The 56,521-nt window shown below is 69.1% G+C and carries 50 protein-coding genes, 3 rRNA genes and 1 pseudogene (2 of these 54 only partly in view); 34 read left to right on the top strand and 20 right to left on the bottom strand.

The genetic code is table 11. From position 1 onward, the window contains the following. The 3 genes from AC5DRG_RS12405 to AC5DRG_RS12395 form a co-directional block, all read right to left on the bottom strand. Window positions 1–899 carry the 5' portion of a CopD family protein gene (locus AC5DRG_RS12405; protein ID WP_491810158.1) on the bottom strand. 112 nt of this gene lie to the left of the window's left edge, so only the first 899 of its 1,011 coding nucleotides appear in the window; its start codon is at window positions 897–899; the stop codon falls past the left edge of the window. Window positions 900–1,001: 102 nt separating this feature from the next. Then, on the bottom strand, window positions 1,002–2,378 hold the full coding sequence (locus AC5DRG_RS12400) for a CoA transferase (RefSeq protein WP_491810156.1): 1,377 nt from the start codon (window positions 2,376–2,378) through the stop codon (window positions 1,002–1,004). A 93-nt stretch (window positions 2,379–2,471) separates the two neighbouring features. Beyond that, window positions 2,472–4,007 (bottom strand): S8 family serine peptidase, encoded by a 1,536-nt coding sequence (locus AC5DRG_RS12395; RefSeq protein WP_491810154.1) that lies wholly within the window; start codon window positions 4,005–4,007, stop codon window positions 2,472–2,474. Between the two features lie 324 nt (window positions 4,008–4,331). Between AC5DRG_RS12395 and AC5DRG_RS12390 the strand changes: the two genes are divergently transcribed. The 3 genes from AC5DRG_RS12390 to moaA all read left to right on the top strand — a co-directional run bounded on the left by AC5DRG_RS12390 (window position 4,332) and on the right by moaA (window position 7,458). After that, window positions 4,332–4,691 (top strand): DUF485 domain-containing protein, encoded by a 360-nt coding sequence (locus AC5DRG_RS12390; protein ID WP_491810152.1) that lies wholly within the window; start codon window positions 4,332–4,334, stop codon window positions 4,689–4,691. Continuing rightward, a complete protein-coding gene (locus AC5DRG_RS12385) occupies window positions 4,688–6,307 on the top strand; it encodes a monocarboxylic acid transporter (protein ID WP_491810150.1) in 1,620 nt (539 codons plus the stop codon). Before AC5DRG_RS12390 ends, AC5DRG_RS12385 begins: the two co-directional genes overlap by 4 nt. A gap of 161 nt (window positions 6,308–6,468) precedes the next feature. Then, window positions 6,469–7,458 carry a GTP 3',8-cyclase MoaA gene (gene moaA, locus AC5DRG_RS12380; RefSeq protein ID WP_491810148.1) on the top strand — a complete coding sequence of 330 codons (990 nt, stop codon included), beginning with the start codon at window positions 6,469–6,471 and terminating at the stop codon, window positions 7,456–7,458. 8 nt (window positions 7,459–7,466) lie between these two features. On the opposite strand, the gene AC5DRG_RS12375 is transcribed toward moaA, so the two are convergent. After that, window positions 7,467–7,685: a hypothetical protein gene (locus AC5DRG_RS12375; protein WP_491813024.1), complete on the bottom strand. Its 219-nt coding sequence runs from the start codon at window positions 7,683–7,685 to the stop codon at window positions 7,467–7,469. 225 nt (window positions 7,686–7,910) lie between these two features. Beyond that, on the bottom strand, window positions 7,911–8,348 hold the full coding sequence (locus AC5DRG_RS12370) for a DUF3099 domain-containing protein (RefSeq protein WP_491810146.1): 438 nt from the start codon (window positions 8,346–8,348) through the stop codon (window positions 7,911–7,913). Window positions 8,349–8,605: 257 nt separating this feature from the next. On the opposite strand from AC5DRG_RS12370, the gene AC5DRG_RS12365 reads away from it, so the two are divergent. Further along, window positions 8,606–8,884, top strand: a complete 279-nt coding sequence (locus AC5DRG_RS12365) for a GlsB/YeaQ/YmgE family stress response membrane protein (protein ID WP_491813023.1) — start codon at window positions 8,606–8,608, stop codon at window positions 8,882–8,884. A gap of 89 nt (window positions 8,885–8,973) precedes the next feature. Here AC5DRG_RS12365 and tyrS read toward each other — a convergent pair whose 3' ends face one another. The 3 genes from tyrS to AC5DRG_RS12350 form a co-directional block, all read right to left on the bottom strand. Continuing rightward, window positions 8,974–10,242, bottom strand: a complete 1,269-nt coding sequence (gene tyrS / locus AC5DRG_RS12360; RefSeq protein WP_491810145.1) for a tyrosine--tRNA ligase — start codon at window positions 10,240–10,242, stop codon at window positions 8,974–8,976. 65 nt (window positions 10,243–10,307) lie between these two features. Continuing rightward, on the bottom strand, window positions 10,308–11,702 hold the full coding sequence (locus AC5DRG_RS12355) for a metallopeptidase TldD-related protein (RefSeq protein WP_491810144.1): 1,395 nt from the start codon (window positions 11,700–11,702) through the stop codon (window positions 10,308–10,310). Further along, a complete protein-coding gene (locus AC5DRG_RS12350) occupies window positions 11,699–13,255 on the bottom strand; it encodes a TldD/PmbA family protein (RefSeq protein WP_491810143.1) in 1,557 nt (518 codons plus the stop codon). The genes AC5DRG_RS12355 and AC5DRG_RS12350 overlap by 4 nt, the downstream gene beginning before the upstream one ends. A 243-nt stretch (window positions 13,256–13,498) precedes the next feature. On the opposite strand from AC5DRG_RS12350, the gene fabG reads away from it, so the two are divergent. From fabG to AC5DRG_RS12335, 3 genes are all read left to right on the top strand, one after another. Further along, a complete protein-coding gene (gene fabG, locus AC5DRG_RS12345; RefSeq protein WP_491810141.1) occupies window positions 13,499–14,203 on the top strand; it encodes a 3-oxoacyl-[acyl-carrier-protein] reductase in 705 nt (234 codons plus the stop codon). A 5-nt stretch (window positions 14,204–14,208) separates the two neighbouring features. Continuing rightward, window positions 14,209–14,976: an enoyl-ACP reductase FabI gene (fabI, locus tag AC5DRG_RS12340; RefSeq protein ID WP_491810139.1), complete on the top strand. Its 768-nt coding sequence runs from the start codon at window positions 14,209–14,211 to the stop codon at window positions 14,974–14,976. A gap of 174 nt (window positions 14,977–15,150) precedes the next feature. Further along, on the top strand, window positions 15,151–15,504 hold the full coding sequence (locus AC5DRG_RS12335) for a hypothetical protein (protein ID WP_491810137.1): 354 nt from the start codon (window positions 15,151–15,153) through the stop codon (window positions 15,502–15,504). Here the strand turns inward: AC5DRG_RS12335 and AC5DRG_RS12330 are convergent. Further along, entirely contained in the window at window positions 15,479–16,174 is a 696-nt protein-coding gene (locus tag AC5DRG_RS12330; protein ID WP_491810135.1) for a FadR/GntR family transcriptional regulator, read from the bottom strand. The two genes, AC5DRG_RS12335 and AC5DRG_RS12330, sit on opposite strands and share 26 nt — an antisense overlap. 82 nt (window positions 16,175–16,256) lie before the next feature. Between AC5DRG_RS12330 and AC5DRG_RS12325 the strand changes: the two genes are divergently transcribed. From AC5DRG_RS12325 to AC5DRG_RS12310, 4 genes are all read left to right on the top strand, one after another. Further along, a complete protein-coding gene (locus AC5DRG_RS12325; RefSeq protein WP_491810134.1) occupies window positions 16,257–17,633 on the top strand; it encodes a CynX/NimT family MFS transporter in 1,377 nt (458 codons plus the stop codon). Between the two features lie 61 nt (window positions 17,634–17,694). Then, window positions 17,695–17,811, top strand: a complete 117-nt coding sequence (locus tag AC5DRG_RS12320; RefSeq protein WP_491810132.1) for an SGM_5486 family transporter-associated protein — start codon at window positions 17,695–17,697, stop codon at window positions 17,809–17,811. Between the two features lie 193 nt (window positions 17,812–18,004). After that, on the top strand, window positions 18,005–18,211 hold the full coding sequence (locus AC5DRG_RS12315) for a hypothetical protein (protein WP_491810130.1): 207 nt from the start codon (window positions 18,005–18,007) through the stop codon (window positions 18,209–18,211). Window positions 18,212–18,278: 67 nt separating this feature from the next. Then, a complete protein-coding gene (locus tag AC5DRG_RS12310; RefSeq protein WP_491810129.1) occupies window positions 18,279–18,797 on the top strand; it encodes a SixA phosphatase family protein in 519 nt (172 codons plus the stop codon). A 139-nt stretch (window positions 18,798–18,936) separates the two neighbouring features. Here AC5DRG_RS12310 and serB read toward each other — a convergent pair whose 3' ends face one another. Beyond that, a complete protein-coding gene (gene serB / locus AC5DRG_RS12305) occupies window positions 18,937–20,145 on the bottom strand; it encodes a phosphoserine phosphatase SerB (RefSeq protein WP_491810127.1) in 1,209 nt (402 codons plus the stop codon). A 155-nt stretch (window positions 20,146–20,300) separates the two neighbouring features. Further along, window positions 20,301–22,256 carry a streptophobe family protein gene (locus AC5DRG_RS12300; RefSeq protein WP_491810125.1) on the bottom strand — a complete coding sequence of 652 codons (1,956 nt, stop codon included), beginning with the start codon at window positions 22,254–22,256 and terminating at the stop codon, window positions 20,301–20,303. Window positions 22,257–22,498: 242 nt separating this feature from the next. Between AC5DRG_RS12300 and AC5DRG_RS12295 the strand changes: the two genes are divergently transcribed. Further along, on the top strand, window positions 22,499–25,036 hold the full coding sequence (locus AC5DRG_RS12295) for an ABC transporter ATP-binding protein/permease (RefSeq protein ID WP_491810123.1): 2,538 nt from the start codon (window positions 22,499–22,501) through the stop codon (window positions 25,034–25,036). Window positions 25,037–25,063: 27 nt separating this feature from the next. Here the strand turns inward: AC5DRG_RS12295 and AC5DRG_RS12290 are convergent, their stop codons facing one another. The 3 genes from AC5DRG_RS12290 to AC5DRG_RS12280 all read right to left on the bottom strand — a co-directional run bounded on the left by AC5DRG_RS12290 (window position 25,064) and on the right by AC5DRG_RS12280 (window position 28,036). Then, window positions 25,064–25,855 carry a transglycosylase SLT domain-containing protein gene (locus AC5DRG_RS12290; RefSeq protein ID WP_491810121.1) on the bottom strand — a complete coding sequence of 264 codons (792 nt, stop codon included), beginning with the start codon at window positions 25,853–25,855 and terminating at the stop codon, window positions 25,064–25,066. A gap of 299 nt (window positions 25,856–26,154) precedes the next feature. After that, window positions 26,155–27,240, bottom strand: a complete 1,086-nt coding sequence (locus tag AC5DRG_RS12285; RefSeq protein WP_491810119.1) for an S-adenosylmethionine:tRNA ribosyltransferase-isomerase — start codon at window positions 27,238–27,240, stop codon at window positions 26,155–26,157. 97 nt (window positions 27,241–27,337) lie between these two features. Further along, window positions 27,338–28,036 carry an SDR family NAD(P)-dependent oxidoreductase gene (locus AC5DRG_RS12280; RefSeq protein WP_491810118.1) on the bottom strand — a complete coding sequence of 233 codons (699 nt, stop codon included), beginning with the start codon at window positions 28,034–28,036 and terminating at the stop codon, window positions 27,338–27,340. Between the two features lie 227 nt (window positions 28,037–28,263). On the opposite strand from AC5DRG_RS12280, the gene AC5DRG_RS12275 reads away from it, so the two are divergent. From AC5DRG_RS12275 to chpE, 3 genes are all read left to right on the top strand, one after another. Further along, on the top strand, window positions 28,264–29,409 hold the full coding sequence (locus AC5DRG_RS12275; RefSeq protein ID WP_491810117.1) for a GAF domain-containing sensor histidine kinase: 1,146 nt from the start codon (window positions 28,264–28,266) through the stop codon (window positions 29,407–29,409). Then, window positions 29,402–30,040: a response regulator gene (locus AC5DRG_RS12270; protein WP_491810116.1), complete on the top strand. Its 639-nt coding sequence runs from the start codon at window positions 29,402–29,404 to the stop codon at window positions 30,038–30,040. Before AC5DRG_RS12275 ends, AC5DRG_RS12270 begins: the two co-directional genes overlap by 8 nt. A gap of 192 nt (window positions 30,041–30,232) precedes the next feature. Beyond that, window positions 30,233–30,478 (top strand): chaplin ChpE, encoded by a 246-nt coding sequence (gene chpE, locus AC5DRG_RS12265; RefSeq protein WP_491810114.1) that lies wholly within the window; start codon window positions 30,233–30,235, stop codon window positions 30,476–30,478. A gap of 290 nt (window positions 30,479–30,768) precedes the next feature. On the opposite strand, the gene AC5DRG_RS12260 is transcribed toward chpE, so the two are convergent. After that, on the bottom strand, window positions 30,769–31,557 hold the full coding sequence (locus tag AC5DRG_RS12260; RefSeq protein ID WP_491810112.1) for an Rv1486c family protein: 789 nt from the start codon (window positions 31,555–31,557) through the stop codon (window positions 30,769–30,771). A 130-nt stretch (window positions 31,558–31,687) separates the two neighbouring features. On the opposite strand from AC5DRG_RS12260, the gene AC5DRG_RS12255 reads away from it, so the two are divergent. The 3 genes from AC5DRG_RS12255 (at window position 31,688) to AC5DRG_RS12245 (ending at window position 34,106) form a co-directional block, all read left to right on the top strand. Next, window positions 31,688–32,479 (top strand): ABC transporter ATP-binding protein, encoded by a 792-nt coding sequence (locus AC5DRG_RS12255; protein WP_491810110.1) that lies wholly within the window; start codon window positions 31,688–31,690, stop codon window positions 32,477–32,479. Between the two features lie 94 nt (window positions 32,480–32,573). Beyond that, entirely contained in the window at window positions 32,574–33,008 is a 435-nt protein-coding gene (locus AC5DRG_RS12250) for an NfeD family protein (RefSeq protein ID WP_491810108.1), read from the top strand. 141 nt (window positions 33,009–33,149) lie between these two features. Further along, entirely contained in the window at window positions 33,150–34,106 is a 957-nt protein-coding gene (locus AC5DRG_RS12245; protein WP_491810106.1) for an SPFH domain-containing protein, read from the top strand. 71 nt (window positions 34,107–34,177) lie between these two features. On the opposite strand, the gene AC5DRG_RS12240 is transcribed toward AC5DRG_RS12245, so the two are convergent. The 3 genes from AC5DRG_RS12240 to AC5DRG_RS12230 all read right to left on the bottom strand — a co-directional run bounded on the left by AC5DRG_RS12240 (window position 34,178) and on the right by AC5DRG_RS12230 (window position 36,190). Continuing rightward, complete coding sequence (locus tag AC5DRG_RS12240; RefSeq protein WP_491810104.1) at window positions 34,178–34,684, bottom strand: HNH endonuclease; 507 nt, start codon at window positions 34,682–34,684, stop codon at window positions 34,178–34,180. 143 nt (window positions 34,685–34,827) lie between these two features. Further along, on the bottom strand, window positions 34,828–35,367 hold the full coding sequence (locus AC5DRG_RS12235) for a YbhB/YbcL family Raf kinase inhibitor-like protein (protein WP_491810102.1): 540 nt from the start codon (window positions 35,365–35,367) through the stop codon (window positions 34,828–34,830). Between the two features lie 40 nt (window positions 35,368–35,407). Then, window positions 35,408–36,190 (bottom strand): sporulation protein, encoded by a 783-nt coding sequence (locus AC5DRG_RS12230; protein WP_491810101.1) that lies wholly within the window; start codon window positions 36,188–36,190, stop codon window positions 35,408–35,410. A gap of 144 nt (window positions 36,191–36,334) precedes the next feature. Between AC5DRG_RS12230 and AC5DRG_RS12225 the strand changes: the two genes are divergently transcribed. From AC5DRG_RS12225 to AC5DRG_RS12200, 6 genes and pseudogenes are all read left to right on the top strand, one after another. Continuing rightward, the gene (locus AC5DRG_RS12225; RefSeq protein ID WP_491810099.1) at window positions 36,335–36,976 is read left to right on the top strand and encodes a DNA-3-methyladenine glycosylase; all 642 of its coding nucleotides are present in this window, start codon (window positions 36,335–36,337) and stop codon (window positions 36,974–36,976) included. Window positions 36,977–37,505: 529 nt separating this feature from the next. Then, a 16S ribosomal RNA gene (locus tag AC5DRG_RS12220) occupies window positions 37,506–39,033 on the top strand. Between the two features lie 319 nt (window positions 39,034–39,352). Next, a 23S ribosomal RNA gene (locus AC5DRG_RS12215) occupies window positions 39,353–42,477 on the top strand. Window positions 42,478–42,583: 106 nt separating this feature from the next. Then, window positions 42,584–42,700: ribosomal RNA gene (gene rrf / locus AC5DRG_RS12210) — 5S ribosomal RNA — on the top strand. Together the 16S, 23S and 5S rRNA genes form the textbook arrangement of a ribosomal RNA operon. Window positions 42,701–43,175: 475 nt before the next feature. Beyond that, window positions 43,176–43,715: pseudogene (locus AC5DRG_RS12205) on the top strand (hypothetical protein); the annotation flags it as partial. Between the two features lie 498 nt (window positions 43,716–44,213). Then, window positions 44,214–45,041, top strand: a complete 828-nt coding sequence (locus tag AC5DRG_RS12200; RefSeq protein WP_491813022.1) for a tetratricopeptide repeat protein — start codon at window positions 44,214–44,216, stop codon at window positions 45,039–45,041. Between the two features lie 79 nt (window positions 45,042–45,120). Here the strand turns inward: AC5DRG_RS12200 and AC5DRG_RS12195 are convergent, their stop codons facing one another. Further along, entirely contained in the window at window positions 45,121–46,407 is a 1,287-nt protein-coding gene (locus tag AC5DRG_RS12195) for a DUF1015 domain-containing protein (RefSeq protein ID WP_491810097.1), read from the bottom strand. Between the two features lie 71 nt (window positions 46,408–46,478). Between AC5DRG_RS12195 and AC5DRG_RS12190 the strand changes: the two genes are divergently transcribed. The 4 genes from AC5DRG_RS12190 (at window position 46,479) to AC5DRG_RS12175 (ending at window position 50,604) form a co-directional block, all read left to right on the top strand. After that, complete coding sequence (locus AC5DRG_RS12190; RefSeq protein WP_491810095.1) at window positions 46,479–47,507, top strand: HAD hydrolase-like protein; 1,029 nt, start codon at window positions 46,479–46,481, stop codon at window positions 47,505–47,507. Between the two features lie 114 nt (window positions 47,508–47,621). After that, the gene (locus AC5DRG_RS12185) at window positions 47,622–48,665 is read left to right on the top strand and encodes a FecCD family ABC transporter permease (protein WP_491810093.1); all 1,044 of its coding nucleotides are present in this window, start codon (window positions 47,622–47,624) and stop codon (window positions 48,663–48,665) included. Then, window positions 48,662–49,717, top strand: coding sequence for a FecCD family ABC transporter permease (locus AC5DRG_RS12180; protein ID WP_491810091.1), 1,056 nt, complete (start codon window positions 48,662–48,664; stop codon window positions 49,715–49,717). Before AC5DRG_RS12185 ends, AC5DRG_RS12180 begins: the two co-directional genes overlap by 4 nt. Further along, entirely contained in the window at window positions 49,714–50,604 is an 891-nt protein-coding gene (locus AC5DRG_RS12175; protein WP_491810090.1) for an ABC transporter ATP-binding protein, read from the top strand. Before AC5DRG_RS12180 ends, AC5DRG_RS12175 begins: the two co-directional genes overlap by 4 nt. On the opposite strand, the gene AC5DRG_RS12170 is transcribed toward AC5DRG_RS12175, so the two are convergent. Continuing rightward, the gene (locus AC5DRG_RS12170) at window positions 50,588–50,935 is read right to left on the bottom strand and encodes an SCP2 sterol-binding domain-containing protein (RefSeq protein WP_491810089.1); all 348 of its coding nucleotides are present in this window, start codon (window positions 50,933–50,935) and stop codon (window positions 50,588–50,590) included. The two genes, AC5DRG_RS12175 and AC5DRG_RS12170, sit on opposite strands and share 17 nt — an antisense overlap. A gap of 42 nt (window positions 50,936–50,977) precedes the next feature. Here AC5DRG_RS12170 and AC5DRG_RS12165 point away from each other — a divergent pair, with 42 nt between their 5' ends. From AC5DRG_RS12165 to AC5DRG_RS12140, 6 genes are all read left to right on the top strand, one after another. After that, window positions 50,978–51,307 (top strand): hypothetical protein, encoded by a 330-nt coding sequence (locus tag AC5DRG_RS12165; RefSeq protein WP_491810088.1) that lies wholly within the window; start codon window positions 50,978–50,980, stop codon window positions 51,305–51,307. A gap of 7 nt (window positions 51,308–51,314) precedes the next feature. Continuing rightward, window positions 51,315–52,130: a TlyA family RNA methyltransferase gene (locus AC5DRG_RS12160; RefSeq protein WP_491810086.1), complete on the top strand. Its 816-nt coding sequence runs from the start codon at window positions 51,315–51,317 to the stop codon at window positions 52,128–52,130. Continuing rightward, window positions 52,127–53,032, top strand: coding sequence for an NAD kinase (locus tag AC5DRG_RS12155; protein ID WP_491810084.1), 906 nt, complete (start codon window positions 52,127–52,129; stop codon window positions 53,030–53,032). The genes AC5DRG_RS12160 and AC5DRG_RS12155 overlap by 4 nt, the downstream gene beginning before the upstream one ends. 158 nt (window positions 53,033–53,190) lie before the next feature. Further along, window positions 53,191–54,909: a DNA repair protein RecN gene (recN, locus tag AC5DRG_RS12150; protein ID WP_491813021.1), complete on the top strand. Its 1,719-nt coding sequence runs from the start codon at window positions 53,191–53,193 to the stop codon at window positions 54,907–54,909. A 43-nt stretch (window positions 54,910–54,952) separates the two neighbouring features. Beyond that, window positions 54,953–55,657: a hypothetical protein gene (locus tag AC5DRG_RS12145; RefSeq protein WP_491810083.1), complete on the top strand. Its 705-nt coding sequence runs from the start codon at window positions 54,953–54,955 to the stop codon at window positions 55,655–55,657. Between the two features lie 269 nt (window positions 55,658–55,926). After that, a protein-coding gene (locus AC5DRG_RS12140; RefSeq protein ID WP_491810081.1) for a glycosyltransferase family 4 protein crosses the window boundary here: on the top strand, window positions 55,927–56,521 show its 5' portion. 533 nt of this gene lie beyond the right edge of the window; only the first 595 of its 1,128 coding nucleotides appear in the window; the start codon lies at window positions 55,927–55,929; its stop codon lies off the right edge, out of view.

Below are 56,521 nucleotides of genomic sequence, written 5' to 3'. Positions count from 1 at the left end.
GGCGCGCGGCGCAGCCGGATCCGCGCCCACAGGGCGAGTACGGCGACGGCGGCCACGAGGATCACCTTGGCGAGCAGCACGCGCCCGTACGCCGTCGTCGTCAGCTGGTCCAGGACCGTGTCCGGCGGCATCCGGCGCAGCGTGCTCCAGATGCCGGTCGCGGTGATCACCGCGAACAGTACGGCGGCCACGCGCGCGTAGAGGCCCAGCAGAGCCGCGCCCGCCTCGCCCCCGCCCCAGTGCCGCAGCGTCCGCAGCGCGTGCAGCAGACCGCCCGCCCACAGCGCCGCGCAGGCCAGATGGACGAACGTCAGCGCCGAGCCGACCAGCGGGCCCTGCTCCGTGGTGAGGTGCGCCCGAAACGCCTCCGCGACGACCACCGCGGCCAACGGCCACACCTGGGCGGCCGGCCGGCGCGAGAGGGCGACCAGTCCGGCGACGGCGAACGCGTTCACCTCAAGCAGCGCGAGCTTGCCGTCCCGGGACTGGTAGAGGCCCCCGACATCGATCGCGGCGAGACTGTCCGGCACCAGGTTGCCCGTGGCCACGACGGAGGCAAGCCCGAGGGCGGCGAGAAAACCGACGCCGGCGGCGAAGGGGGCCCAGCTGCGTGGAGCGTCTGCGGAAGCGCCGGGAAGCCTGCGGGCCAGCCGGTTCACCAACAGCTCGCCCGCCGGCACACACAGCGCTGCGAACAACACCGCCCGCAGCAGCGCGATGCCGCCGACGCCGGGCGCCGCCGCCTCACCGGTGCCGCGCAGCGCCGCGGACGGCCCGAACAGCGGGATCAGCGCGGCCAGGGCCACCAGGGCGAGGACGGCGACGGCCCGGCCCGTGCCCGGTCTCGGCGCCGGGTCGCTCGGGTCGGCTGCCTCGGCCGTGGGTCGTATCAAGGTCACCTCAGGGATCTTCGCCAGTCGGGACAGAACCGGGCAAGTCCAGGAAAACAACTGGCGGAACGGCATTCCGCCCATCGGTACGTTTCAGGCCGCCTGCGCGTCTCACGCCCAGCGGGCGGGATCCGCTCCCCAAGGTCCCGGCGGACGCGTCCAGTCGGCAGGCCCGCCCGCGAAGGACACCGGCGAGCGGGCGTACCGCAGTCGCCCGATCCCGCTGTCCGTCTCCGCGAGCCAGGCATCCGGCCCCTCGTAAGCCTCGTCCCCCGCCCCGGTCCCGGCCGGCTCGATCCCGTCCGTCAGCCAGGCCGCGGTGCGAGCCAGAGCCAGCCGTACGACACGGCCGTACCCCTCCCGCGACCGCTCGGTCAGCGCCCGCAGCACGGCCGCCGCCAGCAGATATCCCGTCCCGTGGTCGAGGGCCTGCGCGGGCAGCGCGCCCGGCCGCTCCGGCGACCCCTCGATCGTGGCGATCCCGGTGGCCACCTGCACCAGGCTGTCGAACCCACGCCGCCCGCCCCACGGCCCGTACGCCCCCCAGGCCGACAACTGCGCGACAATCACGCCGGGCCGACGCTCGGCCAGCGCCTCGGGGGAGAGGCCGAACCGGTCCAGGGTGCCGGGCCGGTATCCGGTGACGACGACGTCCGCCGTGGCCAGCAGCTCCTCGAAGGCGCGCCGGTCGGAGGCCAGGTCCAGGGTCGTGGACCGCTTGCCGAAGCCCGTGTCCGCGTGCTGGTCGGGGAGTTCGGGCAACTGAGGCGCGTCCACGCGCAGTACGTCCGCGCCCAGCAGGGCGAGCGTGCGGGTGGCGACCGGGCCCGCGATGACCCGGGTGAGGTCGAGGACGCGGACCCCGGCCGCGGGCAGCAGCGGGCCGGTCCCGAGCGGCGCGAGCGCACGCGCGCGTGCGGTGTCGAGCCGCGCGCCCTCGATCAGCGGCCGTCCGGCCACCGCCGCCCCCTGCTCGTGCGCCGCCCACTCCTTCGGCGTGCGCAACGCCACGGCGAGCCCCCCGGCCGCGTACACGGCCTCCTCGACCTCCAGGGCGGGCCGTTCGGCGAGCGCCGCCTCGACGGAGGCCCGGTTCTCCGCGACCCCCAGGGCGGCCAGCAGTCGCGCCCGGTGATGCGGATAGTTCGCGTGGGTCCGCACCCACCCGTCCGCAGTACGCCAGAATCCCGACAGCGGCGCGAAGTTGACCGGCGCGCGCCCGTCGACCAGCAGATGCCGCTCACTGACGAACGCGGTGGCGACGGCCCCGTCGTCCACCCGCACCCGGGGCACCTCGGCGAGCCCTGCCCGCCGCGCCCCCAGCTCGGCGGCGGCCAGCGCGCACGCGCCCACGCACGCGTGCGCCAACTCCCGTACGGGCAGCCGGGCCTCCAACGTGCCGGCCCGCATTACGCGCGAAACCCGGGGGAGCGGCGCGGGATCCCCGCCCAGCTCCTTCCACACAACGGCCAGTGGTGATTGCGTCATACAGGCACTATGCACCGGGCCGGGCGGTGATTCCGCCCGGCCCGGTACGTCAAGGCCCCTGAGAGGACCCCTACTTGGTCACTCCTGCTTCTTCTACTTCTTCACCGCGTCCAGCGCGTCGACGATCCCGAATCCGTAGAAGCCGTTCACGCGCGTGCCGCCCTCGCAGGTCGCGTCCTGCGTGCCGTCGCCGTTCTGGTCGTAGGACTCGGGGCAGCCCGGGTTGTCCGCCTGCGCCTTGAGCAGCGCCTGCAGCTGCGCCGGAGTCGCCCACGGGTGCGTGGACTTCAGCAGCGCGGCGACGCCCGCGGCGTGCGGTGACGCCATGGACGTGCCCTGGAGGTAGCCGTACTGGTTGTTCGGCAGCGTGGAGAGGATGCGGCCGTTCTTCGACGGAGTGTCGGGGATCTGGTAGAGCCGGTCGCCGCCGGGGGCCGCGACGTCGATGACGCCCTTGCCGTACGTCGAGTAGTACGACTTGAGGTTCTTCACGCCCACCGCGCTGACCGTGACGACACCGGGCAGCTGGTTCGGCACGTCGAAGCACTCGTGCGGGTCGATCGTCCGGGTCACGGGGGTCGGCACGTCGTCGGGGCTGGAGTCGTCGACGATCGCGTCGGAGGCGAGGTCGTCGTTGGAGTTGCCGGCCGCGGCGAGGTTCAGCGTGCCCTTGTGCTGGGCGTACAGCTGGGCCCGGTTGACCGCGTCGACGATGCCGCGCTGGTCGGGGTCGTCCACGCAGTTGTACAGCCACGGGTCCACGTAGTAGCTGTTGTTCGTGATCTCCACGCCGTGGTCGGCGGCGAACACGAAGGCGCAGACGACGCTCTCCGGGAAGTAGAGGCCGTTGTCGGGGTTGCTCACCTTGATGCCGGCGACCTTGACGCCGGGGGCGACACCGGCGACCCCGATGCCGTTGCGGGCCGCGGCGATCTCACCCGCCACGTGCGTGCCGTGGGCGTCCGCGGTCGTGTACGGGCGCCAGGCACCCTCGCTGGTGTCCGCGACGCCGCCGACGCAGTTGGCGGACTGGGAGGCGGAGAAGTTCGGGGCGAGGTCCGGGTGGGTGTCGTCGACGCCGTTGTCGATGACGGCGACGGTCACCTTCCTGCTGCCCGGGTTGATCTCGGCCGCCTTGTCCGCGCCGATCGCGCGCAGATCCCACTGCTCGGCCTCTAGGGGTTCCTCGGCGGCGGCGGTGCTCTGCGCGGTGACCTTCGCGGCCTCGGCCTTGGAGAGGACCTGCACGGCCCCCTCGTCCGTCGTCCCCGCCGCGGTCAGCGGCGCTGTGCGCGTGGCACCCGCCGACACGACCCCGCGCACCGCGCGTATCTGCGCGCCGAAGTCCGGGTTGGAGGCGTGGACGACGATCACGCCGATCTTCTCGTACGCGATGACGATGGTGCCGCCGGCCGCGGTGATCGCCTTCTTCACCGACTCGATGGAGCGGTGGTCCAGCTTGGTGTTGACGACGTACGGCAGGTATGTACCCTCCGCGGTCTGTGACGCCGAGTCGGCGAGCGGGGCGGCCGTCGCCGCCGTCGGCAGGAAGCCGCCGAGGGAGGCGGTCAGCGACAGCGCGAGCGGCACCGCGAGAGCGAGCCGGCGTCTTGAACGCAGATGAGCCATGGGATCTCCACATCATCCGGAAGCGAAACCGCCCGGAACAGAGGGTGCTGTTCGGGCAGGTACATGACTGGTGGTGCAGGGCGAAGCTATCTCCCGAACTCGCTGGCCAGCAATGACCCACTCAGGCGACTTCCGAAAGAAGCCGGGTGAGTTGAACCGCCCCTCGCGTGGCGCCGTGACCTTGAACAGGGAGCCCGAGCACGATCGAGCCCCCTGATCACTAAGAGGAACAGAGCCGACATGTCCGTCGTACCAAATCCGTCCCCGACGCCCGAGCAGTCCGGTTCGGGGGTCACAACAGCACCCGCAACGCGAGGAGACTCCGTGGCTACCGACGCACCGCCCCCCTCGAAAGAGAAGTCCCAACACCTCCCCTCCACGGAGGAGTTCGTCGAGGTGCAGGAGAGCGCGGAGTTCGGTGAACTGCGCCGCTCCCACCGCTCCTTCGCCTTCCCGCTGACGATCGGCTTCATCGCCTGGTACCTGCTGTACGTCCTGCTGTCCAACTACGCGGGCGACTTCATGGGCACCAAGCTCTTCGGCAACATCAACGTCGCCTTCGTCTTCGGCATCGCACAGTTCCTCACCACGTTCCTCATCGCCTGGTGGTACTCGCGGCACGCCGCCGCGAAGCTCGACCCCAAGTCCGAGGCCATCAAGACCCGAATGGAGGGCGGCGCATGAGCCCCGCGATCACCCTGGCGGCCGGAGAGGCGAGCGAGCACCGGCCGCTGATCATCAGTCTGTTCGCGGTGTTCGTCGTGGCGACCCTCGTCATCACCGTCTGGGCGGGCCGCCAGACCAAGGACGCCGCCGACTTCTACGCCGGCGGACGGCAGTTCAGCGCCTTCCAGAACGGCCTCGCGGTCTCCGGCGACTACATGTCCGCCGCGTCCTTCCTCGGCATCGCGGGCGCCATCGCCCTCTTCGGCTACGACGGCTTCCTCTACTCCATCGGCTTTCTGGTCGCCTGGCTGGTGGCCCTGCTCCTGGTCGCGGAACCGCTGCGCAACTCCGGCCGCTACACGATGGGCGACGTGCTCGCGTACCGCATGCGCCAGCGCCCGGTCCGTACCGCCGCCGGCACCTCCACGATCGTCGTCTCGATCTTCTATCTGCTGGCCCAGATGGCGGGCGCGGGCGTCCTCGTCTCACTGCTGCTCGGCATCACCTCCGACGCGGGCAAGATCGGCATCGTCGCCCTCGTCGGCGTCCTGATGATCGTGTACGTCTCCATCGGCGGTATGAAGGGCACCACCTGGGTCCAGATGGTCAAGGCCGTCCTCCTCATCAGCGGCACGATCCTGATTACGTTCCTGGTGCTGCTGAAGTTCAACTTCAACATCTCCGACCTGCTCGGCAAGGCCGCCGAGAACAGCGGCAAGGGGACCGCGTTCCTGGAGCCCGGCCTCCAGTACGGCGCGACCGGCACCACCAAGCTGGACTTCATCTCCCTGGGCATCGCCCTGGTGCTCGGCACCGCCGGTCTGCCGCACATCCTGATCCGCTTCTACACGGTGCCCAACGCCAAGGCCGCCCGTAAGTCCGTCAACTGGGCGATCGGCATCATCGGCGGCTTCTATCTGATGACCATCGCCCTCGGCTTCGGCGCCGCGGCGCTGATCTCCCAGGACGAGATCATCGCGTCCAACCCATCCGGCAACACGGCCGCGCCACTGCTCGCACTCCATCTCGGCGGCGTCGACTCGGCCTGGGGCGCGATCCTGCTCGCCACGATCTCGGCGGTGGCCTTCGCGACGATCCTCGCCGTGGTCGCCGGCCTCACCCTGGCCTCGTCCTCGTCGTTCGCCCACGACATCTACGCGAACGTCATCAGGAAGGGACAGGCCACCGAGAAGGAGGAGATGAAGGCGGCCCGCCTCGCGACCATCGGCATCGGCGCGGTCTCCATCCTCCTGGGCGCCCTCGCCCGCGACCTGAACGTCGCCGGCCTGGTCGCCCTGGCCTTCGCGGTCGCGGCCTCCGCCAACCTGCCGACGATCCTCTACAGCCTGTTCTGGAAGAGGTTCACCACCCAGGGCGCCCTGTGGTCGATCTACGGCGGTCTGATCGTCGCCGTCGGCCTGGTGCTGTTCTCGCCCGTCGTCTCCGGTGACCCCAAGGCGATGTTCCCCGGCGTCGACTTCCACTGGTTCCCGCTGAAGAACCCGGGCATCATCTCGATCCCGTTCGGCTTCCTGATGGGCTTCCTCGGCACGATCCTGTCCAAGGAGGAGCCGGACACCGGCAAGTACGCCGAGCTGGAGGTGCGCTCCCTCACGGGCACCGGGGCGCACTGAGTCTCATGGAGTCTCTCCCCTCTTCGCGGCCGCGTCGTAGATCCCTACGACGCGGCCGCGCCGTACCTGGTGGGATCAGGGCTCTGCTCGATGTCAGTGACGTCGCGTAGGCTCGCAGGTGTCGGAAAATGATTGATCCGCTTGCGAGGGAGGGGGCCCACGTGCTCATCGACACCTATGGCCGAGTGGCCACCGACCTGAGGGTCTCGCTCACCGACCGCTGCAATCTGCGGTGCACCTACTGCATGCCCGAAGAGGGCCTCCAGTGGCTGGCCAAGCCCGACCTGCTCACGGACGACGAGATCGTCCGCCTCATCGACATCGCGGTCACCTCCCTCGGTATCGAGGAGGTCCGCTTCACCGGCGGCGAGCCCCTGCTGCGCCCCGGCCTGGTCGGCATCGTGGAGCGCGTCGCGGCGCTGGAGCCGCGCCCCCAAATGTCCCTCACGACCAACGGCATCGGCCTCAAGCGCACGGCGGCGGCCCTGAAGGCGGCGGGCCTGGACCGGGTCAACGTATCGCTGGACACCCTCCGCCCGGACGCCTTCAAGCGCCTCACCCGCCGGGACCGCCACAAGGACGTCATCGAGGGCCTGCACGCCGCCCGCGAGGCGGGTCTGACCCCGGTGAAGGTGAACTCGGTCCTGATGCCGGGGCTCAACGAGGACGAGGCCCCGGACCTCCTCGCCTGGGCCGTCGAGCACGACTACGAACTGCGCTTCATCGAGCAGATGCCCCTGGACGCCCAGCACGGCTGGAAGCGCGAGTCCATGGTCACGGCGGGCGACATCCTGACTTCCCTGCGCACCCGCTTCGAGCTCACCCCCGAGGGCTCCGAGGAGCGCGGCGCGGCCCCCGCCGAGCGCTGGATCGTGGACGGCGGCCCACACCGCGTAGGCGTCATAGCCTCCGTCACCCGCCCGTTCTGCGCGGCCTGCGACCGCACCCGCCTGACGGCCGACGGCCAGATACGCACCTGCCTGTTCGCCACCGAGGAAACGGACCTGCGCACCGCGCTTCGCTCGGACGCCCCCGACGAGAAGATCGCCGAGATCTGGCGCGTGGCGATGTGGGGCAAGAAGGCGGGAGCGGGCCTGGACGACCCGACGTTCATACAGCCGGACCGCCCGATGTCGGCGATCGGCGGCTAGGACAGGCACTAGTCCCCTTCGGGGGACTCCCACTCCTTCAGCAGGACGACGTCCTTCAGGAACCCCCGTACACCAAGGAACTGCGACAGGTGTTCCCGATGCTCCTCGCACGCGAGCCACGTCTTGCGGCGCTCCGGCGTGTGGATCTTCGGGTTGTTCCAGGCGAGAACCCAGACGGCGTCGAGGCGGCAGCCCTTGGCGGAGCAGATAGGGGTCTCGTCACTCACAGGTTCGTCTCGCAAGGGATCCAGCGGAAGGGGCCAAAAAGGCGACGCCGAGCAGCCACGGGGGGAGCTGCCCGGCGTCGGTCTGTCACTCCGACGGGGGATGCGGAGCGCATACGAAGTATGTCACGGGGAACCTGCCGCCCGGCACCGGAACAACATGATTGATCTGAGCTTTTCTTGAGCTTGGTGCGGAGCCGCCTTCCGGTTACGGACCTTCCCCGAAGGTCACGACCGTTCGCGCGGTTCGCCCCGCATTCTTGCGGTCGGCTCGGTTGTGACGTCTTCCGGGACGGATTCCGCGAAGCCGTCCACACGCCCGTCCCCGCTCGCCGCGGAGGCGTCCGCATCCGCCCGCGGCGGCGCGATCATCGGACGAGTCGGCGCCATCACGAACGTCGACGGAAGCGACGGCGCGTTCTCCCGCCCGGCGTTGGCGATCACCACGGAAATATAGGGAAGCACCGCCCCGAGCACCAACGCCACGATCGCGACGTGCCGTTCGACGTTCCAGAGGGTGGCCGCGAGGATCACCGACACCGTCCGAACCGACATCGAGATGATGTACCGGCGCTGCCGGCCGCGCACGTCTTCCGCCAGACCCTGCCGGGCTCCCGTGATCCGGAAGACCTGGGCATTGCCGCCGTCGTGCTGCTTCCGATTCACATTCCACCATCCGCCCGCATCGGACCCGCCCCCGCCCCTGCCCGGCCCGTACCCGTTCGGGGACCCGAGCCCGGACAGTCCCCACGTTACGCCGCGTATCCGCCGCCTTCGAGAGCGGGTCACCTTCTGTCTGCGCGAGCGACCTGCGCCGCGCTGCGTACGGCCGTACACCGTATGGCCGTACCCGAAATGCGACGTACGGTGGACAGGCCGACACTTGGCGTAATGCTCACGTGGAGCGGTACGAGGAGGCAGCCATGGGCTGGTTGTGGGCGATCATCGTGGGATTCGTGCTGGGCCTGATCGCGAAGGCGATCCTTCCGGGCAAGCAGCACAGCCCTCTCTGGCTGACCACCATCTTCGGCATGATCGGGGCCATCGTCGGCAACTCGATCGCCCGGTGGGCCGGCGTCGACGCGACCAGCGGCATCGACTGGAGCCGCCACGCGTTCCAGCTCGTCGCCGCGATCGTCATCGTCTTCCTGGGCGACATGGCCTACACGGCGACGCTGGGCAAAAGGAAGCAGCAGGCGTGAGCTAGAGCGCCCCGACAGGGGCGCGGGGAACTGCGCGAGCAACCACGGCGAAGGTGGCAGCCCGCAGATCTCCGCGCCCCTACGGCGTCCTACGCTCCGGTGACCTCAACGGCGGCAAGATTCTTCTTCCCGCGCCGCAGCACCAGCCACCGCCCGTGAAGCAGATCCTCCTTCGCCGGGACGGAGTCCTCCGCCGCGACCTTCACGTTGTTCACGTAGGCCCCGCCCTCCTTCACTGTCCGCCGCGCAGCGGACTTGCTGGCCACCAGGCCGACCTCCGCCAACAGGTCGACGACCGGGCCGAGCTCGGCGACCTGGATGTGCGGCACCTCGGAGAGGGCCGCGGTCAGCGTCCGCTCGTCGAGGCCGGTCAGCTCGCCCTGGCCGAAGAGGGCCCTGGACGCGGCGATCACGGCGGCCGTCTGGTCGGCGCCGTGCACCAGCGTCGTCAGCTCCTCGGCCAGCGCACGCTGTGCGAGACGGGCCTGCGGACGCTCCTCGGTCTGCTTCTCCAGCTCTTCGAGTTCCTCGCGGGACTTGAAGGACAGGATGCGCATGTACGTCGAGACGTCCCGGTCGTCCACGTTCAGCCAGAACTGGTAGAAGGCGTACGGCGTCGTCATCTCCGGGTCGAGCCAGACGGCACCGCCCTCGGTCTTGCCGAACTTCGTGCCGTCCGCCTTGACCATCAGCGGCGTCGCCAGGCAGTGCGCCTCGGCCTCGGGCTCCAGCCTGTGGATCAGGTCGAGGCCCGCCGTGAGATTGCCCCACTGGTCGCTGCCGCCCTGCTGGAGCGTGCAGCCGTACCTGCGGTACAGCTCCAGGAAGTCCATGCCCTGAAGCAGCTGGTAGCTGAACTCCGTGTAGCTGATGCCCTCCTGGGACTCCAGCCGCCGGGCGACCGAGTCCTTGGTCAGCATCTTGTTGACGCGGAAGTGCTTGCCGATGTCACGCAGGAATTCGATGGCCGACAGACCGGCCGTCCAGTCCAGGTTGTTCACCATCACCGCGGCGTTCTCGCCCTCGAAGGACAGGAACGGCTCGATCTGGGCGCGCAGCCGGGTCACCCAGTTCGCGACCGTCTCCGGGTCGTTCAGCGTGCGCTCCGCCGTGGGGCGCGGGTCGCCGATCTGGCCGGTCGCCCCGCCCACCAGAGCCAGCGGGCGCAGACCCGCCTGCTGGAGTCGGCGCATGGTGAGGACCTGCACCAGGTGACCGACGTGCAGACTGGCCGCGGTCGGGTCGAAACCGCAATAGAACGTGACGGGACCGTCCGCGAGCGCCTTGCGCAAAGCGTCCTCGTCAGTGGACAGGGCCCACAGCCCCCGCCACTTCAGCTCGTCGACGATGTCCGTCACGGTTCTCGTATCTCCTAGATGATCTTCGGGTGGTCGAGGCAGTCGAGTGACTACCGGCTACGAGGTTATACGCCCTGACTGACAGAGCTCATATTGAAGTCGGGCACCCTCAGGGCAGGCATCGCCGTCCTAGTGAACCAGTCGCTCCACTCCCTGGGCAGCGTCTTTTCCGTGCGCCCGGCCTCGGTGGCCCGGCCCAGCAGATCGACCGGCGACTCGTTGAACCGGAAGTTGTTGACCTCGCCGGTCACCTCGCCGTTCTCTACGAGGTACACGCCGTCCCGGGTCAGACCGGTGAGCAACAGCGTCGCCGGGTCGACCTCGCGGATGTACCAGAGGCAGGTCAGCAACAGCCCGCGCTCAGTGCTCGCGACCATCTCCTCCAGAGAGCGGTCCTCGCCTCCCTCCAGGACCAGGTTGTCGATCGACGGCGCCACGGGCAGCCCCGTCAGACCGGCGCTGTGCCGGCTGGTCATCAGGTGACCCAGCTCGCCCGCTCGCACCCACTCGGTGGCCGTCAGCGGCAGCCCGTTGTCGAACACCGACTGATCGCCGCCGGAGGCGTGGGCGATCACGAAGGGGGCGGACTCCAGGCCCGGCTCGTTCGGGTCGCTGCGCAGCGTCAGCGGCAGGTCGGCGAGCTTCTCACCCACGCGGGTGCCGCCGCCCGGCTTGGAGAACACCGTGCGCCCCTCGGCCGCGTCCCGGCCCGACGCCGACCACAGCTGGTAGATCAGCAGGTCCGCGACAGCGGTCGGCGGCAGCAGCGTCTCGTACCGCCCGGCGGGCAGCTCCACGCGCCGCTCGGCCCAGCCCAGGCGTACGGCCAGTTCCGCGTCCAGGGCCGCCGGATCGACGTCCTTGAAGTCCCGCGTCGACCGCCCGGCCCACGCCGACCGCGTACGGTCCGGCGACTTGGCGTTCAGCTCCAGCGTCCCGTTGGGCTGGTCGTGCCGCAGCCGCAGCCCCGACGACGTACCGAGGTAGGTGGAGACGAGCTCGTGGTTGGCGAAGCCGTACAGCTCCCGGCCGCCCGCACGCGCGCGTGCGAAGGACTCGCCGAGGGCCGGCGCGAAGTCGGCGAACACGGCGGAGGAGGTCTCGGCGGGCGCGTCGGTGAAGTCCGGTGCCGCCGGTACCCCCGTGACCAGCGGCTGCGCGTCCTCGGCGGGCCCGGCCGCGCGGGCGGCGGCCTCGGCGGCGCGCACCAGCGGCTCCAGCTCGTCCATGGTCACGGCGGACCGCGATACGACTCCGGAGGCGGTGCCCTCCTGGCCGTCGACGGTCGCGATGACGGTGAGCGAGCGCCCGCGCGTGACGCCGTTCGTGGTGAGCGCGTTGCCCGCCCAGCGCAGATTCGCGGTCGACCGCTCGTCGGCGATCACGACACAGCCGTCGGCCCGGGACAGTTCGAGGGCACGCTCGACGACCTCGTGGGGCTTGTTGGTAGGGGCGCTCATCGACCTGCCTCCTGCGTGGTGTTGAGAATGTTGACGCCCTTGAAGAGAGCGGACGGGCAGCCGTGCGACACCGACGCCACCTGCCCCGGCTGGGCCTTGCCGCAGTTGAAGGCGCCACCCAGGACGTACGTCTGCGGACCGCCGATGGCCGCCATGGACCCCCAGAAGTCGGTGGTCGTCGCCTGGTACGCCACGTCCCGCAGTTGTCCGGCGAGCCGCCCGTTCTCGATCCGGAAGAACCGCTGACCGGTGAACTGGAAGTTGTAGCGCTGCATGTCGATCGACCAGGACCGGTCGCCGACGACGTAGATCCCGCGGTCCACGCCCCCGATCAGGTCCTCCGTGGACAGTCCGCCGGGGTCCGGTTGCAGCGACACGTTGGCCATGCGCTGCACGGGGACGTGCCCGGGGGAGTCGGCGTAGGCACAGCCGTTGGAGCGGTCGAAGCCGGTCAGCTTCGCGATCCGCCGGTCCAGCTGGTAGCCGACGAGCGTGCCGTTCCTCACGAGGTCCCAGGACTGGCCCGCGACGCCCTCGTCGTCGTAGCCGATGGTTGCCAGGCCGTGTTCGGCGGTGCGGTCGCCGGTGACGTTCATCAGCTCGGAGCCGTAGCGGAGCTTGCCGAGCTGGTCGAAGGTGGCGAAGGAGGTGCCCGCGTAGGCGGCCTCGTAGCCGAGTGCGCGGTCCAGCTCGGTGGCGTGGCCGATGGACTCGTGGATGGTGAGCCACAGGTTGGACGGGTCGACGACCAGGTCGTAGGGGCCCGCCTCGACGCTCGGTGCTCGCATCTTCTCGGCGAGCAGCTCCGGGATCCGCGCCAGCTCGCCGTCCCAGTCCCAGCCGGTGCCCTGGAGGTACTCCCAGCCGCGTCCGACGGGCGGCGCGAGCGTGCGCATGGAGTCGAACTCGCCGCTCGACTCGTCGACGGACACGGCCGTCAGCTGCGGGTTCAGCCGCACGCGCTGCTGGGTGGTCACGGTCCCGGCGGTGTCGGCGTAGAACTTGTTCTCGTGCACGGTGAGCAGCGAGGCGTCCACATGGTCGACGCCGTCGGCCGCCAGCAGCCGCGCACTCCAGTCGGCCAGCAGCCCCGACTTCTCCTCGTCGGGCACGGTGAACGGATCGATCTCGTACGACGAGACCCACGTCTGCTCGGCATGCACCGGCTCGTCGGCCAGCTCGACCCTCCCCCACTGCCCAAAAGGCGTGGGAGGTGCCCCCACGTCCGACCCGGCGGCTTTGATCACCTGCGCGGAGAGCTTGGCCATCGCCACGGCCTGCGAGGCGACCTTGGCGGCCGCGTCCATCGTCAGGTCCACGCCGGACGCGAAGCCCCACGTGCCGCCGTGCACGACCCGCACCGCGTACCCGACGTCGGTGCTGTCCGAGGATCCGGAGGGCTTGGCGTCCCTCAGCCGCCAGGAGGCGCTGCGCACCCGCTCGAACCGGAAGTCCGCGTGGTCCGCCCCCAGCGCACGCGCGCGTGCGAGCGCGGCGTCGGCCAGGGCCCGTAGGGGAAGTGCCGTGAAGGCTTCGTCGATGGAATGAGGCACCTACGTCTCTTTTCGTCGCTGGGACCTTGGTGGCTCCGATCATGTCGCGCGGGCCGTGCCATGGACCACACCTTTCCGACGGGCGTCGGCAACTTTCTGTAGGGACCCGACAGTGAGTCCCGTAAGCCACTGTCGGTGCCCGATTGTCCGCGGACGCGACGGGACCGATAGGTTTTCGGGGAAGCCGCCTGTCATCCAGGTGTTCGGGCGGGTGAGTCAGACCGCTATCGAAAGGGTGATCCGTTGAGCCGCTCGGTTCTCGTCACCGGAGGCAACCGGGGCATCGGCCTCGCCATCGCCCGTGCGTTCGCCGACGCCGGCGACAAGGTCGCCATCACATACCGCTCCGGTGAGCCCCCCAAGGGCTTCCTCGCCGTCAAGTGCGACATCACCGACACCGAGCAGGTGGAGCAGGCCTACAAGGAGATCGAGGCCGAGCACGGCCCGGTCGAGGTGCTGATCGCCAACGCCGGGGTCACCAAGGACACGCTCCTGATGCGCATGTCCGAGGAGGACTTCACCTCGGTCATCGACACCAACCTCACCGGCACCTTCCGCGTCGTCAAGCGCGCCAACCGCGGCATGCTGCGCGCCAAGAAGGGCCGTGTCGTCCTGATCTCGTCGGTCGTCGGTCTCATGGGCGGTCCCGGTCAGTCGAACTACGCCGCCTCCAAGGCCGCCCTCGTCGGCTTCGCGCGCTCTCTCGCCCGTGAGCTGGGCTCGCGCAACATCACCTTCAACGTCGTCGCGCCCGGCTTCGTCGACACCGACATGACCAAGGTGCTCACCGACGAGCAGCGCGAGGGCATCGTGAAGCAGGTGCCGCTCGGCAGGTACGCGCAGCCCGAGGAGGTCGCCGCGACGGTGCGGTTCCTCGCCTCGGACGACGCCTCGTACATCACTGGAGCCGTCATCCCCGTTGACGGCGGACTGGGAATGGGTCACTGATCACCATGAGCGGAATTCTCGAGGGCAAGCGCGTCCTGATCTCCGGTGTGCTGATGGAGTCCTCCATCGCCTTCCACGCCGCCAAGCAGGCCCAGGAGCAGGGCGCCGAGATCATCCTGACCGCGTTCCCGCGGCCCACGCTGACCGAGCGCATCGCAAAGAAGCTCCCCAAGCCCACCAAGGTCATCGAGCTCGACGTCACCAACGACGAGCACCTCGCCCGCCTGGCCGACCTCGTCGGCGAGGAACTGGGCGGCCTGGACGGCGTCGTGCACTCCATCGGCTTCGCGCCGCAGGACGCGCTCGGCGGCAACTTCCTCAACACCCCGTTCGAGTCCGTGGCCACCGCCATGCACGTCTCGGCATACTCCCTGAAGTCGCTGACCACGGCCTGTCTGCCGCTGATGCAGAACGGCGGCTCGGTCGTCGGCCTCACCTTCGACGCCCAGTTCGCGTGGCCGCAGTACGACTGGATGGGCCCGGCCAAGGCCGCCCTGGAGGCGACCAGCCGCTACCTCGCCCGCGACCTGGGCAAGCAGAACATCCGCTGCAACCTCATCTCCGCGGGCCCGCTCGGCTCGATGGCCGCCAAGTCCATCCCGGGCTTCGACGAGCTGGCCGCCGTGTGGGACAACCGCTCCCCGCTGGAGTGGGACCTCAAGGACCCGGAGCCGGCCGGCAAGGGCATCGTCGCGCTGCTGAGCGACTGGTTCCCGAAGACCACCGGCGAGATCATCCACGTGGACGGCGGTCTGCACGCCATCGGTGCGTGACGCTGCCGCTGTGGCATGACCGACGGGTGAGGGCCCGCGTCCTTTCGGACGCGGGCCCTCACCCGTCACTCGTTCGGCCCACCCGGCCGGGCGGGGAGAGGCCACAACTGCGCACTCTGGATTACGCGTTCACCACACGCTTTCCTCCCCCGCACGGCCGAGGAGGTCCCCCTTGTGCGCCTGTCCCGCAGCCTGGCCTCAGTGACCGCCGCCGTCGCTCTCGTGATCTCCCTGTCGTACGAGGCGATGCCGCACGCGCGCGTGGAGGTACGGAAAGCCGCCGCACCCGAGCCGTTCGGCGCCGCGTGCCGCAGCAGGATCACCGGCTCCCATGTGACCGCGTACTGCCACAACCCGTATCCGCAGACCGACCGTGTCGGCCTGCACGTCGAGTGCGAGCGCTGGTGGGACGTCGACAGCGACAGCGCCACGGTCGAGGCGGGGCCGGCGCAGACGGTGCGGCTGACCGGCCGGTGCTGGAAAGAGGTCCGCTCCGTGTGGGTCAGTCACCTGAGGTCGGGGAGCTGACCCGCCCCGGGCGGCACACGAACGGATAGCCAGCCGCCTCCGTCGCGGCCGCCTCCGCGTCGCCCGCGCGGATCGCGTCGACCAGCCGCGCGTGGTCCATGTACGTCTCCGGCGTCAGATCCTCGCCGACGTCCTCACGCAGCCAGTCCCGCAGCACCTCGCCCAGGTCCGCGTACATCGCCGTCATGACGTCGTTGTGGGACGCGGCCACCACCGCCAGGTGAAAAGTCGCGTCGGCCGTCACGAAGGCCTCCGCGTCGCCCGACTCCCAGGCCTCCTCGCGCCGTACGAGCAGGGCGTCGAGCTGCTTGAGGTCCTTCTCGGTGCGCCGCCGGGCCGCCAGCTTCGCGGCGCTCGACTCCAGGGTGGAGCGCAGCTCGGCGATGTGCCGCGGGTCGGCCTCGGCGAACCGGCGGTGCATCACGCCGGCCAGCTCGCTGGTCGCCACGACATACGTCCCCGAGCCCTGGCGGATGTCCAGCAGGCCGTTGTGCGCCAGCGCGCGGACGGCCTCGCGGACCGTGTTGCGGGCGACCCCGAGCTGCTCCACGAGCTCCGGCTCGGTCGGGATACGGGAGCCGACCGGCCACTCGCCGGAGGTGATCTGGTTTCGCAGCGCGGCGATGACCTGCTCGGACAACGCCGAGCGTCGGGGGTGGCTCAGGGGCATGGCACACCTTGGCACGACGGGGGTGCCGGGAGGCAACCCAGGACTGGACAGCCAATCATCCCATGATTCTATGATGGCTCTCATGGCAAGTGAGGCAACCCGGACGACGACGTCCACGACCATGACCGCGAGCAGTTCGGCCGCGAGCAGCTCTGCCGAGAGCGAGAGCGAGCCCCAGGGAGACGGGGGAGCGGTCACGCGCGCGTGGCTGACGCGACTGGTCGTCGTCGGCATCGTGCTGTCCGCACTCAACCTCCGCCCCGCCATCACCAGCCTGGGTGCCGTCCTCGAAGAGGTCCGCGACGGGCTCGGCATGAGCGGCAGCCTGGCCGGACTGCTCACCTCCGTGCCCCCGCTCTGCTTCGCCGTCTTCGGTGTCACGGCCCCGCGTCTCGCGCGCCGGTTCGGGGCGGGCGCGGTCGTCTGCGCGGGCATGGCCGCCATCGCCGCCGGCCTGGCGATCCGGCCGTACGCCGGCGGCACGGCCGGCTTCCTCGCCGCCAGCGCTCTCGCCCTCATGGGCATCGCCGTCAGCAACGTCCTGATGCCGGTCATCGTCAAGCGCTGGTTCCCCGACCGGGTCGGCTCGATGACGGGCCTGTACTCCATGGCCCTCTCCATCGGCACCGCGGGCGCGGCCGCGGTGACCGTGCCCATGACCGAGGCGCTAGGCGGGAGTTGGCGGTTGGGGCTCGCGGTGTGGGGCGGCCTCGCGGCGGCTGCCGTGGTGCCGTGGATTCCGCTCGTACGGGAGCGGGGTGCGCGGAGTGCGGAGCCCGCCGCCGACGCACGCGCGCGTGTGGAGCCCGCCCACACGGCGGCCGTGTCCCCGTCCGGTCGGACTGACGCACGCGCGCGTGTGGAGCCCGCGCTGCGGATCACCCGGAGCCGTACCGCCTGGGCGCTCGCCGTGTTCTTCGGGCTCCAGGCCACCGCCGCCTACATCACGATGGGCTGGATGGCCCAGATCTTCCGGGACGCGGGCGTGCCCGCCGGCACGGCCGGGCTGCTCCTCGCCGTCACCATGGTCATGGGCGTGCCCCTGGCCTTCGTCATCCCGCGCCTCGCCACCCGGCTGCCCCAGCAGGGCCCGATAGTGATCGCGCTCGGCGTCTGCGGTCTCGCCGGATACGCGGGCCTGTACTTCGCGGCGGCCGGCGGCGCCTGGGCCTGGGCGCTGCTGCTCGGCGTCTCCAACTGCTCCTTCCCGCTCGCGCTCACCATGGTCGGCATGCGGGCCAGGACCGGCGCGGGCGTCGTCCAGCTGTCGGCCTTCGCGCAGAGCACCGGATACCTGATCTCCATCCCGGGCCCGCTCCTGGTCGGCGTGCTCTACCAGCACAGCGGCGGCTGGGGGCTGCCGATCGCGCTCATGACCGGCCTGATGATGCCCCAGATGGTGGTGGGCGTCCTCGCGGGGCGCAACCGCACGGTGGAGGAGGAGGCGGCGGCCCGCTGACCCACCCCGCTCACCTCACCCCGGGAGAGGCGGCGCGGGCGAAGGGTGCGAGACTTGCCGTATGCCAGTGCTCGACCCGAACCCCCCGAACGGCCAGAAGAAGATGCTGATCGTCTTCGGCTCCTTCTTCGCCATCTTCGTGATCATCGCGATCATCGCGTCGATCGCATCGCCGTGACCGCCTCTCGCTGACCACCTCTCCGTGACCGCGTCCCCGGCACATGGTGGGGCTAGCCCCCCATCCCCTAGGGGGTGAGTGTCAGGGTCAAGTGGGTGGATCACCGGATGGGTTGGGGGCCGCGGAGTCCGTAGTTTCGAGGTGTGGCCGCGAGAGGCGGACCACGGACCAGTCGAAGCCAGCGGAGGCACCCATGTCGGCCCCAGCGCACTCCCGGACCCACCCGGCGACCACGGGCCGCGTCGACATCCGCCTGCCCTGGTGGGCCCTCGCGCTCCCGGCGCTCGCCTTCATCACGCTGCTCCTGCTGATACTGAACCCGTCCGACGCCCAAGCGGCCTCCGGCGACCCCGTGATCAGCCAACTCGTCGAGCACGCACAGCAGCTGGTCGCGCGCTAGGCAGGGCCTGAGCGGGACGAGCCAACTCCCTGCGCCCCATGGCCTGTTTCATGCGAAGCTGGGTCTCATGAGCGTCGCAGAATCCCGCAGGATCGTCCTCTTCCGGCATGCGAAAGCCGACTGGCCACAGGTGACCGACCACGAGCGGCCGCTCGCTGAGCGGGGCCGCATGGACGCCGCAGTCGCCGGACGCAAGCTGGCCGACACCGGTATCCCCTTCGATCTGGCCCTGTGCTCCACCGCGACCCGGACCCGCGAGACCTGGAAGATCGCCGTTCACGAGCTCCCGCACCGGCCGAAAACCGTCTACGAGGAGCGGCTCTACGAGGCCTCTCCTGGTGAGCTGATCGCCGTGCTCAACGAAACGCCCGACGACGCCCAGGACGTGGTCATGATCGGCCACAACCCGGGCGTGCAGGGCCTGGCCGACATCCTGTCCGGCTCGGCCGACGGCGACGCCCGCGAGCGCCTGAGCCGCCGAGGCTTCCCGGCCGCCGCCTTCGCGGTCCTCTCCTTCACCGGCTCCTGGAAAACCCTGGAACCGGGCACGGCCACGCTGCTCGACTACTGGTCGCCGTCCGAGTAACCGCCATACGAAAGCCCCGGCACCTCTGAGGTGCCGGGCCACTTCAGCGCAGGTAAGGGGCGCAGGGAACTGCGCGACCAGCCCCCACCGGGCCCGCAGCGAACAGCCGGCCTTCCAGCGAAGCGCTCACGCGGAGCACTCAGTCCTCGTCGTGAGTGTCGGCCGCCTCGACCTCTTCCCGAGTCACCCCGAGCAGATACAGCACGGTGTCCAGGAACGGCACGTTCACCGCGGTGTGCGCCGCCTCCCGGACAACCGGCTTGGCATTGAAGGCGACACCAAGCCCGGCCGCGTTCAGCATGTCCAGATCATTCGCACCGTCACCGATCGCCACGGTCTGCGCCAACGGCACACCCGCCTCCGCCGCGAACCGCCGCAGCAGCCGCGCCTTGCCCGCCCGGTCCACGATCTCGCCGGTGACCTTGCCGGTCAGCCGCCCGTCGACGATCTCCAGCGTGTTGGCCTGGGCGAAGTCCAGCCCCAGCCGCTCCTTGAGATCATCGGTCACCTGGGTGAATCCGCCCGAGACGACGCCCACTTGGTAGCCGAGCCGCTTCAGCGTACGGATCAGTGTGCGCGCGCCCGGTGTCAGCCGGACCTCGCTGCGCACCTTGTCCACCACCGAGGCGTCCAGCCCCTCCAGCAGGGCCACGCGCGCGTGCAGCGACTGTTCGAAGTCAAGCTCCCCACGCATCGCCGCCGCCGTCACCTCGGCGACCTCGTCCTCGCATCCCGCGTGCGCCGCGAAGAGCTCGATCACCTCGTCCTGGATCAGCGTCGAGTCCACGTCCATGACCACCAGGCGCTGCGCCCGCCGGTGCAGACCCGCGGCGACGACCGCGATGTCGACACCGAGTGCCGCCGCGTCGGTCACCAGGGCGGTGCGCAGTGGCTCGGTCTCCACGCCGGACACCGCGAACTCGACCGCCGTCACCGGGTACTTGGCGAGCCGGAAGATACGGTCGATGTTGCCGCCGGCCCGGGTGATCCGGGCGGCGATGGCAGCCGTCGACTCCGCCGTCAGCGGATGCCCCAGCACGGTGACGAGTGAACGCCCGTGCCCGCGCGGCCGGTTGTCGCCGAGGCCGGAGATGATCTCCGCCTGCATCTTCATCGACCCCGCCCAGCTGTGGACGGTGGAACGCAGACTCCCTTCGAGCCCACGCGGCGGCGCGGTCACGAGCGCGCACAGCACGATCCGGCCGCGGGTGACGACCTGCTCGATGTCGATCACGTCGAGGGAGTACGCGGCGAGGGTGTCGAAGAGACCGGCCGTGATGCCCGGTCTGTCCTTGCCGAAGATCTTGACCAGGAGAGTAGGTACGTCGGAAGTCTGCGCAGCGTTCATGGTGCTTCCACCGTATCCGGCACCCAGTGCCCACCGCCGCTGAGGTCCGTCTGGCGGACAGAGAACAGTGGGTGTCGGTTCAGTGGCGTGAGCCTTACATAGGGGCCACCACTCGGCATGCCGCAGGGTTGTTTCCGGTCACGCGCCCCTCTGCGTCACCGCTGCCCCTTGGGCCTCCCCGGTGGTGGTGGCGGGGGAGGTGGCGGCGCGGGCGGCGGCGGGCGCTCGTCGGAGGAGGGCGGTTCCCCGTCCTTCCGTGCCCGGCGGGGACGATAGGGCCATCGTGGTGGCGGGCCCATCGGCCGGGCCCTGGTGGGCGCGCCGTACACATCGGCACCCGACGGTGACTCGCCCGGCGAGGCGTCACCCGACCCTCGCGCCGGGTCGGACGCCGGCGTCTCGTCGTAGGAATACGGACGCCCGCCACCCGTCGGCGGAGCCTCCTCGTACGGCCGCCCGCCACCCGTCGGCGGCGCCGCGTCCGGCGGACGTCCGGCCCCAGAGGGCGTCCCCCGCCCACTCGGCCGCGCATCCTCCGGCCCCTGCCTCCCATCGGGCCTCAGCAGCTCGTCAGGCACCCGCAGATAGGGATTGGTGGCGGAATTCGGTGGCCGGTAGGGCTCCACAGGCGCGTACGGCCCGGACCACACCGTGTGCCGTGGATACGCGGCTCCCTGGGCCCCCGCCCCCACGTCCCCCCGTGCCAGCGGCGCCGCCCGCCGCCCCGCCGCCCCGCTCGCGTACGCCAGCAGGGCCCCGGCGGCCCCCACCGCAGCCCCCCACAGCGCGCCCAGGAGCAGCGCAATGCCTAGATCCCCGCGCAGCTCGATCCCCGCGCCGAACGCGGGGAAGCCCAGCACGGACAGCGAGGCGTTCACGGACACCTCCGTCAGCCAGGCCAGCAGCGGCAGCGCCAGCGCCGTGGCGATGCCCAGCCGTAGCGCGCACTGCCCCGCGAAACCGAGGGCGCCGGGGTCACGTACGCCCGGAACACCACGTACGAGCGGGGTCCGCGCCGCCATCAGCACCCCCGCGAGCAGCATCATCAGGGCGGCCGCGACGCCCAGCAGCCATACCCGGCCGTCCAGCTCGGCCAGTCGGCTCAGGGAGACGGACTGGTCCTTCTCCGAGCTCAGCAGGTTGTCCAGCGGATCCGGCAGCAGGGTCGCCAGGGGGCCGGACGCCCGGCCGTCCCAGGGCACGAAGAGGCCGATCGGAATGCCCAGCCACACCCCGTTGGGCGCGCCGAGCAGTGCCGCGCCGGCGATCCGCTTGGGGTGGTCGTCGCTGATCGCCGCGTACCCCGCCGCCGCGAACCCGGCCGCCACCGCCACCAGCAGCACCGTGACGAGCGCCGACACGGCCGGCCGTACCACTCGGTGCACGGCCTCCCAGCCGCGCGGCAGGGGAGTGCGGCGGGAGGCCAGCAGGGCGATCAGCAGGATGCCGGCCGACCAGCCGAGTCCGCCGAGCAGGGTGGGCACGGTGTCGACGGTGAAGCCGACCGCCGCCTTCGCGTCGATGAGGTCGCCGACCTGATCGGGCAGCAGTCCGCCGATGTCACCGATGTCGCCGAGCCCGGGGATCTCAAGACCGCTCCCGCTCCCGCCGGTGCCCGGCAGGTCGTCGAGGCCCAGCGAGCTGCCGTCGAAGGTGATGACGTCGTGCCCCGCCCAGGCCAGCCCGCCCAGCATCGCCACGAACAGCGCGACCACCGCGCCCGCGCGCGCGAGGAGTTCGGAGCGTGAGATGACAACTCCCGCCCCGCGCAGGGATCGTAGGAAGAACCAGGACAGCAGCAGCGCGCCGACCAGGCTCACACCCAACGGTGTGATCACGATGGCCGTGGTCGCCTCCGCGCCTTCCAGGCCAAATGCGGACACGTCGCCGGACGGTGAGACCGAACCACCCGCACCGAGCGCCACAACAGCCGCGGTCATCGGGCCGAGCGAGCCCGCCGTGTCGGCCTCCAGCAGGTGCAGGCCGAGCGCGGCCGTGCCCGCCATCCCTATCAACGCCCAGCTCACGGCGGCGATCGAGGCCAGCAGGATGTCTCCCCACGGCAGCCTCGTGTCGTACCGCGTGGACTCGACACTCCTGGCAGAGCTCATGGCAGACCCCCCGATCCGCGAGCGCGGCCGGCCACCGCGCAGATCCCCCTCGCGAGGGATTACCACTCTCCGGGCCGGTTTCAACCCCGTCAACGGAAACAGACGAAGCGCCCGTCGGCAGTCTTCACAGGCTTCGGCTTTCAGTCGCAGGGGCGTGCCTGAAATAGTTCCCGACGATGTTCGACATCCCTACACTCCCTGTGTTGGGGGTATCTCGGGGGACTACTCAGGTGGGGCATGGAGTGCCGGAACTCGTACTGGAACTGAATGGACGGACCTGGACGCTCGACCAGTCCAGGCCCTACACGCTGGGCCGCGATCCGCAGGGGGACATCGTGCTCGACGACGCCAGGGTGTCCTGGCGTCACGCCACGATCAGCTGGGGCGGCCGGAGTTGGGTCATCGACGACCACGGCAGCACCAACGGCACGTTCGTGCAGGGCCAGCGGGTCCACCAGATGGAGATCGGCCCGGGCTCGGCCGTGCACCTCGGCAACGCGACCGACGGACCACGCCTGAACCTGTCCGGCACCGCGGCCTCCGTCGCCTCGCCGCAGGCACAGCCCCAGCAACAGCCGTACGCGGCACAGGGCGCGGGCGCCGCCTGGGGCCAACAGGCGCCGCAGACACCCGAGCAGAGCTGGCAGCCGCCGCAACAGGCCACGCCACAGCAGTCCGCGCCACAGCAGTCCGCGCCGCACATCCCGCAGCAGCAGGGCCCCGGCGTCGGCGCGGGAGCGCCGCCGGTCTACGGCGACCGTAGCCCGACCACGTTCCACCAGCTCCTGCTGGGCCGCGTGATGCGCATCGGCCGTGCCCTGGAGAACGAGCTGGTCGTCTCCGACCTGCAGGTCTCGCGCCATCACGCCGAGTTCCACGCGACGCCCGACGGCCGCTACGAGATCCGTGACCTGGGCTCGCACAACGGCACGTACGTCAACGGCCAGCCGATCCCCAAGGGCGGCTCGGCGCTGCTCGGCCCCAACGACATCGTGGGCGTCGGCCACTCCACGTTCCGCCTGGTCGGCGACCGCCTCGAGGAGTTCGTCGACACCGGTGAGATCTCCTTCTCGGCCCGCCATCTGACCGTCACGGTCGACGGCGGCAAGCAGATCCTCAAGGATGTCTCCTTCGGCGTCCCGGAGAAGTCGCTGGTCGCGGTCATCGGCCCGTCCGGCTCCGGAAAGTCCACCCTGCTCAAGGCGCTCACCGGCTACCGGCCCGCCAACCAGGGTGACGTCCTCTACGACAACCGGAACCTCTACAAGCAGTTCGCCGAACTGCGCCAGCGCATCGGTCTGGTGCCGCAGGACGACATCCTGCACAAGGAACTGACCGTCAAGAAGGCCCTCAAGTACGCGGCCAAACTGCGCTTCCCCGCCGACACCACGGGCGAGGAGCGCCAGTCGCGCATAGACGAGGTGCTGCGTGAGCTGAAGCTCGACATCCACAAGGAGAAGAAGGTCACCTCCCTCTCCGGCGGCCAGCGCAAGCGCGTCTCCGTGGCCCTGGAGCTGCTCACCAAGCCATCGCTGATCTTCCTCGACGAGCCCACCTCCGGCCTCGACCCGGGCATGGACCGCGACGTCATGCAGCTGCTGCGCGGCCTCGCCGACGACGGCCGCACCGTCCTCGTGGTCACCCACTCCGTGGCCGAACTGGCTCTGTGCGACAAGCTCCTGGTCATGGCGCCGGGCGGCGCGGTCGCCTACTTCGGCCCGCCGGAGGAGGCACTGAACTTCTTCGGCTACGACACCTGGGCCGACGTCTTCTCCGCCTTCGAGAACTACCGCGACTACGACTGGGCCGGACGCTGGCGGGGCTCGCAGCACTACCAGATCTACGCCGCCGACATAGACGCCGTCGCGCCACAGTCCGTACAGATGCCTCCGATGCAGGCGATGAAACCGCGGAAGCCGCAGGGCTGGATGAGCCAGTTCGGCACCCTGGTGAGCCGCTATGTCTCGGTCATCGCCTCCGACAAGGGCTTCCTGGCCCTGACGGTGATCCTGCCGCTCGTCCTCGGCGCGGTGAGCCTGCTCATCGACTTCGGCGACCCCCTCCTGCCCAAACCCATCGACCCGAGGACCAAACTCCCCGAGCCGAACAGCACCGCCACCACCGTCCTGCTGATCCTCGCGGTCGGCGCCTGCTTCGCCGGCGCCGCCAACTCCGTCCGTGAACTGATCAAGGAACGGGTCATCTACGAGCGGGAGCGCGCCACCGGCCTGTCCCGCTCGGCGTATCTGATGTCCAAGGTGGTCGTGCTCGGCGTGATCACCGTCCTGCAAGGACTGATGGTCGGCCTCATCGGGTTCGCCAGCCGTGGGCTCCCGAAGGAGGGCCTGGTCCTCGGCAGCGCCACCCTCGCGGAGCTGTGCCTGCCGATCATGGGTCTCGGGTTCACCTCGATGATGTTCGGCCTGATCATCTCCGCGCTGGTGAAGACGTCCGAGAAGACCATGCCGCTGCTGGTCATGTTCGCGATCATCCAGGTCGTCTTCACCGGCTGCCTGTTCACCCTGAACGGCACGATCGGCGTCAACGAACTCTCGTACCTCATGCCGTCGCGCTGGGCGGTCGCCGCCGCGGGCGCCACCCTGGACTTCAACAAGGTCAACCCGCCCGTCAAGCCGGGCGACTCGACCGACCCCCTCTGGGATCACACGGTAAGCGCCTGGGGCCTCGACATGATCGCCCTCATCGCCATCGGCGTGGTCCTCGGCTTCTTCGTGGCCCGCTTCTTGCGCCGCCACGAGCCAGAGGTCATGCGCAAGTAGCGATGACGCGCTTATCCAGCGGAGCGCTTAGTAGGCGCCGTTGACGTTGTCGATCGAGCCGTACTTGTCGGCCGCGTAGTTCGCGGAGGCGGTGATGTTGGCGACCGGGTCGTACTGGCTCCAGGCCGTGCCCGAGACGTGGTACGCGTCGAAGGTCGGCTTGATGATCTGCAGCAGACCGATCGACGGGGTGCCGTTGATGGCGTTGATGTCCCAGCCGTTGATGGCGTTCGGGTTGCCGGAGGACTCCCGCATGATGTTGCGGTACAGGCCGTTGTACGTGCCCGGGATGCCCTTGGACTTCATGATGTCCAGGGATTCCTTGATCCAGCCGTCGAGGTTGTTGGCGTAGGTCTTCGCGGCGACCGCCTTGACCTTGGCGCGCTGCGCGGACCGGCTCGCGGCTTCCTTCGCCTTGCGGTCCGCGGCGGCCTTCTTCTCCGCGGCCGCCTTCTTGGCGGCGTCGGCGGCGGCGGCCTTCTTCTTGGCGGCGGCGGCGTCGGCGGCGGCCTTCTTCTTCGCGGCGGCCGCAGCCGCGGCCTTCGCCTTGGCCTCGGTGGCCTCGGTGGCCTTGGCCTGGAGGCTGGAGTCGGCCTCGGCCAGCTGCTCGCTGACGCCGGTCTGGAGGTCCTTCAGCTGCTCGGAGCTGTACGCCACCGAGGTCGCCGCGCCGGCCTCGGACGTGGTCGTCTCGGCGTTCGCGGGAACCACGGAGAAGGCGAGGGCGGCGGCGCCGAGGGTGGCGACACCGGCGAGCGCGATCTTGTGGGTCTTGGTCAGCGCACGACTACGACCACGACTGTTGCTGTTCTCGGGCATGGCGGGTGGACCTCTTCGAATAGCGCGGAGGTCGCTCATCGTCCGATGGGGGACACGGGTGCTTCCGGCACAAACGCCGCGGGCAGGACCCACGGCGCTGAGCGACGGCTGCCATTCTTAGCGGCCGCAAAATGCGGTGGCAAAGGTGTGACCTACGATCCCGGGTAGTGGACCCAGGAAGGGCAAAACGGGACAGACTAGGCAGTCTGTCCCGCTCATGAGGGGCCCCCTTATCTCCTATCTACCCTCGTACGTGATTTGCGCCCTATGTGCGGGCTCACATCGAGCAGGTAGCAGTCTCACCAGCAGTTGCTGAAGCAACGCTCTGAGTGAGGCTCCTCCTCCGGAAGGACGAGATGCACGTCCCCGAACTCGTGCCACAGGTAGAACCCGCGCAGCGCCTCCTCGTACCCGCGGTCGACCGCCGCCCGCCCCGCGATCGCCTCCAGCATCAGCAGATGCGAGGCCTCCGGCTCGTGCAGCCCCGTCAGCAGCCCGTCCACCACCCGCACCCCGCGCTCGGGAGTGACGACCAGATCGGTCCACCCCTCGGCCGCCCGCACGACCCCGTCGGCCCCGACAGCGGACTCCACGGCCCGCACGGCAGTAGTCCCGACCGCGATGACCCGCCCTTCTCCCGCCCGCACCGAGTTGATCAGCCGGGCCGACGCCTCCGGCACCGCGAACCGCTCCGGATACGGCGGCTCGTGCGCCTCGGCCGAGGCGACCCCGGTGTGCAGCGTGATCGGCGCGAACTGCACCCCCCGGCTCACCAGCTCGGCCACCAGCCGTGCCGTGAAGGGCCGCGCGGCACTCGGCATCTCCGCACTGCCCGCCCCGTCGGCCGACGGCAGCGCGAACACCGTCTGATACACGGACAACGGCTGATCCCGCTCCGTATAGGAGTAACGAATGGGCCGCCCGTGCTCCCGCAACAGCCCGAGCACCCCGCCCCCCGACACCCGGGCCCACCACAGCCGCTCACCGTCCCGGCTCAGCGGTTCCTCCAACACCAGCCCTACGTCCCCGGCCAGCCGCACCTCCGTCCCCGCGGGCCCTCCCGCACGCGCACGCGTGGTGCCCCGCCCGTCCGGATCCCGCAGCTCAACGGCCCACCGCCCGTCGTCCCCGAGCGTGGAGAAATGCACCACCACGCGCGCGTGCCCGATCCGCCCGTCCACCGCGGCGGCCAGCGTGGACGACGTGTTGACGACCAGCAGATCCCCGGCCCGCAGCAACCCCGGCAGCTCCCCGAACACGTGATGCGACACCTCGGTCCCACACGACACCAGCAGCCGTACGTCGTCCCGCCCGAGCCCGGGCCCACGCTGCTCGGCCGGCACCCGCGCCGACAACTCCTCCGGAACCCTCACCGCATGCGTCATCGCCCCTCCGCCAGACCCGGCACGCTGCACCGCCCGCGCGTGGGCGGCTCGCCGGATCCTCTTGACGCCGGACTCCGTCCGTCGGTTGTGCGGCCCGTCATCGAGTCACCTCCAGCAGCGCCGGCGCCGCGTACCGCCCGCTAGCCGGCCGCTCCTCCAGTAGCCGCAGGAAGGCCGGCACCACACCGGCCGGCTCCGGTCGCGGCTCCTTGTCGTCCGGTACGGCCGCCGCGTACAGGTCCGTCCCCATGTCCCCGGGGTCGACCGCCCAGACCCGCAGACCGGGCTCCTCCGCCGCGAGCACCGCCGTGAGGTGGTCGAGGGCCGCCTTGGACGCCCCGTAGCCGCCCCACGTCTCGTAGGCCTCCGCGGCCGCGTCCGAGCTGACCGCGATCACCGCACCCGCCCGGGCCTCCCGCAGCAGCGGCAGCGCCTCCTGGACCAGACCCAGCGCGGCCACCACGTTCACCTCCAGCGCCCGCCGCAGCCCCTCCAGGGGCAGTTCGTCCAGTCGTACGAGCGGCTCGGCGCCCAGCGCGCTGGCGTTGTTCACCACCAGGTCCACGCCGCCGAACTTCCACGCGGCCGCCACCAGCTCGGCCCGGTGCCGTACGTCTGTGACGTCCCCGGCCAGAGCCTCCACACGAGTCCCGTGCACGGACAGGGCCCCGGCCGCCTCCCTGAGGGCCTCCTCGGTCCTGGCGTCCAGCACCAGATCCCAGCCCCGCGCCGCCAGGGCCTCGGCGAGCGCCCGCCCCAGCCCCTTCGAGGCCCCCGTGATGATCGCTACCGGCATGACAACCGTCCCCTCGTTCCTCGCCCGCCTCTGATCGGCGGTGACCTCAACGTAGGAACCGGACCCTCCCCACCGCGTCGGACGCGGGCCCCAAGACGGCGGGGCCCTTTGCCCTAAGCCACCGAACTGGGGACCTCCGCCCTAGGACCGGTCCTAGACCCACCGCCCTAGGCGCCCCCGCCAACAGCCCGATCCGCGTTGTCGGACCCCGCCGGTAGCGTGAGGGCATGAGTCAAGGCCCCCGGTCCGGTCTGGCCGCGGTGAGCACCGCGCTGCTGGCCATGAGCAGGCATCTAGAGGTGCGCGACGTCCTCAAGACGATCGTCGCCTCGGCCCGCGAGCTGCTCGACGCGCAGTACGCCGCACTGGGCGTCCCGGACGACCACGGAGGCTTCGCCCAGTTCGTGGTCGACGGCGTCAGCGACGAGCAGTGGAAGGCCATCGGCCCGCTCCCGCGCCAGCACGGCATCCTCGCCGCGATGCTGCGCGAGGCCAGGCCCGAGCGCCTCGCCGACGTCCGCAAGGACCCCCGCTTCGAGGGCTGGCCGTCCGCCCACCCCGACATGTCCGACTTCCTGGGCCTGCCGATCCGCGACGGCGACGAGGTCATCGGCGCCCTGTTCCTCGCCAACAAGAGCTGCCCCAAGCCCGAAGGCAGCTGCGGCTTCACCGAGGACGACGAGGAACTGCTGTCGATCCTCGCCCAGCACGCGGCGATCGCCCTGACCAACGCCCGCCTGTACGAGCGCAGCCGCGAACTGACGATCGCCGAGGAGCGCTCCCGGCTGGCCCATGAACTGCACGACGCGGTCAGCCAGAAGCTGTTCTCCCTGCGCCTGACGGCACAGGCCGCCGCCGCCCTGGTGGACCGCGACCCGTCCCGCGCCAAGGGCGAGTTGCAGCAGGTGGCCGCGCTCGCGGCGGAGGCCGTCGACGAACTGCGCGCCGCCGTCGTCGAGTTGCGCCCCGCGGCCCTCGACGAGGACGGCCTGGTCGCCACCCTCCGCACCCACATCCAGGTCCTCGACCGCGCCCACACCGCGCGCGTGACCTTCACCGCCCACGGCGTCCGCGCGCTGCCGGCCGCCCAGGAGGAGGCCATGCTCCGCGTCGCCCAGGAGGCCCTGCACAACGCCCTGCGGCACTCCGGGGCGGCCAGGGTCGACGTGAGCGTGGACAAGCGCGGCTGTGGCGCGGTCCTGCGGGTCACGGACGACGGCAGCGGCTTCGACCCCCACACGACCCGCAGCGCGGGACGCCACCTCGGCCTGGTCTCGATGCGGGACCGGGCGAGCGGGGTCGGCGGCGGGCTGACGGTGGAATCGGCGCCCGGAAAGGGCACCACGATCGAGATGGAGGTCCCCGGTGGCTGACGCAATCAAGGTGCTGATCGTCGACGACCACCAGGTGGTCCGCCGCGGCCTGCGCACGTTCCTTGAGGTACAGGACGACATCGAGGTCGTGGGCGAGGCGGCCGACGGCGCCGAAGGAGTCGCCCGCGCCGAGGAGTTGCGGCCCGACATCGTCCTCATGGACGTCAAGATGCCGGGCATGGACGGCATCGACGCGCTGCGCAAGCTCCGCGAACTCGCCAACCCCGCGCGCGTGCTGATCGTCACCAGCTTCACCGAACAGCGCACGGTGATCCCGGCCCTGCGCGCGGGCGCCGCCGGATACGTCTACAAGGACGTCGACCCCGACGCCCTGGCCGGAGCCATCCGCTCGGTCCACGCCGGCCACATCCTGCTCCAGCCGGAGGTCGCGGGCGCGCTGCTCTCCCAGGAGGAGGCCAACTCGGGCCAGGGCAGAGGAGGTTCCCTCACGGAACGGGAGCGCGAGGTGCTCGGCCTGATAGCGGACGGCCGCTCGAACCGCGAGATCGCCCGCGCCCTGGTCCTGTCCGAGAAGACAGTGAAGACCCACGTCTCGAACATCCTGATGAAACTCGACCTGGCGGACCGCACCCAGGCGGCGCTGTGGGCGGTACGCCACGGTGTGGCCTGACAAAGCCCATGGAAGGCGACGGACAAGCCATGACGACCGCCAAGACGACCGGCAATACGGAACGTCTCGTTCCGGAGTGAGATTCATACCGTCGTGGGAATGTCCCCCGGATGGCGCATCCTTTGTGGATCTCCGCCGTTCTCCAGTGCGTGCTGCGGCGACTGCCGCGGCGATCGCTAGGAGGGCTTAGAAGTGAAGAACCTGAAGAAGGTAGCGGCCGTGACGATGGTGGCCGGTGGGCTGGTGGCCGCGGGCGCCGGTATGGCCTCCGCCACCGACGGCTCGCACGCGGACGGCAAGGCCGTGGGCTCTCCGGGTGTCCTCTCGGGCAACCTCGTCCAGGTCCCGGTCCACGTCCCGGTGAACGCGGTCGGCAACAGCGTGAACGTCATCGGTGTGCTGAACCCCGCCTTCGGCAACCTGGGCATCAACCGCTGAGGTCTGTCACGGACCCGGCAGCGACCTCCGGCCTCCCGAGCACTTCGCTCCGGGAGGCCGGTCGGCTTTTCCGCCCAATGATCCTTTCCGGCGTTGGATGGCGTACGACCCGCGGCCGGGTCGGATGCCGGCACATTTCAGGCCGTGAGGCGTGCACATCTAGACGCCGGTCCAGGTATCTCAGCCCGTCCGGCGTTTGAGGACAAGGCCCGTTCAGGGCCGGAGCGGGGGTCTGGGGGCGCAGCCCCCAGGGACGCCCACCCGAACGCCGGCCACCAAGAAGAGGACGCTCACCGCACCCCCCGCTCCCGCTCCTCCACAACGGAGTTGTACGCCGCGACCTGCGCCCGCCGAGCCGTCCGTTCCACAGGCCGCAACGCATCCCCCCGCGCAGCGATCTCGGACGCACTCACCGCACCCCCATGCCCGTTCTCGCCGGCGACGGAAATCAGCACCCCCACCCGCTGCGCCAGCTCCAGCACCCGCACCGCCCGCGGCGGATACCCCGGCGCCAACACCTCCCGCCCCCGCTCGGCCCGCGCCCGATACGCGTCGATGGCCGCCTCGGCAACCGGCCCGGACCCGGCGACATCGAGCCGCGACAACACAGCCGTCGCGTCCCGCAACGCCTCCGCGAGCTCCCGCTCGGCCTCACCCAACGACGGCACATCGGCAGGCGGCGCCTCCCGCACGGGAAGCACGTGCCAGACGACCTCGACATGCACATCACCCTGGGGCCCGGCCTCGTACACCTCGGGCACCAGGCCCAGCGCGGCCCCGAAACAGGTCACCGCCTCCTCGGCGTCCAGCGCCCGCGCGTTGAACTCCGGCGGTCCGCTCAGCCCCAGCGGATGCCCCGGCGCGGGCAGCGCGACCCGCAGCCCGGTCACTCCGAGCGTCCGCAGCCGCCCCAGCGCGAACGTGAGCCCGACCGGCGCCGACTCGCCCGGCAGCCCCTCCACCCGATGCACGGCGTCCTCGCCGACGATGGCGAGTACCGCGTCGTCCGGCGAGACAAGTCCGGCCAACAGGGCATTTCCCCATGCCGCAAGGCGTCCTGAACGTGGTTCCGAAAGCATGCCTCCACCCTAAGGACCGGACCGATGGAATGGACTGCCGGGCCGGTGGCGTAGATTTCTTCGAGGGCTGCGCCTACCGGCGCACGCGACAGCCGAGAAGGCCGACACTGCAATGGGAGACAGCGCGCTCATGAGCGATGTTCTGGAGCTGGAGGACGTATCCGTGGTCCGGGAGGGCCGGGCTCTGGTGGACCAGGTCTCCTGGTCGGTCAAGGAAGGTGAGCGCTGGGTCATTCTCGGTCCCAACGGCGCCGGAAAGACGACCCTTCTGAACGTCGCGTCCAGCTACCTCTTCCCCAGCAGCGGCACCGCCACCATCCTCGGCGAGACCCTCGGCAAGGTCGACGTCTTCGAACTGCGCCCCCGCATCGGCGTGGCCGGCATCGCCATGGCCGAGAAGCTCCCCAAGCGCCAGACCGTACTCCAGACGGTACTGACGGCCGCGTACGGCATGACCGCCGGCTGGCACGAGGACTACGAGGACATCGACGAGCAGCGCGCCCGCGCCTTCCTCGACCGCCTCGGCATGAGCGACTACCTGGACCGCAAGTTCGGCACGCTGTCCGAGGGCGAACGCAAGCGCACCCTCATCGCCCGCGCCCTGATGACCGACCCCGAACTCCTCCTCCTCGACGAGCCCGCCGCCGGCCTCGACCTCGGTGGCCGCGAGGACCTCGTACGCCGTCTCGGCCGCCTCGCCCGCGACCCCATCGCCCCCTCCATGATCATGGTCACGCACCATGTCGAGGAGATCGCCCCCGGCTTCACCCACGTCCTGATGATCCGCCAGGGCAAGGTCCTCGCCGCGGGCCCGCTGGAGCTCGAACTCTCCTCCCGCAACCTCTCCCTCTGCTTCGGCCTCCCGCTCGTCGTCGAACAGGTCGGCGAACGCTGGACCGCACAGGGCCTCCCGATGTCGTGATGCGGTGAAGTCCCCGCGAGAACACGGGTAAGAAGCCGGTTCCGGTCCCATCGCGCCCTGTCCGTGCAGGTCCTACGGTCCTACCATTGACCATGTGAACGACATCGACGCATGGGTGTGGTGGCTGGTCGGCGCGGCCGCACTGGGAATCCCGCTCGTGGTGACCGCGATGCCGGAATTCGGCATGCTCGCGGTGGGCGCCGGCGCAGCGGCGGCCGTCGCCGGACTGGGCGGCGGAGTGGTGGCCCAGGTACTCGTCTTCGCGATCGTCTCGGTGGCCCTCATCGCCGTCGTACGGCCCATCGCGACCCGGCATCGCGCCCAGCGACCCCAACTCGCCACAGGCGTCGAGGCGTTGAAGGGCAAACAGGCTCTCGTACTGGAGCGTGTCGATGGCTCGGCCGGCGGCCGGATCAAACTCGCCGGCGAGATCTGGTCGGCACGCGCGCTCGACACCGACCGCATCTACGAAGCGGGGCAAGAGGTGGACGTCGTGGACATCGAGGGGGCCACGGCAATCGTCATGTGACCTCGCCAATCGGGGTACGACGCAACTGAACGAACGCCCCACGAGCTGCACGACGGTCTGTCACACTCGACCAGCAAGATCTTCAACAAGCATAAGATCTTCCGAAAGTGCCGAGGCGGAGAAGGGTACGGGGAAGCAACGATGGAACCGGTCATCATCGTCTTGATCATCCTGGTGGTGTTGGTCTTCATCGCCCTGATCAAGACGATCCAAGTCATCCCGCAGGCCAGTGCCGCCATCGTGGAGCGCTTCGGCCGCTACACGCGGACGCTCAACGCTGGCCTCAACATCGTGGTCCCGTTCATCGACACGATCCGCAACCGCATCGACCTGCGTGAACAGGTCGTCCCGTTCCCGCCGCAGCCGGTGATCACCCAGGACAACCTGGTCGTCAACATCGACACGGTCATCTACTACCAGGTGACCGACGCGCGGGCCGCGACGTACGAAGTGGCCAGCTACATCCAGGCAATTGAGCAGCTGACGGTCACCACCCTCCGCAACATCATCGGTGGCATGGACCTCGAACGCACCCTCACCTCCCGCGAGGAGATCAACGCGGCCCTGCGCGGCGTACTGGACGAGGCGACAGGCAAGTGGGGCATCCGAGTCAACCGCGTCGAGCTGAAGGCGATCGAACCGCCCACCTCCATCCAGGACTCGATGGAGAAGCAGATGCGCGCCGACCGAGACAAGCGCGCCGCGATCCTCACCGCCGAAGGTACGCGCCAGGCTGCCATCCTCACCGCCGAAGGTGAGAAGCAGTCCCAGATCCTGCGCGCCGAGGGTGAGGCCAAGGCCGCCGCCCTGCGCGCCGAGGGCGAGGCCCAGGCCGTCCGCACGGTCTTCGAGGCGATCCACGCCGGAGACGCCGACCAGAAGCTCCTCAGCTACCAGTACCTCCAGATGCTCCCGAAGATCGCCGAAGGCGACGCCAACAAGCTCTGGATCGTCCCCAGCGAAATCGGCGACGCCCTCAAGGGCCTCTCCGGCGCCATGGGCAACATGGGCCCGTTCGGCGGCGGTTCGAGCGACGGAGGCAACTCCGGCGGCTCAGGCGGCGGCAACGAACGCCGAGAGAAGCCGTCGATCGACTGACACGACAGCGGCCGTACGACAATGGGGCCCATCTCCCTCGGGAGGTGGGCCCCAGTCACATCAGCCGCCGGCTAGGCGGCGTCTCGTACCAGCCAGTCCGGCAGGGCGTCGAAGTCCTCGTGCCCCAGCGACAGCAGCATCGCGTTCGCAGGCGACGGCTCGAACGGCTGCCGCAGCAGCGGCATGCCCGCCTGCTCCGGAGTCCGGGCGGCCTTGCGGTGGTTGTCCTCGGCACACGAGGCCACGGTGTTCAGCCAGGAGTCCTGCCCACCCTGCGCCCGAGGCACCACGTGGTCCACGGTCGTCGCCCGCCTACCGCAGTACGCGCACCTGTGCCTGTCCCGCACCAGGACACCCCGCCTCGACCACGGAGCTTGTCTTCGGAAGGGCACCCGTACATAGCGGCACAGTCTGATCACCCGGGGCGCGGGTATGTCCACCGCGGCTCCGCGCATACGCAGTTCGGGGTGGGCCTGCTCGACGACGGCCTTGTCCTGGAGCACCAGAACGACGGCTCGATTCAATGTCACCGTCGACAGCGGCTCAAAGCTCGCGTTCAGCACCAGCGTGTCCCGCATCCAGCCCACCTCCTCCGCGCACCGGCCCACCCCTTGGCGGGCTGGATCAACTCTGGCCGGGCACGCCGAGATGGACAACGCAATAAAAACTGCCCGCCCCTGATCACTTCCATGACCAGAGGCGGGCAAACGTTCAATGAACGTCAGGCTTCAGCGGGATTCTCGTACTCACCGATCAGCTGGGCACGTGCCAGCGCGTGGAATCGCAGGTTGAAGCCCACATACGCGGGAGAAGCGTCCGAATCCGGACCCAGCTTCTCCTGATCCACGGCGTACACCGTGAACACATAGCGGTGCGGCCCGTCCCCGGGCGGCGGGGCGGCACCACCGAAGTCCTTCGACCCGTAGTCGTTGCGCGCCTGTACGGCACCCTCCGGCAGCCCCTCGAACTTGCCGCTGCCCGCACCCACCGGCAGCTCGGTCACCGAGGCCGGGATGTCGAACAGGACCCAGTGCCAGAACCCGCTCCCCGTAGGGGCGTCCGGGTCGTAGCAGGTCACGGCGAAACTCTTGGTCTCGGCCGGGAAACCCTCCCACCGCAGCTGCGGCGAGGTGTTGCCGGCCGCGTAGACCTGAGCGTCCTTGAGTGTCGAACCCGCCTCGACATCCTCACTCGTGACCGCGAAAGACGGCACTGGCGGATGGAAGTCATGGGGGAGCGGCCGCCTCTTGAGCTCGGTCACCTCGGTACCTCCTGATCGGTTCGTTCCGTGGGTGACGAGCCTAGAACCAGTTGCGCTTGCTGCCGACCTCCGACAGCCACTGGTTGAGGTACGCCGTCCAGTCCGTCGCGTGGAAGTCGTGCAGCCCCACCTGGAACGACCGGAACGTGTCGCTGCCCTCGCTGAACAGACCCGGCTTCTTGTCCATCTCCAGAATGACGTCCATCGTGTTCTCGTCCGCGACGAAGCTCAACTCGACCTGGTTCAGCCCCCGGTACTGCTGCGGCGGGAAGAACTCGATCTCCTGGTAGAACGGCAGCTTCTGCCGCGTACCCCGGATGTGCCCGCGCTCCAGGTCCGCGTTCTTGAACCGGAAGCCGAGCTGGATGAACGCGTCCAGGATCGCCTTCTGCGCCGGCAGCGGGTGCACGTTGACCGGGTCCAGGTCACCGGAGTCCACGGCACGCGCGATCGCCAGCTCCGTGGTCACCCCGATGTTCATCCCGCGCAGGGCCTGTCCGTCGATCATCGTGACCGGCGTCTCCCAGGGAATCTCCAGGCCGAACGGCACGGCGTGCACGGCACCGGCCTGAACCTCGAAGGCACCGCCCAGCTGCACCTTCGTGAACTGGACGTCCTGCTTGTACTCGGTGTCCTGGCCCTCGACCTCGACGCGGGCCTGCAGCCCGACCGACAGCCCCTGGATCTCCTGGTTGACGGACCCGCCCTGGATCCGCACCTCACCCTGAACGACGCCGCCCGGGACGACGTTGACCTCGGTCAGCACCGTCTCGACCGAAGCCCCGCCGGCCCCCAGGCTCGCGAGCAGCTTCTTGAACGCCATGTCTCTCCTCTTTACTTGCGCATGGACCCTTGATCCCTACAAACGCGATCCGGCCGTAACCGGTTCCGCGCCCACACCCTGGCAAGGCGAGCGGCCACTGACCACCCCACTCACGCAGACCGCTCTGCACTACGCTCGGACGCCATGATCGCGACCCCCGACCGTACGCCCCTCCACAGGGCGTTCTTCGACCGGCCCGTACTGGAAGTGGCCCCCGACCTCTTGGGCCGCATCCTCGTACGCACCACCCCCGATGGTCCGATCGCCCTGCGCCTCACAGAGGTCGAGGCCTACGACGGCCCGAACGACCCCGGCTCCCACGCCTATCGCGGCCGCACGCCCCGCAATGACGTGATGTTCGGTCCGCCCGGTCATGTGTACGTCTACTTCACCTACGGCATGTGGCACTGCATGAACCTGGTGTGCGGTCCGGAGGGCAGGGCGAGCGCGGTGCTGCTGCGGGCCGGCGAGGTCGTTGAGGGCGCCGAGCTGGCTCGTAAACGTCGACTCTCGGCCCGAAATGACAAAGAACTGGCCAAAGGGCCCGCCCGGCTGGCCACGGCCCTGGGCGTGGACCGAGCCCTGGACGGCACGGACGCGTGCGCGGTCGAGGGAGCCCCTCTCACGGTCCTGCCGGGCACCCCCGTACCCCGCGACCAGGTACGCAACGGCCCCCGCACCGGAGTGTCCGGCGACGGTGGAGTCCACCCGTGGCGCTACTGGATCGCCAACGACCCGACGGTGAGCCCTTATCGGGCCCATACACCCCGACGTCGCTCAACTTGACGCGTCCCTGGGGGGACCGTAACGTAGCCCGAGCCGCTTGAACCGGGTACGGCGTTTCGCCAGCAGCCGGAAGCGGCCACCCACTACCTACGACTTCCCCTCAGCGGGGGCGATTTCGGCATGCTCGCATGTCTGAATTCGAACCTGCGGAACTCGATTATGAGTTGGCGCGGGAATCGGCTAACGTAGTGAATGTCGAAAGGCCGACGGAGCGAAAGCCCAGAGCTCAAGACAATCCCGCCGACAGGGAATTCGGACCGGAAACGGTCTGATAGAGTCGGAAACGCAAGACCGAAGGGAAGCGCCCGGAGGAAAGCCCGAGAGGGTGAGTACAAAGGAAGCGTCCGTTCCTTGAGAACTCAACAGCGTGCCAAAAATCAACGCCAGATATGTTGATACCCCGTCCATCGGATTATTCCGGTGGCGAGGTTCCTTTGAAGAAAACACAGCGAGGACGCTGTGAACGGCCGGGCTTATTCCGCCTGGCTGTTCCGCTCTCGTGATGTGTGCACCGGATTACCGGTAAACATTCACGGAGAGTTTGATCCTGGCTCAGGACGAACGCTGGCGGCGTGCTTAACACATGCAAGTCGAACGATGAACCGCTTCGGTGGGGATTAGTGGCGAACGGGTGAGTAACACGTGGGCAATCTGCCCTGCACTCTGGGACAAGCCCTGGAAACGGGGTCTAATACCGGATAACACCGTCTCGGGCATCTGGGATGGTTGAAAGCTCCGGCGGTGCAGGATGAGCCCGCGGCCTATCAGCTTGTTGGTGAGGTAGTGGCTCACCAAGGCGACGACGGGTAGCCGGCCTGAGAGGGCGACCGGCCACACTGGGACTGAGACACGGCCCAGACTCCTACGGGAGGCAGCAGTGGGGAATATTGCACAATGGGCGAAAGCCTGATGCAGCGACGCCGCGTGAGGGATGACGGCCTTCGGGTTGTAAACCTCTTTCAGCAGGGAAGAAGCGCAAGTGACGGTACCTGCAGAAGAAGCGCCGGCTAACTACGTGCCAGCAGCCGCGGTAATACGTAGGGCGCAAGCGTTGTCCGGAATTATTGGGCGTAAAGAGCTCGTAGGCGGTCTGTCGCGTCGGATGTGAAAGCCCGGGGCTTAACCCCGGGTCTGCATTCGATACGGGCAGACTAGAGTGTGGTAGGGGAGATCGGAATTCCTGGTGTAGCGGTGAAATGCGCAGATATCAGGAGGAACACCGGTGGCGAAGGCGGATCTCTGGGCCATTACTGACGCTGAGGAGCGAAAGCGTGGGGAGCGAACAGGATTAGATACCCTGGTAGTCCACGCCGTAAACGGTGGGAACTAGGTGTTGGCGACATTCCACGTCGTCGGTGCCGCAGCTAACGCATTAAGTTCCCCGCCTGGGGAGTACGGCCGCAAGGCTAAAACTCAAAGGAATTGACGGGGGCCCGCACAAGCAGCGGAGCATGTGGCTTAATTCGACGCAACGCGAAGAACCTTACCAAGGCTTGACATACACCGGAAAGCATCAGAGATGGTGCCCCCCTTGTGGTCGGTGTACAGGTGGTGCATGGCTGTCGTCAGCTCGTGTCGTGAGATGTTGGGTTAAGTCCCGCAACGAGCGCAACCCTTGTTCTGTGTTGCCAGCATGTCCTTCGGGGTGATGGGGACTCACAGGAGACCGCCGGGGTCAACTCGGAGGAAGGTGGGGACGACGTCAAGTCATCATGCCCCTTATGTCTTGGGCTGCACACGTGCTACAATGGCAGGTACAATGAGCTGCGATGCCGTGAGGCGGAGCGAATCTCAAAAAGCCTGTCTCAGTTCGGATTGGGGTCTGCAACTCGACCCCATGAAGTCGGAGTTGCTAGTAATCGCAGATCAGCATTGCTGCGGTGAATACGTTCCCGGGCCTTGTACACACCGCCCGTCACGTCACGAAAGTCGGTAACACCCGAAGCCGGTGGCCCAACCCCCTTGCGGGGAGGGAGCTGTCGAAGGTGGGACTGGCGATTGGGACGAAGTCGTAACAAGGTAGCCGTACCGGAAGGTGCGGCTGGATCACCTCCTTTCTAAGGAGCACTTCTCACTCGGACTTGTCCGGGTCAGAGGCCACTACGCAGGCAAACGTTCTGCGGTGGTTGCTCATGGGTGGAACGTTGATTATTCGGTCTGGTTCACGGGTCGGAGGCTTGCGAGTACTGCCCTCTTCGGAGGGCGTGGAAAGCATGATCTTCGGGCGGGACCGGGCCGGGCACGCTGTTGGGTGTCTGAGGGTACGGCCGATGAGGCTGCCTTCAGTGCCGGCCCCAGTGCACTCGAACCTGCTGGTTCGGGGTGATGGGTGGTTGGTCGTTGTTTGAGAACTGCACAGTGGACGCGAGCATCTGTGGCCAAGTTTTTAAGGGCGCACGGTGGATGCCTTGGCACCAGGAACCGATGAAGGACGTGGGAGGCCACGATAGTCCCCGGGGAGTCGTCAACCAGGCTTTGATCCGGGGGTTTCCGAATGGGGAAACCCGGCAGTCGTCATGGGCTGTCACCCATACCTGAACACATAGGGTATGTGGAGGGAACGCGGGGAAGTGAAACATCTCAGTACCCGCAGGAAGAGAAAACAACCGTGATTCCGGGAGTAGTGGCGAGCGAAACCGGATGAGGCCAAACCGTATACGTGTGAGACCCGGCAGGGGTTGCGTGTGCGGGGTTGTGGGATCTCTCTTTCACAGTCTGCCGGCTGTGAGACGAGTCAGAAACCGTTGATGTAGGCGAAGGACATGCGAAAGGTCCGGCGTAGAGGGTAAGACCCCCGTAGTCGAAACATCAGCGGCTCGTTTGAGAGACACCCAAGTAGCACGGGGCCCGAGAAATCCCGTGTGAATCTGGCGGGACCACCCGTTAAGCCTAAATATTCCCTGGTGACCGATAGCGGATAGTACCGTGAGGGAATGGTGAAAAGTACCGCGGGAGCGGAGTGAAATAGTACCTGAAACCGTGTGCCTACAAGCCGTGGGAGCGTCGGACATCAAGCTTGCTTGATGTCTCGTGACTGCGTGCCTTTTGAAGAATGAGCCTGCGAGTTTGCGGTGTGTTGCGAGGTTAACCCGTGTGGGGAAGCCGTAGCGAAAGCGAGTCCGAACAGGGCGATACAGTAGCGCGCTCAAGACCCGAAGCGGAGTGATCTAGCCATGGGCAGGTTGAAGCGGAGGTAAGACTTCGTGGAGGACCGAACCCACCAGGGTTGAAAACCTGGGGGATGACCTGTGGTTAGGGGTGAAAGGCCAATCAAACTCCGTGATAGCTGGTTCTCCCCGAAATGCATTTAGGTGCAGCGTCGTGTGTTTCTTGCCGGAGGTAGAGCACTGGATAGGCGATGGGCCCTACCGGGTTACTGACCTTAGCCAAACTCCGAATGCCGGTAAGTGAGAGCGCGGCAGTGAGACTGTGGGGGATAAGCTCCATGGTCGAGAGGGAAACAGCCCAGAGCATCGACTAAGGCCCCTAAGCGTACGCTAAGTGGGAAAGGATGTGGAGTCGCAGAGACAACCAGGAGGTTGGCTTAGAAGCAGCCACCCTTGAAAGAGTGCGTAATAGCTCACTGGTCTAGTGATTCCGCGCCGACAATGTAGCGGGGCTCAAGCGTACCGCCGAAGTCGTGTCATTCCAGCATGAGGGCCAACGCCCGCTGGGATGGGTAGGGGAGCGTCGTGTGCCGGGTGAAGCCGCAGCGGAAGCTAGTGGTGGACGGTTCACGAGTGAGAATGCAGGCATGAGTAGCGATACACACGTGGGAAACGTGTGCGCCGATTGACTAAGGGTTCCTGGGTCAAGCTGATCTGCCCAGGGTAAGTCGGGACCTAAGGCGAGGCCGACAGGCGTAGTCGATGGATAACCGGTTGATATTCCGGTACCCGCTGCGAAGCGTCAAACATCGAGCCCATTAATGCTAAGGCCGTGAAGCCGCCCTGATCTCTTCGGAGTTGAGGGGAGTGGTGGAGCCGCCGGCCCAAGGTGGTAGTAGGTGAGTGATGGGGTGACGCAGGAAGGTAGTCCAGCCCGGGCGGTGGTTGTCCCGGGGTAAGGGTGTAGGACGTCAGGTAGGCAAATCCGCCTGGCACATAGTCTGAGACCTGATGCCGAGCCGATTGTGGTGAAGTGGATGATCCTATGCTGTCGAGAAAAGCCTCTAGCGAGTTTCATGGCGGCCCGTACCCTAAACCGACTCAGGTGGTCAGGTAGAGAATACCGAGGCGTTCGGGTGAACTATGGTTAAGGAACTCGGCAAAATGCCCCCGTAACTTCGGGAGAAGGGGGGCCATCACTGGTGAGGGGACTTGCTCTCCGAGCTGGGGGTGGCCGCAGAGACCAGCGAGAAGCGACTGTTTACTAAAAACACAGGTCCGTGCGAAGCCGTAAGGCGATGTATACGGACTGACGCCTGCCCGGTGCTGGAACGTTAAGGGGACCGGTTAGTCACTCTTCGGGGTGGCGAAGCTGAGAACTTAAGCGCCAGTAAACGGCGGTGGTAACTATAACCATCCTAAGGTAGCGAAATTCCTTGTCGGGTAAGTTCCGACCTGCACGAATGGCGTAACGACTTCTCGACTGTCTCAACCATAGGCCCGGTGAAATTGCACTACGAGTAAAGATGCTCGTTTCGCGCAGCAGGACGGAAAGACCCCGGGACCTTTACTACAGTTTGATATTGGTGTTCGGTTCGGCTTGTGTAGGATAGCTGGGAGACTTTGAAACGCGGACGCCAGTTCGCGGTGAGTCGTCGTTGAAATACCAGTCTGGTCGTGCTGGATGTCTAACCTGGGTCCGTGATCCGGATCAGGGACAGTGTCTGATGGGTAGTTTAACTGGGGCGGTTGCCTCCTAAAGAGTAACGGAGGCGCCCAAAGGTTCCCTCAGCCTGGTTGGCAATCAGGTGTTGAGTGTAAGTGCACAAGGGAGCTTGACTGTGAGACCGACGGGTCGAGCAGGGACGAAAGTCGGGACTAGTGATCCGGCGGTGGCTTGTGGAAGCGCCGTCGCTCAACGGATAAAAGGTACCCCGGGGATAACAGGCTGATCTTCCCCAAGAGTCCATATCGACGGGATGGTTTGGCACCTCGATGTCGGCTCGTCGCATCCTGGGGCTGGAGTCGGTCCCAAGGGTTGGGCTGTTCGCCCATTAAAGCGGTACGCGAGCTGGGTTTAGAACGTCGTGAGACAGTTCGGTCCCTATCCGCTGCGCGCGCAGGAATATTGAGAAGGGCTGTCCCTAGTACGAGAGGACCGGGACGGACGAACCTCTGGTGTGCCAGTTGTTCTGCCAAGGGCATGGCTGGTTGGCTACGTTCGGGAGGGATAACCGCTGAAAGCATCTAAGCGGGAAGCCTGCTTCGAGATGAGTATTCCCACCCCCCATGAGGGGTTAAGGCTCCCAGTAGACGACTGGGTTGATAGGCCAGATCTGGAAGCCCGGTAACGGGTGGAGGTGACTGGTACTAATAGGCCGAGGGCTTGTCCTCAGTTGCTCGCGTCCACTGTGTTAGTTCTGAGACAACGAACGGTTGTCGGCTAGAGCTTGAACCACACAACAGAAAAGTGTGCTTGTTCGCTCGAAACCATTAGGGTTTCGGTGGCCATAGCGTGAGGGAAACGCCCGGTTACATTCCGAACCCGGAAGCTAAGCCTTACAGCGCCGATGGTACTGCAGGGGGGACCCTGTGGGAGAGTAGGACGCCGCCGAACAATCTTTGGAGGACCCCTGGTCCCAGCGTTCACGCTGGGACCAGGGGTCCTTTTGTTTTTTGAGACAAAAACAGCCCGGAGCGCGTCGGCTAGCCGACTGCGCGAGAATGACTTGCGGTACCGAAGACAGGAGTCACCCATCATGTCCACCAACTCTCCCGACGAGCGCCCGGAGCGCGACCAGCGCCGCCGGGACAGTGGTGACCGCGGCGACCGTGGCGGGTACCGAAGTGGTCCGCGCCGCGACAGTGATCGCCGTGACAACGACCGTGGTGGTTCCGACCGTGGCGGCCGACCGACGGGTGGCTCGGGTGGCTACGGTCGCCGTGACGACCGGCCGGCAGCTCCCCGGCGTGACGACCGGGGCGATCGGCCCGGTGGCGGCGGCGGTTTCCGCCGGGACGACAACCGTGGCGGTGGCGACCGCGGCGGCTTTGCGCGTCGCGATGACCGACGCGACGGCGATCGTGGGGCTCGTCCCGCTTTCCGGCGTGACGAGCGTTCGGACCGGCCGGACCGGCCGGACCGCTCGGATCGTCCGGCGGGACCCCGTCGTGACGACCGAGGAGACCGTGGCGGTTTCCGTCGGGACGACAACCGTGGCGGTGGCGACCGCGGTGGCTTCGTTCGGCGCGATGACCGCCGTGACGACCGCGGTGAAGGCGACCGTGGTGGGTTCCGAGGTCGGAGCGACGACCGTCGGGATGACCGCGGTGGCCGTCCTGCCGGTGGTGGGTTCCGTCGCGACGACAACCGCGGCGACAACCGTGGCGACCGTGGTGCCCGTCCCGCGGGCGGCGGTTACCGCCGGGACGACGACCGAGGTGGTCGCCCCGCCGGTGGTGGCGGCTTCCGCGGGCGTGACGACCGCAGGGACGACCGGCGTGATGGTGACCGTGGTGGTTTCCGTCGGGACGACACCCGTGGCCGGGACGACAACCGCGGTGAGCGCGGTGGCTTTGTCCGTCGGGACGATCGTCAGGATGACCGTGGTGGTCGTCCTGCCGGTGGTGGCGGCTTCCGTCGGGACGACAACCGCGGTGACCGCGACAACCGTGGTGCCCGTCCTGCCGGCGGCGGTTACCGGCGTGACGACGACCGAGGTGGCCGTCCTGCCGGCGGTGGAGGTGGTGGCGGCTTCCGTGGACGTGACGACCGGGGCGACCGTGGTGGCTTCCGGCGTGATGACGACCGCCGTGATGGTGACCGTGGTGGTTTCCGTCGGGACGACACTCGTGGCCGGGACGACAACCGTGGTGAGCGCGGCGGGTTTGTCCGTCGGGACGACGATCGCGGTGGGTTCCGTGGCCGCAGCGACGACCGTCGGGATGACCGCGGTGGTCGTCCTGCCGGCGGTGGCTTCCGTGGGCGCGACGACCGTGGGGGTCGGCCCGCCGGCGGCGGCGGTTTCCGGGGACGTGACGATCGCCGGGGCAATGACCGGCGTGACGACAGCCGCGGTGGTGGGCGGTTCCGTGACGAGCGGGACCGGGACCGGGAGCCGATCAAGCGGCTGCCGATCCCCGAGGACGTCACGGGCGACGAGATCGACAAGGACGTACGGCAGGAACTGCAGAGTCTGCCGAAGGGGCTTGCCGAGGATGTCGCCAAGAACCTGGTGATGGTCGCCCGGCTCATAGACGAGGACCCCGAGGGCGCGTACGGCTACTCCAAGGTGGCCTTGCGGCTGGCGTCGCGTGTCGCCGCCGTACGCGAGGCTGCTGGGTTCGCGGCGTACGCGAACCAGAAGTACAGCGAGGCGCTCGCGGAGTTCCGGGCCGCGCGGCGTATGACCGGCAACGTGGAGCTGTGGCCCGTCATGGCGGACTGTGAGCGTGGGCTCGGGCGGCCCGAGAAGGCGCTGGACATGGCCGGGGCGCCCGAGGTGCACAAGCTCGACAAGGCCGGCCAGGTGGAGATGCGGCTCGTCGCGGCCGGTGCCCGGCGTGACATGGACCAGATCGACGCGGCCATCGTGACGCTGCAGAGCCCCGAGCTCGCCTCCAACTCCGTACAGCCGTGGACCGCGCGGCTGCGGTACGCGTACGCCGACGCCCTGCTTGCCGCCGGGCGTGAGGGTGAGGCGCGGGAGTGGTTCGCCAAGGCCATCGAGGCCGACAAGGACGGCAGCACGGACGCATCCGACCGGCTCGCGGAGCTGGACGGCGTGGAGTTCGTCGACGCTCTCGTCGAGGAGGGCGACAGCGACCGTGACGCCCAGCCTCAGGACGCCTCCGTCGAAGACGAGGATGAGGATGAGGACGGGCCTGAAGACGGGCCTGAAGACGCTGCCTTGGACGAGGTCGTCGACGTCGACGTCGAGAGCGACGACAAGGGCTGACGTCAGTCAGTGAACAGGGGCGGGATCCCATGCCGGGATTCCGCCCCTTTCCTGTTTCCGCCTTGCCTCGGCGCTCTGCTCAGAGTTCCAGCGCCCGCAGCACCAGGCCCGACGCCGGCTTGGGGCCGAACGACGTCGACTTGCGGGGCATGGTGACGCCCTGGCGGGCCAGTTCGCGGACGACCTCCTCGCGGACCGGGTGCATCAGGACGGCCGTACCGCCGTCGCGTTCCGCCTTCTCGACCGTGGCCTCCGTGTCGTGGATGTAGGCGATATGGGCCGGGGAGTCCTCGGGGATGCGCCAGACGTGGTCGAGGAGCGTTGCGTGCAGGACCGTCGCGTCCAGGGTGCGCCAGGCGGCCGGGTGGTCGGCGGGGATCGTGCGGGCGAGGAGGTCCGGGGCGGGGCGGTCGACGAGGTGGAAGGCGCCGTCGCCGGCGAGGAGGAAGGCGTTGCCCGCGCAGGCCGCGTCGGCGAGCGTCTCCAGGGCCTGTGGCAGGGGCGTTTCGAGGCGGCGTATGCGGAAGAGGCCGTCGAGGGCCGTCAGCGCGTCGGTGACCGGGAGGCCGTGCAGGAGTCGGTGGATCGCACGCACGCGCAGGGGGTAGCGGACCGTGTCCACCAGGAGGACCAGGCCGTAGTCCCAGGGACTGGGGGAGGCGTGCTCCGCGCGTAGACGCAGATACGTCGCCCAGCGGTGGTGGCCGTCGGCGATGAGGGCCTGGTGGTGGGCCAGGTCCGACTGGATCTTTTTGAGGTCGGTGGGGTCGGTGACCGACCACAGGCGGTGGCTGAAGCCGTCCTCCGTGGTCGTCGAGAGCAGGGGGGCGCTTTCGGCGGTGCGCTCGATGACCGTGGCGGTCGTGGAGCCTTCGCCGCGGTAGGTGAGGAGCAGGGGCTCCAGGTTCGCGCGCGTGGCGCGCATCAGGGCCGCGCGGTCCGCCACGACATGCGGCATGACGTCCTCGTGGGGCAGGACCACCTGCTCCGACGGTTCGGACACGCGCAGGGCGCCGATGATGCCGCGTTGCAGCATGCCGTTGCCGTCGCGTTGCTCGTAGACGTACAGGCCCGGCTCGGAATCGGTGGTCAGGACTCCCTCGGCCAGCCAGCGGTGCAGGGTCTCGGCGGCCTGTTCGTTGCGGGCGTCGGAGGTGATGGCCTGCGGGAGGATCAGGCGGACGATGTTGTGCGGGTCGGCGGACTGGAGCTGGTACACGCCGTCGGGGCGTACGACGACGTCGTACGGCGGAGATGTCACGGAGGCGAGGCTGCCGACCCGGTCGGGGTCGTAGCGCAGGCCTCGGAACGGGGTGAGTTCCAGGCCTCGGTGCGCCTTCGCTTCCGAGTGACCTGCTGAGTTCATCCCGGCATCGTACGTGTGTCAGTGGCATGAGCGATGATCGGTGAAAGGGATCGAGCGAGGAGCGATGTGGAATGAGCCAGAGCGTCAGGACAAGGCCCGAGGGCAGTGGTCGGGCCCTGAGCGAGGCGTATGACACGGCACTGCTCGACCTGGACGGGGTGGTGTACGCGGGTGGGAACGCGATCGTGCACGCGGTCGATTCGCTCGCCACGGCCCGCGCGGGCGGGATGCATCTCGCGTACGTGACCAACAACGCGCTGCGGACGCCCGACGCCGTGGCGAACCACCTCACCGAGCTGGGGATTCCGACCGGAGCGTCCGACGTCATCACCTCCGCGCAGGCTGCCGCCAGGCTCATCGCCGAGCAGGTGCCCGCGGGCGCGCGCGTGCTGGTGATCGGCGGGGAGGGGCTGCGGGTCGCCCTGCGGGAGCGCGGGCTCGAACCCGTCGAGTCGGCCGATGACGATCCGGCGGCGGTCGTGCAGGGGTTCGGCGGGCCCGACCTGCCGTGGGGGCGTTTCGCGGAGGCCTGTTACGCCATCGCGCGCGGGGTGCCGTGGTTCGCGTCCAACACCGATCTGACGATTCCGAGCGCGCGCGGGATCGCGCCCGGCAACGGCGCGGCGGTGGAGGTCGTCCGGATAGCCACCGGAGCCGAGCCGCAGGTGGCGGGCAAGCCGCTACCGCCGATGCACCGGGAGACGATCCTGCGGACCGGGGCGAAGCGGCCGCTGGTGGTCGGAGACCGGCTGGACACGGACATCGAGGGCGCGTTCAACGGCGAGGTCGACTCGCTGCTCGTCCTCACCGGAGTGACCGACGGCGCCCAGCTCCTCGCCGCGCCCCCGCAGCACCGGCCGACCTATGTCGACGCCGATCTGCGCGGAATGCTCACGGGGCAGCCGGAGGTCACCGGGCACGGGGACGGCTTCCGGTGCGGTGGCTGGACGGCGACAGCCGGTGTTGAGCGGCTTGAACTGGACGGTGAGGGTGAGGCGTTGGACGGGCTGCGCGCCCTGTGCGCGGCGGCCTGGACGGCGGCCGGGGACGGCTCCTGCGAGCTGGACGGGGGGAAGGCGCTGGCGCGGCTGGGGCTCTGAGGCGACGCGCGCGTGTTGGAAGGCGGCACCCGTACCGGGCGGTGAACCTGTGAACCCGTATCCACCCATGACACGGGATCGAGACAAAATGGGAGGGTAGGCTAACCTAACTCCGTGTTGGTTGACAGTCCTCCCGAGCAGCGCGCGGAGACCGCCCCCGCGCCCCCAACCCGTCGGGCGATACGTGCCTTTGGGCTCCTCGCCTCCGTCGGGATCCTGATGCTCGTCGCCCTGGCGAGCATCGCGATCGGCGCGAAGGCGCTGTCCATGGACCAGGTCTGGCACGGCCTGTTTCAGGACACGGGGACCTACGGCGATGTCGTCGTCGGTGAGCGGCTGTCCCGTACCGCCCTCGGGCTGCTGGCAGGCGCCGCGCTCGGTCTGTCCGGGGCCGTCCTCCAGGCGCTCACGCGTAATCCGCTGGCCGATCCCGGGCTGCTCGGCATCAACGCCGGCGCGTCCGCCGCGGTCGTCACCGCCATCACCTTCTTCGGCGTCACCACGCTGAGCGGCTATGTCTGGTTCGCCTTCGTCGGCGCGGCCGCGGTCGGTGCGCTGGTCTGGTTCCTCGGCGGGAGCCGGGGTGCCACACCGGTCCGGCTCGCGCTCGCCGGCACCGCGATCAGTGCCGCGCTGTACGGCTATCTCCAGGCCGTGATGATCATGGATGACGCGGCGCTCGGCAAGATGCGCTTCTGGACGGTCGGTTCACTGGCCTCGGCGACCGACTCGACCATCAAGCAGGTGCTCCCGTTCCTCGCGGTCGGCACCGTCCTTGCGCTCGCCCTCGCCCGGCCGCTCAACGCGATGGCCATGGGCGACGACACCGCCAAGGCCCTCGGCGCCCACCTGAACCGCACCCGGGCGCTGTCCATGCTCGCCGCGACCGTGCTGTGCGGCGCCGCGACCGCCGCCTGCGGGCCGATCGTGTTCGTCGGCCTGATGGTCCCGCACGTCGTACGGTCCTTCACCGGGCCCGACCTGCGCTGGATCCTGCCGTACGCGACGATCCTGTCGCCCGTGCTGCTGCTCGGCGCCGACGTCATCGGACGGATCGTCGCCCGGCCCTCGGAGCTCCAGGTCGGCATCGTCACCGCGATCATCGGCGGCCCGGTCTTCATCTTTCTCGTAAGACGGCGTAGGACGGCCCAGCTGTGAACACCGACCGGACCCACCGTGCCAACCGCGCCCTACGGACCCCGGGCGGACTCTCCGTCCGGCTGGACGTCCGTGCCTTCACCGTCGTCGCCCTGCTGGTGCTCGCCGCACTGACCGCGAGCGTCGTGCTGATCGGCACCGGGGACTTCCCGATCCCGGCCGCCGACGTGCTGAAGACGCTGGTCGGGAACGGCGACGCGGGCCAGGAGTTCATCGTCAACGAACTGCGGCTGCCGCGGGTCCTGGTCGGGCTGCTGGTCGGCGCCTCCCTCGGACTCGGCGGCGCGCTGTTCCAGTCCGTCTCCCGCAATCCGCTGGGCAGCCCGGACGTGCTCGGCCTCGGACAGGGCGCCACCGCCGGGGCGCTCGTGGTGATCGTGCTGTTCTCCGGGGACGCGGAGGCGGTCACCGTCGGAGCCCTCGTGGGCGGTCTGGCGACCGGGCTCGCCATCTATCTGCTCGCCTGGAAGCAGGGCGTGCACGGCTATCGACTGGTTCTGGTCGGTATCGGCGTCTCCGCGATCGTCACGGCGGTCAACGGCTATCTGCTCACCAAGGCCGACCTCGTCGACGCGGCCCGCGCGGTCGTGTGGATGACCGGCTCGCTGAGCGGCCGCGACTGGGATCAGGTCTGGCCGCTGCTCCTGCTGTGCTGCGTCCTGGTCCCGCTCGTCCTCGTGAACGCGCGCGGGCTGCGGATGATGGAGATGGGCGACGACGTCTCGTACGCCCTCGGGGTGCGCGTCGAGCGCGTACGGCTGCTGCTGTTGGGGTCCGCCGTGCTGCTCACCGCGGCCGCCACCGCCGCCGCCGGACCCGTCAGCTTCGTGGCGCTCACCGCGCCGCAGCTCGCCCGGCGCCTGACCCGCTCACCCGGACCGAACCTGCTGCCCTCCCTGTGCATGGGGGCCGCGCTGCTGGTCACCGCCGACTGGATCTCGCAGTGGGTGTTCGGCGCCGACCAACTGCCCGTCGGCGTGGTCACCGGAGTGCTCGGCGGCGTCTATCTGCTGTGGCTGCTGGTCACCGAGCGAAAGGCGGGCCGGATATGAGCGCCGAGAACGGAAACGGGCCCACGACACGCGGCTCAGCGAACGAGAACACCCAAAGGAGCACAGTGAACCGCCTGTCCGCCGAGAACGTCACCCTCGCCTACGACCAGCGCGTCATCGCCGAACAGCTGTCGGTGGAGATACCCGACAACTCCTTCACGGTCATCGTCGGCCCCAACGCGTGCGGCAAGTCCACGCTGCTGCGCGCCCTGTCGCGGATGCTGAAGCCGAACGTGGGCCGGGTGCTGCTCGACGGGCAGGTCATCCAGTCGATGCCCGCGAAGAAGGTCGCCCGCACGCTCGGCCTGCTGCCGCAGTCGTCCATCGCGCCCGACGGGATCACCGTCGCCGACCTCGTCGGCCGCGGCCGCTATCCGCACCAGGGAATCCTGCGCCAGTGGTCGTCCGAGGACGAGCGGGTCGTGCAGGAGTCGATGGCCCAGACCGGAGTCGCCGAGCTCGCCGATCGCTATGTCGACGAACTGTCCGGCGGCCAGCGCCAGCGCGTGTGGATCGCGATGGCCCTCGCCCAGCAGACACCGCTGCTCCTGCTCGACGAGCCGACCACCTACCTCGACATACAGCACCAGATCGACGTCCTCGACCTCTGCGCCGAGCTGCACGAGGAGCAGGGGCGCACCCTGGTCGCCGTACTCCACGACCTCAATCACGCCGCCCGGTACGCCACCCACCTCATCGCCCTGCGCGACGGCGCGATCATCGCCGAGGGCGCGCCGAACGACATCGTCACCGCCGAACTGGTCGAGGACGTCTTCGGGCTGCGCTGCCAGGTCATCGACGACCCGGAGACGGGGACGCCGCTGGTGGTCCCGGCCGCGCGCAAGGCACGTACGACAGCGAAGGTCGCCGCTACAGAAGCTTCCTGAGCTGGAAGAGGTCGCGCAGGCCCGCCTCCAGCTTGATCCGGCCCGAGCCCCACGCCTTCGCGAAGTTCAGTTCGCCGTCGACCAGGGCCACCAGGTCGTCGCCGGCCATCGTCAGCCTGATCTGGGCCTTCTCGGGCGGTGGGCCCTGCAGGGTTTCGTGCACCACGATCCGGCCGCCGGTCATGCGGCCCACGAACGTCACGTCCAGGTCGGTGATACGGCAGCTGACCGAGCGGTCCAGGGCCGCCGCCGTGCGGACGTCCCCTTCAGCGCGCTGCATGTTGTCCGAGAGCTTGTCGAGTGCGCTGCGGCACTCCTCAATCGTCGCCATCTCGATCGACGCTACCCCAACGCTTCGGGGTAGCGTCGGGGCATGAGCGACTCATTGCCGGAGGCGGAGGCAGCGATTCCGGAAGCGGCGATTCCGGAGGAAGCCATGGAGGCCGAGCCCACGGTTCGGCTCTCGGCCGCGCCCGAGTACGACCCCGCCGCCCCCGCCCCGCTGAACGTGCACCGCACCGCGACCGGCAACGCCGACGTCGACGCGCAGCTGGAGCGCCTCGGCGATGCCGACCACCTCGCCACGGACGGACACGTCGAGGTGTACGAGGATGTACACCGGGGGCTGCGCGACGCGCTCACCGCGCTCGACGCCCGCCCGGGACCTCCGGCGCCCCCTTCGACGTATGGCAATAGGAGCTGAACCGAACGTGGCAGGAGTGGCACGCCGCCGTCTCGACGCCGAGCTGGTCCGCCGGAAGCTCGCGCGGTCGCGGGAGCACGCCAGTCAGCTGATCGCCGCCGGGCGGGTCAGCGTCGGCAAGACCGTCGCGACCAAGCCCGCCACGCAGGTGGAGACCGCCGCGGCGATCGTGGTCCAGGTCGACGACGGCGACCCCGAGTACGTGTCGCGGGGCGGGCACAAGCTGGCGGGCGCGCTGGAGGTCTTCGTGCCGCAAGGGCTCGTCGTCGAGGGGCGGCGGGCGCTGGACGCGGGTGCTTCGACCGGCGGATTCACCGATGTACTGCTGCGGGCGGGGGCCGCGCAGGTCGTCGCCGTCGACGTCGGATACGGGCAACTCGCCTGGTCTCTCCAAAGCGATGAACGCGTCACCGTCAAGGACCGTACGAACGTACGCGAGTTGACGCTTGAAGCGATCGATGGGGAGCCTGTGGATCTAGTCGTGGGGGATCTGTCCTTCATCCCGCTCGGGCTGGTGCTGCCCGCCCTGGTGCGGTGCGTGAAGCCGGACGCCGATCTGGTGATGATGGTCAAGCCGCAGTTCGAGGTGGGGAAGGAGCGGTTGGGCAGCGGGGGCGTCGTGCGCAGTCCCGAGCTGCGGGCCGACGCCGTACGGGGTGTCGCCCGGCGGGCCGCCGAACTCGGGCTCGGGGTGAACGGGGTCACCGCCAGTCCGTTGCCCGGGCCCTCCGGGAATGTCGAGTACTTTCTGTGGATGCGGGCCGGCGCACCCGAGTTGGATCCGGCCGACGTTGACCGTGCAGTGGCGGAGGGGCCGCGTTGACACAGAACCGAGCTCGTACTGTTTTCCTGCTGGCCCACACCGGGCGGCCTGCGGCCATTCGCAGCGCCGAACTCGTGGTGAAGGGGCTGCTGAAGTCCGGCATCGGTGTGCGTGTGCTGGAGGCCGAGGCCGCGGATCTGCCGCTGCCCGAGAGCGTGGAGCTGGTCAAGGAGGCCACTCCGCAGTGTCTCGACGGGTGTGAGCTGCTCATCGTCCTTGGCGGTGACGGGACGCTGCTTCGGGGCGCCGAGTTCGCCCGTGCGTCCGGGGTGCCGATGCTGGGCGTCAACCTCGGGCGGGTCGGGTTCCTTGCCGAGGCCGAGCGGGATGATCTCGACAAGGTCGTCGACCGGGTGGTGACGAAGGCGTACGAGGTCGAGGAGCGGATGACCGTCGATGTCGTCGTGCATCGCAACGGGGACATCGTGCATACCGACTGGGCGCTGAACGAGGCGGCCGTGCAGAAGGCCGGCGCCGAGAAGCTGCTTGAGGTCGTGCTGGAGATCGATGGGCGGCCGGTTACCGGGTTCGGGTGTGACGGGATCGTGCTGTCCACGCCCACCGGGTCGACCGCGTACGCGTTTTCCGCCGGGGGGCCTGTGGTGTGGCCCGAGGTGGAGGCGTTGCTGATGGTGCCGATCAGTGCGCATGCGTTGTTCGCGAAGCCATTGGTCACTTCGCCGAACTCTGTGCTTGCCGTTGAGGTTCTGCCTCATATTCCGCCCGGGGTTTTGTGGTGTGACGGGCGGCGGACTGTGGAGTTGCCGCCGGGGGCTCGGGTCGAGGTTCGGCGGGGGGCTGTGCCTGTGCGGTTGGCTCGGCTGCATCATGCTTCGTTCACCGACCGGTTGGTCGCGAAGTTCGCGTTGCCGGTTTCCGGGTGGCGGGGGGCGCCTCACTAGCCGGCTGTGGGGGGCTGGGGAGCTTCGGCGAGTGCGGGTATTTCGTGGCTTGTCGCGCAGTTCCCCGCGCCCCTTCAGGTGGGTCCACTCCCCTGGGTGACAGGGTGCCTCGCACTTGGCTGCCCTTACCTCGTAAGGTCTTCACCGTGCTGGAAGAGATGCGGATACGGTCGCTCGGGGTCATCGACGACGCAGTCGTCGAGCTGTCGCCCGGGTTCACCGCTGTCACGGGTGAGACGGGTGCGGGCAAGACCATGGTGGTCACCAGCCTGGGGCTGCTGCTCGGTGGGCGGGCGGACCCGGCGCTCGTGCGGATCGGGGCCAAGAACGCGGTCGTGGAGGGGCGGATCGCCGTGCCCGCGGGCGCTTCCGCCATCGTGCGGGCCGAGGAGGCCGGGGCGGAGCTCGACGAGGGTACGTTGCTCATCAGCCGTACCGTTTCCGCCGAGGGGCGGTCCCGGGCGCATCTGGGCGGGCGGTCCGTGCCGGTGGGGCTGCTTGCCGAGCTGGCCGACGAACTCGTCGCCGTGCACGGGCAGACCGACCAGCAGGGGTTGCTGAAGCTGTCCCGGCAGCGGCAGGCGCTCGACCGGTACGCGGGGGACGCCGTCGCGGGGGCGCTCGCCAAGTACGCGGAGGCCTACCGGCGGCTGCGGGCGATCTCCAACGAGCTCGACGAGATCACCACACGCGCGCGTGAGCGGGCCCAGGAAGCCGACATGCTGCGGTACGGGCTCGACGAGGTCGCCGGCGTAGAGCCGCGGGCCGGTGAGGACGTGGAACTGGCCGAGGAGGCCGAGCGGCTCGGGCACGCGGAGGCGCTGGCGTCCGCCGCCACGGTCGCGCACGCCGCCCTCGCGGGCAACCCCGAGGACCCGGAGGGCGTCGACGCCGCGATGCTCGTCGCGGGGGCCCAGCGGGCGCTGGAGGCCGTACGGTCGCACGACCCGGCGCTGGCCGCGCTCGCCGACCGGATCGGCGAGATCGGGATCCTGCTGGGAGATGTGGCCGGGGAACTGGCGGGGTACGCCGACGACCTGGACGCCGATCCGCTGCGGCTGGCCGCCGTCGAGGAACGCCGGGCCGCGCTCAACGCGCTGACGCGGAAGTACGGCCAGGACATCGACTCGGTGATTGCCTGGGCCGAGCAGGGGGCTTCGCGGCTCACCGAACTCGACGGTGACGACGAGCGGATCGGCGAGCTGACCGCTGAGCGGGACGGGCTGCGGGGCGAACTGAGCGGGCTGGCACAGGCGTTGACGGACGCGCGCGTGGAGGCCGCCGCGCGGTTCGCCGCCGCCGTGACCGCCGAGCTCGCCTCGCTCGCCATGCCGCACGCGCGCGTGTCGTTCGAGATCCGGCAGACCGAGGACCCGGAGGGCGTCGAGGTCGGCGGGCGTACGGTCGCGTATGGGCCGTCGGGCGTCGACGAGGTCGAACTGCTGCTGGCGCCGCACCCCGGTGCTCCGCCGCGGCCCATCGCCAAGGGCGCGTCCGGTGGTGAGCTGTCGCGCGTGATGCTCGCGGTCGAGGTCGTGTTCGCGGGGACCGATCCCGTGCCGACCTATCTCTTCGACGAGGTCGACGCCGGCGTCGGCGGCAAGGCCGCGGTCGAGATCGGGCGGCGGCTGGCGCGGCTCGCCAAGACCGCGCAGGTCGTTGTCGTTACGCATCTGCCGCAGGTGGCGGCCTTTGCCGACCGGCAGTTGCTGGTCGAGAAGACCAACGACGGCTCTGTGACCCGGTCCGGCGTGAAGGTCCTCGAAGGGGAGGAGCGGATCCGGGAGTTGTCCCGGATGCTCGCCGGGCAGGAGGACTCGGAGACGGCGCGGGCGCATGCGGAGGAGTTGCTGGCGACGGCTCGGGCCGATGGGTAGGACCAGCTCGTTCGGGCTCGCCACTGCCGTCACCCGGGTTGGAATGGCCGTTCTGCGAGCCAAGGCGCCGGGTGGACGTGAGCTCTGGGAGCGCGAGAACCACGCCGGGCGGACCGTCGAGTTGTACGCCGGGCCCGCTGCTGCTGCGGGCGCCTCGCTTGGCGTCTCGCGGGTTCATGGATGTGCCGGGTTCGCCGTTCTCGCCGCCGGCGCCTGCGGTGCCTACGACGATGTCGTCGGGGCGGGTGATCCGCGCAGTGGGTTTCGGGCGCATCTCTCGGCGCTCAAGGGTGGTGAAGTCTCCAGCGGGGCCGTCAAGTTGTTCGGTGTCTCGGCTGCTGGGCTGGTCGCGGGGGCGTTGCTCAAGGAGCGGGTCGTCGACAAGGTGCTCGCGGGGGTTGTCATCGCCGGGGCCGCGCACTTCGTCAACCTTGTGGATGTGCGGCCGGGGAGGGCCGTGGGGGCGGTGCTGGCGCTCGGGGCTCCCGGGCTGCTGCGGGGCGGGGTCGCGGGGGAGTTGTCCGCCGCCGCGATGGGCGCCGCGGCGGCCGTGCTGCCCGACGACGCCGGTGCGCGGGCGATGATCGGCGACACCGGGGCGCACGCCCTGGGCGCGGCTCTGGGGGCCGCCATCGTCGCGGGGAACGGACGGGTGGGGCTGGTCGCCCACGCGGCCGCGCTCGTCGCCGCGACGGTGTACGGCGACAAGGTGAGCCAGGTGGCCCGGTCGTCGTTCGCGGCACGCTGACGGCACCCCATCGCCGCGCGCCCCGAAGTGCGCTCCGCCGTACGCCCGTTCGCCTCGACGCGTATGCGAGCCGCCCCGTCTCTTCACTCATGTGAGTGACCCTCGCGGCCGTGTTGCCCAGGTCCTTCACCTCGGCGTTGCCGGAACACCCGTACGGCCTGGCATCCTTGGAGCAGTACGCGTAGGGAAGTCGCGCGGTACACCCCTCCGCCCGATCCTTCTGTACGTTTCTTCGTGACCGCCCGACCCGAACCAGGAGCCCCGGCCACGTGAGCAGCCACTCACCGCACGGCCAGTCGCCGCTGCGCACCGTGCAGGTGCTCGGCGGAGGCAACGCCGGCAGCAGCGCACATGTGCGTTCGCTGACCTCCGGGCTTGTCGCACGGGGCGTGCGGGTCACGGTCTGCGCCCCTGCCGATGCCGATCGCGCCTACGACTTCACCGGGGCCGGCGCCGAGCACGTCCATGTGCCGCGCAGCAGCGACCCGGCCTCCGTGACCGCGCTGCGGGCGGCCTGCGCGGACGCCGACCTCGTGCACGCGCACGGGCTGCACGCGTCCTTCCGGGCCGTCCTCGCGCTCAGCGGGCGGCGCACCCCGCTGGTCGTCACGTGGCACAACCGCGCGCACGCCGAAGGGGCGCGGGCCCATCTGCTGCGACTGCTGGAGCGGCGGGTGGTGAAGGCCGCCACCGTCGTGCTCGGTACGACGTCCGACCTCGTGGACCGGGCGCGCGGTACGGGCGCCCGGGACGCGCGGCTCGCCGCCGTCTCGTTGCCGGGGCAGCGCAAGAGCGTCGACCACGAGGATCCCGACAAGCTGCGTCCCAAGGTACGGGCCGAACTCGGTGCCACCGACCGCCCGT

The organism is Streptomyces sp. JLBG701 (genome assembly GCF_058544905.1).
Note: the sequence above shows the minus strand (reverse complement) of the source record. Positions and strands in the feature narration are given on the sequence as shown.

Bases quoted from the DNA above. Each gene is read 5' to 3' on its own strand.
- AC5DRG_RS12400 (WP_491810156.1), bottom strand. From the start codon at position 2,378: ATGACGCAATCACCACTGGCCGTTGTGTGGAAGGAGCTGGGCGGGGAT.
- AC5DRG_RS12395 (WP_491810154.1), bottom strand. From the start codon at position 4,007: ATGGCTCATCTGCGTTCAAGACGCCGGCTCGCTCTCGCGGTGCCGCTC.
- AC5DRG_RS12385 (WP_491810150.1), top strand. From the start codon at position 4,688: ATGAGCCCCGCGATCACCCTGGCGGCCGGAGAGGCGAGCGAGCACCGG.
- AC5DRG_RS12365 (WP_491813023.1), top strand. From the start codon at position 8,606: ATGGGCTGGTTGTGGGCGATCATCGTGGGATTCGTGCTGGGCCTGATC.
- AC5DRG_RS12355 (WP_491810144.1), bottom strand. From the start codon at position 11,702: ATGAGCGCCCCTACCAACAAGCCCCACGAGGTCGTCGAGCGTGCCCTC.
- fabI (WP_491810139.1), top strand. From the start codon at position 14,209: ATGAGCGGAATTCTCGAGGGCAAGCGCGTCCTGATCTCCGGTGTGCTG.
- AC5DRG_RS12330 (WP_491810135.1), bottom strand. From the start codon at position 16,174: ATGCCCCTGAGCCACCCCCGACGCTCGGCGTTGTCCGAGCAGGTCATC.
- AC5DRG_RS12325 (WP_491810134.1), top strand. From the start codon at position 16,257: ATGGCAAGTGAGGCAACCCGGACGACGACGTCCACGACCATGACCGCG.
- AC5DRG_RS12320 (WP_491810132.1), top strand. From the start codon at position 17,695: ATGCCAGTGCTCGACCCGAACCCCCCGAACGGCCAGAAGAAGATGCTG.
- AC5DRG_RS12315 (WP_491810130.1), top strand. From the start codon at position 18,005: ATGTCGGCCCCAGCGCACTCCCGGACCCACCCGGCGACCACGGGCCGC.
- AC5DRG_RS12310 (WP_491810129.1), top strand. From the start codon at position 18,279: ATGAGCGTCGCAGAATCCCGCAGGATCGTCCTCTTCCGGCATGCGAAA.
- serB (WP_491810127.1), bottom strand. From the start codon at position 20,145: ATGAACGCTGCGCAGACTTCCGACGTACCTACTCTCCTGGTCAAGATC.
- AC5DRG_RS12300 (WP_491810125.1), bottom strand. From the start codon at position 22,256: ATGAGCTCTGCCAGGAGTGTCGAGTCCACGCGGTACGACACGAGGCTG.
- AC5DRG_RS12290 (WP_491810121.1), bottom strand. From the start codon at position 25,855: ATGCCCGAGAACAGCAACAGTCGTGGTCGTAGTCGTGCGCTGACCAAG.
- AC5DRG_RS12285 (WP_491810119.1), bottom strand. From the start codon at position 27,240: ATGACGCATGCGGTGAGGGTTCCGGAGGAGTTGTCGGCGCGGGTGCCG.
- AC5DRG_RS12280 (WP_491810118.1), bottom strand. From the start codon at position 28,036: ATGCCGGTAGCGATCATCACGGGGGCCTCGAAGGGGCTGGGGCGGGCG.
- AC5DRG_RS12275 (WP_491810117.1), top strand. From the start codon at position 28,264: ATGAGTCAAGGCCCCCGGTCCGGTCTGGCCGCGGTGAGCACCGCGCTG.
- AC5DRG_RS12260 (WP_491810112.1), bottom strand. From the start codon at position 31,557: ATGCTTTCGGAACCACGTTCAGGACGCCTTGCGGCATGGGGAAATGCC.
- AC5DRG_RS12255 (WP_491810110.1), top strand. From the start codon at position 31,688: ATGAGCGATGTTCTGGAGCTGGAGGACGTATCCGTGGTCCGGGAGGGC.
- AC5DRG_RS12245 (WP_491810106.1), top strand. From the start codon at position 33,150: ATGGAACCGGTCATCATCGTCTTGATCATCCTGGTGGTGTTGGTCTTC.
- AC5DRG_RS12240 (WP_491810104.1), bottom strand. From the start codon at position 34,684: ATGCGGGACACGCTGGTGCTGAACGCGAGCTTTGAGCCGCTGTCGACG.
- AC5DRG_RS12230 (WP_491810101.1), bottom strand. From the start codon at position 36,190: ATGGCGTTCAAGAAGCTGCTCGCGAGCCTGGGGGCCGGCGGGGCTTCG.
- AC5DRG_RS12225 (WP_491810099.1), top strand. From the start codon at position 36,335: ATGATCGCGACCCCCGACCGTACGCCCCTCCACAGGGCGTTCTTCGAC.
- AC5DRG_RS12195 (WP_491810097.1), bottom strand. From the start codon at position 46,407: ATGAACTCAGCAGGTCACTCGGAAGCGAAGGCGCACCGAGGCCTGGAA.
- AC5DRG_RS12190 (WP_491810095.1), top strand. From the start codon at position 46,479: ATGAGCCAGAGCGTCAGGACAAGGCCCGAGGGCAGTGGTCGGGCCCTG.
- AC5DRG_RS12175 (WP_491810090.1), top strand. From the start codon at position 49,714: ATGAGCGCCGAGAACGGAAACGGGCCCACGACACGCGGCTCAGCGAAC.
- AC5DRG_RS12170 (WP_491810089.1), bottom strand. From the start codon at position 50,935: ATGGCGACGATTGAGGAGTGCCGCAGCGCACTCGACAAGCTCTCGGAC.
- AC5DRG_RS12165 (WP_491810088.1), top strand. From the start codon at position 50,978: ATGAGCGACTCATTGCCGGAGGCGGAGGCAGCGATTCCGGAAGCGGCG.
- recN (WP_491813021.1), top strand. From the start codon at position 53,191: ATGCGGATACGGTCGCTCGGGGTCATCGACGACGCAGTCGTCGAGCTG.
- AC5DRG_RS12145 (WP_491810083.1), top strand. From the start codon at position 54,953: ATGGCCGTTCTGCGAGCCAAGGCGCCGGGTGGACGTGAGCTCTGGGAG.